Source organism: Enterobacter sp. 22499, from assembly GCF_052044815.1.
Classification (GTDB): Bacteria; Pseudomonadota; Gammaproteobacteria; order Enterobacterales; family Enterobacteriaceae; genus Enterobacter; species Enterobacter bugandensis.
The window spans coordinates 170,926-228,596 of sequence record NZ_JBQENR010000004.1 but is presented as its reverse complement, the minus strand read 5'-3'; the positions used below and the strand labels follow the sequence as shown (position 1 = coordinate 228,596).

Annotated in this window: 52 protein-coding genes (2 of these 52 only partly in view); 30 read left to right on the top strand and 22 right to left on the bottom strand. The window is 55.0% G+C overall.

Features of this window, described 5'->3' with window-relative positions:
* Positions 1-1,213, top strand: the 3' end of a protein-coding gene (glnD, locus tag ACTJI7_RS14540) for a bifunctional uridylyltransferase/uridylyl-removing protein GlnD (protein WP_008501914.1). Its footprint begins 1,463 nt before the window's first position; the window shows 1,213 of its 2,676 coding nt (coding positions 1,464-2,676); its start codon lies off the left edge, out of view; its stop codon occupies positions 1,211-1,213.
* A gap of 32 nt (positions 1,214-1,245) precedes the next feature.
* Positions 1,246-2,070: a 2,3,4,5-tetrahydropyridine-2,6-dicarboxylate N-succinyltransferase gene (dapD, locus tag ACTJI7_RS14535; RefSeq protein ID WP_008501915.1), complete on the top strand. Its 825-nt coding sequence runs from the start codon at positions 1,246-1,248 to the stop codon at positions 2,068-2,070.
* On the opposite strand, the gene ACTJI7_RS14530 is transcribed toward dapD, so the two are convergent.
* Positions 2,067-2,699, bottom strand: coding sequence for a DNA-binding protein (locus tag ACTJI7_RS14530; RefSeq protein WP_041911197.1), 633 nt, complete (start codon positions 2,697-2,699; stop codon positions 2,067-2,069). The genes dapD and ACTJI7_RS14530 overlap by 4 nt on opposite strands.
* Positions 2,700-2,950: 251 nt before the next feature.
* On the opposite strand from ACTJI7_RS14530, the gene ACTJI7_RS14525 reads away from it, so the two are divergent.
* The 3 genes from ACTJI7_RS14525 to ACTJI7_RS14515 all read left to right on the top strand — a co-directional run bounded on the left by ACTJI7_RS14525 (position 2,951) and on the right by ACTJI7_RS14515 (position 5,779).
* On the top strand, positions 2,951-3,487 hold the full coding sequence (locus ACTJI7_RS14525) for a hypothetical protein (RefSeq protein WP_047363662.1): 537 nt from the start codon (positions 2,951-2,953) through the stop codon (positions 3,485-3,487).
* Positions 3,488-3,496: 9 nt separating this feature from the next.
* Positions 3,497-5,179 carry a hypothetical protein gene (locus tag ACTJI7_RS14520; RefSeq protein ID WP_131701650.1) on the top strand — a complete coding sequence of 561 codons (1,683 nt, stop codon included), beginning with the start codon at positions 3,497-3,499 and terminating at the stop codon, positions 5,177-5,179.
* A gap of 213 nt (positions 5,180-5,392) precedes the next feature.
* A complete protein-coding gene (locus ACTJI7_RS14515; RefSeq protein ID WP_014168696.1) occupies positions 5,393-5,779 on the top strand; it encodes a DUF3461 family protein in 387 nt (128 codons plus the stop codon).
* 92 nt (positions 5,780-5,871) lie between these two features.
* On the opposite strand, the gene cdaR is transcribed toward ACTJI7_RS14515, so the two are convergent.
* The 3 genes from cdaR to dgt form a co-directional block, all read right to left on the bottom strand.
* On the bottom strand, positions 5,872-7,029 hold the full coding sequence (gene cdaR / locus ACTJI7_RS14510) for a DNA-binding transcriptional regulator CdaR (protein ID WP_032644978.1): 1,158 nt from the start codon (positions 7,027-7,029) through the stop codon (positions 5,872-5,874).
* Positions 7,030-7,175: 146 nt separating this feature from the next.
* The gene (degP, locus tag ACTJI7_RS14505; RefSeq protein WP_028015572.1) at positions 7,176-8,612 is read right to left on the bottom strand and encodes a serine endoprotease DegP; all 1,437 of its coding nucleotides are present in this window, start codon (positions 8,610-8,612) and stop codon (positions 7,176-7,178) included.
* 131 nt (positions 8,613-8,743) lie between these two features.
* Positions 8,744-10,258 (bottom strand): dGTPase, encoded by a 1,515-nt coding sequence (dgt, locus tag ACTJI7_RS14500; protein WP_028015571.1) that lies wholly within the window; start codon positions 10,256-10,258, stop codon positions 8,744-8,746.
* Between the two features lie 82 nt (positions 10,259-10,340).
* Between dgt and mtnN the strand changes: the two genes are divergently transcribed.
* From mtnN to ACTJI7_RS14485, 3 genes are read left to right on the top strand one after another with little or no spacing between them, the layout of a single operon-like run.
* The gene (gene mtnN, locus ACTJI7_RS14495; protein WP_028015570.1) at positions 10,341-11,039 is read left to right on the top strand and encodes a 5'-methylthioadenosine/S-adenosylhomocysteine nucleosidase; all 699 of its coding nucleotides are present in this window, start codon (positions 10,341-10,343) and stop codon (positions 11,037-11,039) included.
* On the top strand, positions 11,032-11,832 hold the full coding sequence (gene btuF / locus ACTJI7_RS14490) for a vitamin B12 ABC transporter substrate-binding protein BtuF (RefSeq protein ID WP_045631184.1): 801 nt from the start codon (positions 11,032-11,034) through the stop codon (positions 11,830-11,832). Before mtnN ends, btuF begins: the two co-directional genes overlap by 8 nt.
* A 21-nt stretch (positions 11,833-11,853) precedes the next feature.
* The gene (locus tag ACTJI7_RS14485; RefSeq protein ID WP_023616579.1) at positions 11,854-12,477 is read left to right on the top strand and encodes a TRIC cation channel family protein; all 624 of its coding nucleotides are present in this window, start codon (positions 11,854-11,856) and stop codon (positions 12,475-12,477) included.
* Between the two features lie 58 nt (positions 12,478-12,535).
* Here the strand turns inward: ACTJI7_RS14485 and erpA are convergent, their stop codons facing one another.
* Together erpA and clcA are read right to left on the bottom strand one after the other, a co-directional pair.
* The gene (gene erpA, locus ACTJI7_RS14480; protein WP_008501923.1) at positions 12,536-12,880 is read right to left on the bottom strand and encodes an iron-sulfur cluster insertion protein ErpA; all 345 of its coding nucleotides are present in this window, start codon (positions 12,878-12,880) and stop codon (positions 12,536-12,538) included.
* Positions 12,881-12,959: 79 nt separating this feature from the next.
* Positions 12,960-14,360 carry a H(+)/Cl(-) exchange transporter ClcA gene (clcA, locus tag ACTJI7_RS14475; protein ID WP_041911200.1) on the bottom strand — a complete coding sequence of 467 codons (1,401 nt, stop codon included), beginning with the start codon at positions 14,358-14,360 and terminating at the stop codon, positions 12,960-12,962.
* 177 nt (positions 14,361-14,537) lie between these two features.
* Between clcA and hemL the strand changes: the two genes are divergently transcribed.
* Positions 14,538-15,818, top strand: a complete 1,281-nt coding sequence (hemL, locus tag ACTJI7_RS14470) for a glutamate-1-semialdehyde 2,1-aminomutase (RefSeq protein WP_041911201.1) — start codon at positions 14,538-14,540, stop codon at positions 15,816-15,818.
* An 84-nt stretch (positions 15,819-15,902) separates the two neighbouring features.
* Here the strand turns inward: hemL and fhuB are convergent, their stop codons facing one another.
* From fhuB to hrpB, 10 genes are all read right to left on the bottom strand, one after another.
* On the bottom strand, positions 15,903-17,885 hold the full coding sequence (gene fhuB / locus ACTJI7_RS14465) for a Fe(3+)-hydroxamate ABC transporter permease FhuB (protein WP_047367358.1): 1,983 nt from the start codon (positions 17,883-17,885) through the stop codon (positions 15,903-15,905).
* Complete coding sequence (gene fhuD / locus ACTJI7_RS14460) at positions 17,882-18,772, bottom strand: Fe(3+)-hydroxamate ABC transporter substrate-binding protein FhuD (RefSeq protein WP_047367357.1); 891 nt, start codon at positions 18,770-18,772, stop codon at positions 17,882-17,884. The genes fhuB and fhuD overlap by 4 nt, the downstream gene beginning before the upstream one ends.
* The gene (gene fhuC / locus ACTJI7_RS14455) at positions 18,772-19,569 is read right to left on the bottom strand and encodes a Fe3+-hydroxamate ABC transporter ATP-binding protein FhuC (protein WP_028015563.1); all 798 of its coding nucleotides are present in this window, start codon (positions 19,567-19,569) and stop codon (positions 18,772-18,774) included. Before fhuC ends, fhuD begins: the two co-directional genes overlap by 1 nt.
* 50 nt (positions 19,570-19,619) lie before the next feature.
* On the bottom strand, positions 19,620-21,875 hold the full coding sequence (gene fhuA / locus ACTJI7_RS14450) for a ferrichrome porin FhuA (RefSeq protein ID WP_045259489.1): 2,256 nt from the start codon (positions 21,873-21,875) through the stop codon (positions 19,620-19,622).
* A gap of 201 nt (positions 21,876-22,076) precedes the next feature.
* On the bottom strand, positions 22,077-23,081 hold the full coding sequence (locus ACTJI7_RS14445; protein WP_082131795.1) for a fimbrial protein: 1,005 nt from the start codon (positions 23,079-23,081) through the stop codon (positions 22,077-22,079).
* 8 nt (positions 23,082-23,089) lie between these two features.
* A complete protein-coding gene (locus ACTJI7_RS14440; protein ID WP_440670657.1) occupies positions 23,090-25,570 on the bottom strand; it encodes a fimbria/pilus outer membrane usher protein in 2,481 nt (826 codons plus the stop codon).
* A 19-nt stretch (positions 25,571-25,589) separates the two neighbouring features.
* Entirely contained in the window at positions 25,590-26,303 is a 714-nt protein-coding gene (locus ACTJI7_RS14435) for a fimbrial biogenesis chaperone (protein WP_041911205.1), read from the bottom strand.
* A gap of 43 nt (positions 26,304-26,346) precedes the next feature.
* Complete coding sequence (locus tag ACTJI7_RS14430) at positions 26,347-26,919, bottom strand: fimbrial protein (protein ID WP_047367355.1); 573 nt, start codon at positions 26,917-26,919, stop codon at positions 26,347-26,349.
* A 329-nt stretch (positions 26,920-27,248) separates the two neighbouring features.
* Positions 27,249-29,774 (bottom strand): bifunctional glycosyl transferase/transpeptidase, encoded by a 2,526-nt coding sequence (gene mrcB, locus ACTJI7_RS14425; protein WP_063943790.1) that lies wholly within the window; start codon positions 29,772-29,774, stop codon positions 27,249-27,251.
* A 145-nt stretch (positions 29,775-29,919) separates the two neighbouring features.
* Positions 29,920-32,349, bottom strand: a complete 2,430-nt coding sequence (gene hrpB, locus ACTJI7_RS14420) for an ATP-dependent helicase HrpB (protein ID WP_440670655.1) — start codon at positions 32,347-32,349, stop codon at positions 29,920-29,922.
* 73 nt (positions 32,350-32,422) lie between these two features.
* On the opposite strand from hrpB, the gene thpR reads away from it, so the two are divergent.
* The 16 genes from thpR (at position 32,423) to ACTJI7_RS14340 (ending at position 46,714) form a co-directional block, all read left to right on the top strand.
* The gene (gene thpR, locus ACTJI7_RS14415; RefSeq protein ID WP_440670653.1) at positions 32,423-32,977 is read left to right on the top strand and encodes an RNA 2',3'-cyclic phosphodiesterase; all 555 of its coding nucleotides are present in this window, start codon (positions 32,423-32,425) and stop codon (positions 32,975-32,977) included.
* Positions 32,967-33,671, top strand: a complete 705-nt coding sequence (sfsA, locus tag ACTJI7_RS14410; protein ID WP_440670651.1) for a DNA/RNA nuclease SfsA — start codon at positions 32,967-32,969, stop codon at positions 33,669-33,671. Before thpR ends, sfsA begins: the two co-directional genes overlap by 11 nt.
* 176 nt (positions 33,672-33,847) lie before the next feature.
* Complete coding sequence (dksA, locus tag ACTJI7_RS14405) at positions 33,848-34,303, top strand: RNA polymerase-binding protein DksA (protein ID WP_013095632.1); 456 nt, start codon at positions 33,848-33,850, stop codon at positions 34,301-34,303.
* Positions 34,304-34,362: 59 nt separating this feature from the next.
* Complete coding sequence (gluQRS, locus tag ACTJI7_RS14400; protein WP_063943794.1) at positions 34,363-35,253, top strand: tRNA glutamyl-Q(34) synthetase GluQRS; 891 nt, start codon at positions 34,363-34,365, stop codon at positions 35,251-35,253.
* 42 nt (positions 35,254-35,295) lie between these two features.
* Positions 35,296-36,693 carry a polynucleotide adenylyltransferase PcnB gene (pcnB, locus tag ACTJI7_RS14395; protein ID WP_440670668.1) on the top strand — a complete coding sequence of 466 codons (1,398 nt, stop codon included), beginning with the start codon at positions 35,296-35,298 and terminating at the stop codon, positions 36,691-36,693.
* A complete protein-coding gene (gene folK / locus ACTJI7_RS14390; protein WP_047367349.1) occupies positions 36,690-37,169 on the top strand; it encodes a 2-amino-4-hydroxy-6-hydroxymethyldihydropteridine diphosphokinase in 480 nt (159 codons plus the stop codon). The genes pcnB and folK overlap by 4 nt, the downstream gene beginning before the upstream one ends.
* A 123-nt stretch (positions 37,170-37,292) precedes the next feature.
* Positions 37,293-38,084 (top strand): 3-methyl-2-oxobutanoate hydroxymethyltransferase, encoded by a 792-nt coding sequence (gene panB, locus ACTJI7_RS14385; protein WP_045259479.1) that lies wholly within the window; start codon positions 37,293-37,295, stop codon positions 38,082-38,084.
* 11 nt (positions 38,085-38,095) lie between these two features.
* A complete protein-coding gene (gene panC, locus ACTJI7_RS14380) occupies positions 38,096-38,947 on the top strand; it encodes a pantoate--beta-alanine ligase (RefSeq protein WP_008501942.1) in 852 nt (283 codons plus the stop codon).
* Positions 38,948-38,979: 32 nt separating this feature from the next.
* Positions 38,980-39,360: an aspartate 1-decarboxylase gene (panD, locus tag ACTJI7_RS14375; protein WP_003856284.1), complete on the top strand. Its 381-nt coding sequence runs from the start codon at positions 38,980-38,982 to the stop codon at positions 39,358-39,360.
* Between the two features lie 399 nt (positions 39,361-39,759).
* On the top strand, positions 39,760-40,347 hold the full coding sequence (locus tag ACTJI7_RS14370; protein WP_440670649.1) for a fimbrial protein: 588 nt from the start codon (positions 39,760-39,762) through the stop codon (positions 40,345-40,347).
* Positions 40,348-40,409: 62 nt separating this feature from the next.
* Positions 40,410-41,147 carry a fimbrial chaperone gene (locus tag ACTJI7_RS14365; protein ID WP_047367347.1) on the top strand — a complete coding sequence of 246 codons (738 nt, stop codon included), beginning with the start codon at positions 40,410-40,412 and terminating at the stop codon, positions 41,145-41,147.
* Positions 41,148-41,212: 65 nt separating this feature from the next.
* Entirely contained in the window at positions 41,213-43,792 is a 2,580-nt protein-coding gene (locus ACTJI7_RS14360) for an outer membrane usher protein (protein WP_193030269.1), read from the top strand.
* Between the two features lie 13 nt (positions 43,793-43,805).
* Positions 43,806-44,384 carry a fimbrial protein gene (locus tag ACTJI7_RS14355; protein ID WP_047367345.1) on the top strand — a complete coding sequence of 193 codons (579 nt, stop codon included), beginning with the start codon at positions 43,806-43,808 and terminating at the stop codon, positions 44,382-44,384.
* Between the two features lie 23 nt (positions 44,385-44,407).
* Positions 44,408-44,965, top strand: coding sequence for a fimbrial protein (locus tag ACTJI7_RS14350; protein WP_047367344.1), 558 nt, complete (start codon positions 44,408-44,410; stop codon positions 44,963-44,965).
* Positions 44,965-45,597 (top strand): fimbrial-like protein, encoded by a 633-nt coding sequence (locus ACTJI7_RS14345; protein ID WP_440670646.1) that lies wholly within the window; start codon positions 44,965-44,967, stop codon positions 45,595-45,597. The genes ACTJI7_RS14350 and ACTJI7_RS14345 overlap by 1 nt, the downstream gene beginning before the upstream one ends.
* A gap of 34 nt (positions 45,598-45,631) precedes the next feature.
* A complete protein-coding gene (locus tag ACTJI7_RS14340) occupies positions 45,632-46,714 on the top strand; it encodes a fimbrial protein StkG (protein WP_193030268.1) in 1,083 nt (360 codons plus the stop codon).
* 1 nt (position 46,715) lies between these two features.
* Here ACTJI7_RS14340 and ACTJI7_RS14335 read toward each other — a convergent pair whose 3' ends face one another.
* The 4 genes from ACTJI7_RS14335 to ACTJI7_RS14320 form a co-directional block, all read right to left on the bottom strand.
* Positions 46,716-47,963, bottom strand: a complete 1,248-nt coding sequence (locus ACTJI7_RS14335) for a polysaccharide deacetylase family protein (protein WP_047367341.1) — start codon at positions 47,961-47,963, stop codon at positions 46,716-46,718.
* Between the two features lie 63 nt (positions 47,964-48,026).
* Positions 48,027-48,467 (bottom strand): PTS sugar transporter subunit IIA, encoded by a 441-nt coding sequence (locus ACTJI7_RS14330; RefSeq protein WP_047367340.1) that lies wholly within the window; start codon positions 48,465-48,467, stop codon positions 48,027-48,029.
* A 104-nt stretch (positions 48,468-48,571) separates the two neighbouring features.
* Positions 48,572-49,342 carry an ABC transporter permease gene (locus ACTJI7_RS14325; RefSeq protein ID WP_023334536.1) on the bottom strand — a complete coding sequence of 257 codons (771 nt, stop codon included), beginning with the start codon at positions 49,340-49,342 and terminating at the stop codon, positions 48,572-48,574.
* Positions 49,339-50,265 (bottom strand): ABC transporter ATP-binding protein, encoded by a 927-nt coding sequence (locus tag ACTJI7_RS14320; protein WP_028015540.1) that lies wholly within the window; start codon positions 50,263-50,265, stop codon positions 49,339-49,341. Before ACTJI7_RS14320 ends, ACTJI7_RS14325 begins: the two co-directional genes overlap by 4 nt.
* Positions 50,266-50,372: 107 nt before the next feature.
* Between ACTJI7_RS14320 and can the strand changes: the two genes are divergently transcribed.
* On the top strand, positions 50,373-51,035 hold the full coding sequence (gene can / locus ACTJI7_RS14315; protein WP_014882586.1) for a carbonate dehydratase: 663 nt from the start codon (positions 50,373-50,375) through the stop codon (positions 51,033-51,035).
* A 61-nt stretch (positions 51,036-51,096) separates the two neighbouring features.
* Here the strand turns inward: can and hpt are convergent, their stop codons facing one another.
* Entirely contained in the window at positions 51,097-51,633 is a 537-nt protein-coding gene (hpt, locus tag ACTJI7_RS14310) for a hypoxanthine phosphoribosyltransferase (protein ID WP_032644976.1), read from the bottom strand.
* Between the two features lie 208 nt (positions 51,634-51,841).
* Here hpt and ACTJI7_RS14305 point away from each other — a divergent pair, with 208 nt between their 5' ends.
* Positions 51,842-54,232, top strand: a complete 2,391-nt coding sequence (locus ACTJI7_RS14305) for a glucose/quinate/shikimate family membrane-bound PQQ-dependent dehydrogenase (RefSeq protein ID WP_126817824.1) — start codon at positions 51,842-51,844, stop codon at positions 54,230-54,232.
* Between the two features lie 74 nt (positions 54,233-54,306).
* Here the strand turns inward: ACTJI7_RS14305 and cueO are convergent, their stop codons facing one another.
* Entirely contained in the window at positions 54,307-55,866 is a 1,560-nt protein-coding gene (cueO, locus tag ACTJI7_RS14300) for a multicopper oxidase CueO (RefSeq protein WP_192978845.1), read from the bottom strand.
* Positions 55,867-56,011: 145 nt separating this feature from the next.
* On the opposite strand from cueO, the gene ACTJI7_RS14295 reads away from it, so the two are divergent.
* From ACTJI7_RS14295 to speD, 3 genes are all read left to right on the top strand, one after another.
* Positions 56,012-56,359 carry a YacC family pilotin-like protein gene (locus ACTJI7_RS14295; RefSeq protein ID WP_014882582.1) on the top strand — a complete coding sequence of 116 codons (348 nt, stop codon included), beginning with the start codon at positions 56,012-56,014 and terminating at the stop codon, positions 56,357-56,359.
* Between the two features lie 115 nt (positions 56,360-56,474).
* Positions 56,475-57,344, top strand: a complete 870-nt coding sequence (speE, locus tag ACTJI7_RS14290; RefSeq protein ID WP_192978847.1) for a polyamine aminopropyltransferase — start codon at positions 56,475-56,477, stop codon at positions 57,342-57,344.
* Positions 57,345-57,671, top strand: partial view of an adenosylmethionine decarboxylase gene (gene speD, locus ACTJI7_RS14285; protein ID WP_028015535.1) — the 5' end (the start) only. Its footprint extends 468 nt past the window's final position; 327 of the gene's 795 nt are visible here — the first part of the coding sequence; the start codon lies at positions 57,345-57,347; its stop codon lies beyond the right edge, outside the window.

Sequence of the window (57,671 nt, the reverse complement as noted above, 5' to 3'; positions counted from 1 at the left end):
GCGCTCCCGCCACCCGCTGTGCGTGGAGCTGTGGCCGCGCCTGACCCATCCGGAACTGATCCTGATTGCCGCCCTGTTCCACGACATCGCCAAGGGCCGCGGCGGCGATCACTCGGTGCTGGGCGCACAGGACGTGCTGAAATTTGCCGAACTGCACGGTCTCAATTCGCGCGAAACGCAGCTGGTCGCCTGGCTGGTGCGCCATCACCTGCTGATGTCGGTCACCGCCCAGCGTCGCGATATTCAGGACCCTGAGGTAATTAAGCAGTTCGCCGAAGAAGTTCAAACGGAAAACCGTCTGCGCTATCTGGTCTGCCTGACGGTGGCCGATATTTGCGCCACCAACGAGACCCTGTGGAACAGCTGGAAGCAGAGCCTGCTGCGCGAGCTGTACTTCGCCACCGAAAAACAGCTGCGACGCGGGATGCAAAACACCCCGGACATGCGCGAGCGTGTGCGTCATCACCAGCTGCAGGCGCTGGCGCTGCTGCGGATGGATAACATTGATGAAGAAGCGCTGCATCAGATTTGGGCCCGCTGCCGTGCCAACTATTTTGTGCGCCACAGCCCAAACCAGCTTGCCTGGCACGCGCGGCACCTGCTGAAGCACGATCTGTCTCAACCGATGATCCTGCTGAGCCCGCAGGCCACGCGCGGCGGAACGGAGATATTCATCTGGAGCCCGGACCGGCCTTATCTGTTTGCTGCCGTCTGCGCCGAGCTGGACAGGCGTAACCTGAGCGTTCACGACGCGCAGATTTTTACCACCCGCGACGGCATGGCGATGGATACCTTTATTGTGCTGGAGCCGGACGGCAGCCCGCTGTCCTCGGACAGGCATGAAGGGATACGCTTCGGTCTGGAGCAGGCGATCACGCAGCGCAGCTGGCAGCCACCGCAGCCGCGCCGTCAGCCGGCTAAGTTACGCCACTTTACCGTCGATACCGAGGTCAACTTCCTGCCGACCCACACCGACCGTAAATCGTTCCTGGAGCTGATCGCGCTCGACCAGCCAGGGCTGCTTGCCCGCGTCGGCCAGGTTTTTGCCGATCTGGGAATTTCGCTTCATGGGGCCCGAATTACAACCATTGGCGAGCGAGTAGAAGATTTATTTATAATCGCCACCGCCGATCGGCGTGCCCTTAATAATGACCTGCAGCTTGAAGTGCAACAACGGTTGACAGCAGCCCTCAATCCAAACGATAAAGGGTGACGTGTTTTTTAGTAAAATGGAAAGAGTAAACAATGCAGCAGTTACAGAACGTTATTGAGTCCGCTTTTGAGCGTCGCGCCGAGATCACTCCGGCAAATGTGGATACCGTGACCCGTGAAGCGGTAAACCAGGTTATTTCCCTGCTGGATTCCGGCGCCCTGCGCGTGGCAGAAAAAATCGACGGTCAGTGGGTTACTCATCAATGGCTGAAGAAGGCCGTGCTGCTCTCTTTCCGCATCAACGATAACCAGGTTATCGACGGAGCAGAAAGCCGCTACTTCGATAAAGTGCCAATGAAATTCGCGGATTACGACGAAGCGCGTTTCCAGAAAGAAGGCTTCCGCGTAGTCCCACCAGCGGCAGTTCGTCAGGGCGCATTCATCGCACGCAACACCGTGCTGATGCCATCCTATGTGAACATCGGTGCGTACGTTGACGAAGGCACCATGGTCGATACCTGGGCAACCGTCGGTTCCTGCGCGCAGATCGGTAAAAACGTTCACCTGTCCGGCGGCGTCGGCATCGGTGGCGTTCTGGAGCCACTGCAGGCTAACCCGACCATCATCGAAGACAACTGCTTCATCGGCGCGCGTTCAGAAGTGGTTGAAGGCGTGATCGTGGAAGAAGGCTCCGTGATCTCCATGGGCGTTTACATCGGCCAGAGCACCCGCATTTACGATCGCGAAACCGGCGAAGTGCACTACGGTCGCGTTCCGGCGGGCTCAGTGGTCGTTTCCGGTAACCTGCCGTCAAAAGACGGTAAATACAGCCTGTACTGTGCCGTTATCGTGAAGAAAGTGGATGCGAAAACCCGCGGTAAAGTGGGCATCAACGAACTGCTGCGCACCATCGACTAATCCCCGACGCGTTGATAAACCGGGACGCGCCTGTGCGTCCCGGTGTAATCATCAAAAACGTCCGTTTCCGCAGTGGCGATTGCCATTCCCTTTTTTCTCAACCCTGCGATATCCGCCGCCATACGCTGGCTCCCCAGCCAGAAAAGCCCGTCGAGAGCCGTCACGGCCAGACCCGACTCCAGCGCCAGCTTCAGTCGCTCACGCGGCGCTTTTACCTCTTTGGCGATCTGCCGGAAGGGCTCTGCAGTAAGCCCGGTGGGATCGATCCGCCGAATGCGGGTGCTCATGCGGTACTGAAAAGCCTCAGGAATCGCATTGAGATCGGCTTTCAGGCTGTAGACGCAGCCAAAGCGCTTGCCGTTAAAGATGACGTTCTTCTGGCTTAGCTGAAACTCATCGCGCAGCCCGGCGATAAGCTGAGGGGCGCGGGTCAGCACCAGTCGGAACGGCAGTTCGAAGCTGGTGACATAATCCACGTTCAGTAAGGCAATACGTAAACGCTCTTCCGCACCCGCTTTTAGCTGGCGGCACTCTGCGGCAACTTCTGCCCACTGGTGCGTGAGCCTTGGGCTCTCATCTGCGGCGCCAAAGCTGTATTTTTCGATCTGATAATCAATGCGTCCTGACATGTCATTATCCCCGCGGGCTACGCTTTCGTGCGATAACTTTGCCTCATTTCCCCGCTTTTGAATACCCGTCTCGCTCGCCTTTTCTCAGCTGAAGTAACAATGATGAATCTCTTTACAAGCAAGTTCACCTCGTTACTTAATGCAAATTTTTTCTTTTAAAACATAGGTTTGTTGAAAAACAGGATTAACGATATTATTCGTGAACAGCAAATAATAATCTGGCCTTGCGGACAATAAACGGGAATCGTGCAATGAGTCATTACGGCAAAATAATTGGTGCGGGGATCGCAGGTCTGGTCACTCTGGCCGGGACGTATTTATGGGGAAAAAATAACGGCAAAGACGAAGGGATTGCTGAAGGGCAGCAGATCGCAAAAGCTGAATATGCCGAAAAGATCAAAAAACTCCAGACTGAACTGGCGGACAAGATGCGCGATATCAGTAAACGGGATGACTTTATCCTCGCGGCGTATGCGCTGGGGACATGCTGCATCAAGGCTAATGGCAAGACCCCAGCGGAAAATATTGCCCTGCTGGATGATGCAGTGTCTGGTCTTGTTCCGCGGGAAAAGTTACCTCAAGCCGTTCAGCAGAAGATCGTCGAGATGGTCGAAACACCGCCCAATCTGCCAACGGTTTGGTCACTTATAAATGAATATCAGCTTAACGATGCGAAAAGCCTGGAGAGGTTTAGCCTCATTGTTGGCATGATGGCAAGTCAGGATGAGCTAAGAACACAAAGCGAAAGTGATTTTATGGCCTCCTGGAACTTACTGGTTGCGGCCTGAGGACGACGGATGACAAATCTTAATGCACATCTCGCCAGAATGAAAAAGCTGCAACAGGTGCGGAATGCCCCTGCGCTAAAATCCGTGGCGACGGCGTCCGCCATCAAAGCTCATCTGACCGGAGAAGTCGATGCTGCATTTATAAAGGGGTGCGATACCGGCAGCATTTACCGCGAAGCGATCATGGGGGCCAACCTGACGGTCAGCAACGACGACGTTATGGCCCGCCTGAACGTAATCTCAACGGGCAGCGCCATCGACAATATCCTCGAACCCGTGTTTCTCAGCCTGCTCGACGGCACAATGCGCGCCTGCAATATCGGCACCCGACAAGGTGTTACCCCGTCCCGCCTGTACCAGGAGTGCCGGGCGTTCAGTTACGAAGCGCCCGAAAGAAATGCCTTTATGCTGGATAGCTACAGCGAGCACTTGAACGAGCGTCAAAACATTGACCGTTTTTCTGAACAATCGTCGTTTAACGGCGGCGAAATGACGCGCAACAACGACTCTCTGAACATGCGCGATGGTGCAAAAATGAAGGCCCGTAAAGAGAACCATTTCTCCGGTAGTCTGCGCGCTGAGGATGAATATGGTAACGGCACGATCTACCAGTACAAAAAACATGCGAAAAGCGAGGGAGAGCAGAAGCAGGCTGCCGAAGTCGATCATGTCGTCTCGTGCGCCGAAGTATGCAACAACCTCAAAAGCAACAAGGCTCTGAAGCTTGATGACATCAAAAATATTCTCAATATTGACGAAAATTATGCTGTTACCAGCATGCAAAACAACCGTGGCGAGAAAACCGGTAAGTTCGCTAAAACCCGCGAAGAACTCCAGCAGGAGATCGATCAGGGCTTTGTAGTTGTCAAAAAAGGGAAAAAAGATGTCGCGCATCCGCTGACAGAAGAGGAAATCAAAACGCGACAGGTGATGGTCGAGAAAATGGACATCGCGCAGCAAACGATGGATACCAAAACCAATGAAACCGTATTTGATAATATCCGCAAGGATCGCGACGTCCAAAAAGTTCTAGCGAAAGATGCGGCCCAGGCATCAGGTCATCAGTCGCTGGGCGATCTCATTCTCTTCATTATCAAGCCTCTTTACTATGAGCTGCGCAGCTGTTTAACGCACGGTATTGAAGCTGGCGTAGGTGCGAGCGATTTTTCGCAGGCTCTGTCGATTCGTCTTGGTCGCATGAAAGATCACATTCTCAAAAACGCTGTCGTTTTATTAAAAGATGTTGCCGTCGGCTTTATTAAAAATTTCGTGTCGATGCTGCTGGAAGGGATTGTTAACTGCTTCGTTGGCGTGTTCAAAAACATCATGCGGATGGTAAAAGAAGGCTTTAAGGTCCTGATGCAGACGGTACCGATCCTCAGGGATAAACACAGCAGTATGGCCCAAAAAGGCGATGCCATTCTTAAGCTTGTAGCAGGTTCTCTTTCCGTCTTTGCCGCTATTGGCCTTGAGTCATGGCTCAGCGGCCTTGGTCTACCAGGACCGCTCCCCATTTTACTCTCATCGGTCCTGACCGCCGTGATTACGGCGCTGGTGATGTTCCTGCTGGATAAGCTCGATCTGTTCGGCGTCAATCAGGCAATCAAAAAACAGCGGATCGACGAACTGTTGGAACAGGAAATTGCCACCACGGAAAGCGAAATGCTGGCCTCCATCGCCTTACTGCGCTAGCGCTCAGATCGTCAGGTTTTGGTATTAAAATGATTTCCACTTGACGTAGTCGTTAAAAACAACAATAAACGAGTGGGGGCAATGCACCTTCCCTGCCCGGTAATTTCAGTGAAATGTAATCAGGATCGACCCCGCTTTTTTTATATATGAGGGTGGCAAAAAGGAATTTTTTCATTAATTATTCAAAGGTTATGTTGAGATAAGGGTACCGCTATGTACGATAATCTGAAAAGTCTGGGCATTACCAATCCTGATGAAATCGATCGTTACAGCCTTCGCCAGGAAGCCAACAACGACATTTTAAAAATCTATTTTCACAAGGATAAAGGAGAGTTTTTCGCCAAGAGCGTGAAGTTTAAATATCCACGCCAGCGTAAGACCGTCGTCGCTGACGGCGTAGGACAAGGGTACAAAGAGGTGCAGGAAATCAGCCCTAACCTGCGCTATGTGATCGATGAACTCGATCAGATTTGCCAGCGCGATCGCACCGAAGTCGATCTCAAGCGTAAGATCCTCGACGATCTGCGTCACCTTGAAAGCGTTGTCACCAACAAGATCAGCGAGATTGAAGCGGATCTTGAGAAATTAACGCGGAAATAAAAGCAAAACGGCAATCCCTGATTGCCGTTTTTAGTGTTTGCGCCCTCTCCCCGTGGGAGAGGGATGGGGTGAGGGCACCAGACCGCACTCAGTCATCTCTGTTCGTCCAGCTGCAAGGCGACATAGAGCAGCAGCCTGTCGTCAAAGTTCCCCAAATCCAGCCCCGTCAGCTCCGAGATCCGGTTTAGCCGGTACTCAAGCGTATTGCGGTGAATAAACAGCGCTTTTGAGGTCGCCAGCGGTTGCACGTTATGGCGAAACCACGCCTGCAGCGTCCGGCGCAGCAACCCATTGTTGTCCATCGCCTTCAGGCGCGCTAATGGCCGCGCCAGCTCATTGGCCTGCCAGCCGCCGCGCAGGCTGTCGAGCAGCACCGGCAGCATCAGATCCTGATAGAAATAACTGCGGCTCTCCGGCATCCGCTGCTTGCCCACCATCATGGTGGTGCGCGCGGTACGCCAGGACCGGGCGATGCTGCCCGGCCCGGTAAAGTAATTGCCCAGGGCAACGCGAAAACGCAACTGGCCGTTCTCCTGCATACGTGAAATCAGCAGTTCCACGCGACGACGATGATCTTCCGCATCCCAGCGGCCGAACGCATTGAGCGCGGGTTTGAGTACCACCATTTCCGTCAGCGAGACGATCGCCACCAGGTTGTCGCGCTCAGGCGTCGCTAGCGCATTTTGCAGCTGCTGCAGCTCGGCCATCGCGCTGTCTACGCCAAGCTGTCCGCTATCGACCTCAATCACCGCCACCACGCGCGGCTGGTTCAGATCGATCCCCAGACGCTGCGCCCATTCGCTGAGTGCAGGCGTATGTTCTTCCGCCTGAATCAGGTTCATTACCAGCTCCTCGCGTAAACGGCTGTCCTGGGCAAGCAGATGCATCAGACGCGACTGCTCCAGCATCATTTCCGCCGTCATACAGACCAGCTCGCCGTATTTACGCAGGGATTCCGGTTCGCCCGTCAGGCCGATGACGCCAACAATTTCCCCTTCCAGACGCAGCGGCAGGTTGATCCCCTGACGCACGCCGTGCAGGTGTTTCGCTACCGCATCATCGATATCAACCACGCGGCCCTGAGAGAGCACCAGCAGGGCTCCTTCGTGCAATTCCCCAATACGCTCGCGATCGCCGCTGCCAATAATGCGCCCGCGGGCATCCATTACGTTGATATTGGTATCAATGATGCGCATGGTGCGCGCCACAATATCCTGCGCCATTTTGGTATCAAGATGCCAGCCAGCCATGTAACCCTCCTGTGAGCAGAGCTCAAGCATAGGGAAGTTCAACAGCGACTGCATTGTGCGAATGCACAAAGTGAGAGGGGGAAGTATGGAGTTGCGGTAGGCGTCACAGAAACAAGAAAGCCCCTGCGTACAGGGGCTTAAGAGAATTACTGCATCAGCAGGTAAATTGAGGTGTCACCGCGCTGGATATTCAGCGCCAGCACGGACGGTTTGCTGTCGAGAATTTTGCGCAGTTCAGCGATGTTTTTCACCGGTTGCTGGTTAGCCCCCATGATCACATCGCCTTTTTTCAGGCCGATACGGGCAGCAGGTGAATTTGCTTTCACGTTGTTCACCACCACGCCTTTGTCCTGGCCCTTGTTACTCATCTCTGCGCCTTCAATTCCGCTGAAGATGGTGCTGGAGTCCACCTGATTCTGGCTGCTCTGCTGCAGCTCCAGGCTTACGTTAACCGGTTTGCCGTCACGCAGCAGGCCAAGGGTCACTTTGCTGCCAATTGGCATCGAGCCCACTTCCGCACGCAAGGCGGCAAAGCTGCTGATCGGTTTACCGTTCAGAGAGGTGATCACATCACCCGCTTTAATGCCCGCCTTCGCTGCAGAGGAGTTCGGCATAACCTGGCTGACGAACGCACCGCGCTGCGCATCCACCTTCATCGCTTTCGCCAGCTCGGAGTTCAGCTCGGTACCCATAATACCCAGCTCACCGCGTTTCACCTGGCCGTACTGCACCATCTGAGCAGTCAGGTTTTTCACCATGTTGCTCGGGATAGCAAAGCCGATACCGATGTTACCGCCGTCCGGTGCCAGAATAGCGGTGTTGATACCGATCAGCTCGCCGTTCAGGTTCACCAGCGCACCGCCGGAGTTACCACGGTTAATGGCCGCATCCGTCTGGATGAAGTTTTCATAGTTTTCCGCATTCAGGCCGCTACGGCCCAACGCAGAGACGATACCCGAGGTCACGGTTTCACCCAGACCGAACGGGTTACCGATAGCGACGGTGTAATCGCCCACGCGCAGCGCATCGGAGTCGGCAATTTTAATCGCCGTCAGGTTCTTCGGATCCTGAATCTGGATCAGCGCGATGTCGGAGCGCGGATCTTTACCCACCACTTTAGCATCGAATTTACGACCATCGCTCAGCTGTACTTTAATGGTGCTGGCGTTATCCACAACGTGGTTGTTGGTGACCACGTAGCCTTTTGCGGCATCAATAATCACACCGGAACCAAGCGCCATGAATTTCTGTTGCTGGCCGCCGCCCTGGCCGTCATCCCCTGCGCCACCGCCCTGACAGAACGGAGAACTCTGGAATGGCGAACCGTCCTGGCAGAACGGTGAATTGTCACCGAAGAACTGCTGGAAGTTACGCGGCATGCGCGGCGTATTGACGGTCGTGCTGCCCTCAACGTTAATACTCACCACCGATGGCATCACTTTTTCGAGCATCGGTGCCAGGCTTGGCATCTGCTGCGCGGTTGCTGCCGACGACGCGGTCTCGGCTGCAGTAGCAGTCAGAGGAGACAGCGCTAAACCTAAACTCAGAGCCAGTGCACTCATTGCTAATGTGGTTTTTTTCATGTTTCTCAATCTCGATTTACAGGTAACGCAAAATTGCTGTGTAACTCAGATTCATTTTATACCGCTTAGTTCCGGCCATAAGTTTATGGAAAAGGTAAAAATTTATTGGCCTTCTTTACAAAACTCCGGAATTATTCCACGGCCATGAGCTTGCGGTATTCATCCCAGGCATACAAATCGGTCATGCCGCTGATATAGTCCTGGATTAGACGGCAGCGATAATAATATTCCATCACCGGCCATTCCAGAGCGTGGCGATCCAGCTTACCCATCGCTTCGACATACGCCAGCCGATGGCGGGTAGAAAGTTTCTGATAAAGCCGGGATTCGATAGGAATTCGCCGCACGCGTTCTTTTTCCACCAGCTCGCTAAACTCCTCGACGGAGAGTTGAAGCAACGGGGAATAAATTTCCAGTAATCCACTGATTACACGGTATCCCTGCAGTTCCAGCTGCTCGACATCAGGATGGCTGAACACATGCCGCATCGCCACATGTTTATAAAGCTCAAGGAGTTGGCTGAAACTGCTGTCATCTTCCAGCAGCGCGTGATTGAATTCCCCGCTAAAGATTTGCGGCAAATTATCAATAAAGCGCGAGGCGGCATACGGCACCAGTTTATTTAATGTATTAACCCGCAAATACATAAAGAACTGATCTTCCGTACTGCGGCTCAACGTATTTGAGCGCGATTTTTCCCAGGCATTTTCGACAACCTGCGCAAACAGCGATCCTTTTTCATGGGTTCCCCATGCCGCATAAAGATGCTGATAAAGCTCCTCGACGCTGAATATTCTTTTCTCAACGGCATCTTCCAGGTCAGCCACGCAATAGGAAATATCGTCGGCGGCTTCCATAATCCACGTCAATGGGAATCGGCCGTTTGGCGTCAGGGAAAGTTCTTTACGCAGCCGTTCTATATAGGCCTCTTCGGAAAGGTAATAGCCCGGTTTTTTCATTAAATAGCTGTGGGATGCAGGCGTCTCCCCCATCCACCACGCGGGACGCGTATATTTCAAAATGCAGCCAACCTGCGCCCAGGTCAGGTTCATGCGCATCAGGGAGTGCACCAGCCGGATCCCCTGCGCGTTGCCCTCAAAGTGACAGAGATCCTGGCGCACTTTGCGGCGCAGATCGTTCAGCCCTTCTTCGCCTTCACGCAGGCGTAAATCGCGCACGATGCAGCGGTCATCGCTGAGTGGCTGGCTTGCCGCATCCGACGGATAAAGCCGTTGTTTAAACCAGTCATTAATAGCCGCCTCGCCAAAGTGGCCAAAAGGCGGGTTGCCGATGTCATGCATCAGGCAGGCCATCTCAACGATGCTCTCGAAGGGCCCCGTCAGCTCATCCAGGCCATAGGTTTCCAGTAAACGCTGCTCTTTGAGGCGGCTTAAAATCTCTTTGGCAATATAACGCCCGACCTGCTGCACTTCCATGGAGTGGGTTAAGCGCGTGCGCACCGCCGCGTTACGCTCCAGCGGGAATACCTGGGTCTTTTGCTGCAGACGCCGGATGGCGGGCGAGTTAATAATCCTGCCGCGATCGCTTTCAAAGATACGCAGGATCTCATGTTCGCTCTTTTCGCCCTGCGGCGAACGGAAACGTCGGTGCCAGTTAATTTTGGTACGAAAATCGATTGGTGACATGTGCTCCCCCGCGTGAGAATGCGTTTCCCCTTAACCGCATGATAGACTATGCCTCTTAACAAGGCACATCGCGAGTAAATCTATGAAAATCGGCATTATTGGTGCAATGGAAGAAGAAGTTACGCTCCTGCGTGACAAAATTGAGAACCGTCAGACCCTCTCTCTCGGGGGTTGTGAGATCTACACCGGACAGCTGAACGGTGTTGAGGTGGCTCTGCTGAAATCAGGCATCGGTAAAGTGGCTGCTGCGCTGGGTGCGACCCTGCTGCTTGAGCGCTGCAAGCCGGACGTCATCATTAACACGGGCTCAGCAGGCGGTCTGGCACCGACGCTGAAAGTGGGCGATATCGTTGTCTCCGACGAAGCGCGTTACCACGATGCTGACGTCACCGCGTTCGGCTACGAGTATGGCCAGCTTCCGGGCTGCCCGGCAGGGTTTAAAGCTGACGATAAACTGATAGCGGCGGCTGAAGCCTGCATTGCTGAGCTCAATCTCAACGCGGTACGCGGCCTGATTGTCAGCGGTGATGCGTTCATCAATGGCTCGGTCGGTCTGGCGAAAATCCGTCATAACTTCCCGCAGGCGGTTGCCGTAGAGATGGAAGCGACCGCGATTGCGCACGTTTGCCACAATTTCAGCGTACCGTTCGTGGTGGTTCGCGCCATCTCTGACGTGGCAGACCAGCAGTCTCACATCAGCTTCGACGAGTTCCTGGCCGTTGCGGCAAAACAGTCCACCGTGATGGTGGAACGCCTGGTGCAGAACCTGGCGCGTGGCTAAACGATCTATCAGGGCGCTGGCCGCCCTGCTGCTGCTTGCACCGGCGTGGCTGTTCGCCGCGCCGCGTGTGATTACCCTCTCTCCCGCTAATACCGAACTGGCGTTTGCCGCCGGGATCACCCCCGTTGGCGTCAGCAGCTTTTCAGATTACCCCCCACAGGCGGCCGGCATTGAACAAGTGGCAACCTGGCAAGGGATGAATCTTGAGCGCATTGTGGCGCTTAAGCCGGATCTCGTGCTGGCCTGGCGCGGCGGTAACGCCGAGCGGCAGGTTAACCAGCTTACCTCGCTTGGCATCAAGGTCATGTGGGTTGACGCGGTAAGTATTGAGCAGGTCGCTCAGGCTCTGCGCGCCCTGGCCCCTTATAGCCCTGCGCCTCAAAAAGCCGAGAGTGCGGCGAACCAGATGCTCAGCGACTATGCCGCGCTGAAAGCCCAATACGATACGCCTGTTAAAAAGCGCATCTTCCTGCAGTTCGGCAGCCAGCCGCTGTTTACCACCGGAAAAGGCTCGATTCAGAACCAGGTGCTGGAAGTCTGCGGCGGTGAAAATATCTTTGCTGCCAGCCGGGTACCGTGGCCTCAGGTGAGCCGTGAGCAGGTTCTGGCGCGCCAGCCGCAGGCCATCGTCGTGGTCGGAAATGCGAGCGAGATTCCTAAAATTAAACAATTCTGGCAGAGCCAGCTAAAAATTCCGGTGATCCCACTCAACGGTGACTGGTTTGAACGCGCCAGCCCGCGTATTATCCTCGCCGCAAAACAGCTCTGTGCCGCCCTGGCAGAGGGTCATTAACATTTGTTCGAGGATTTAACGATGCTCGTTTATTGGCTGGATATTCTTGGTACAGCCGTTTTTGCTATCTCCGGCGTCCTGCTCGCCGGAAAACTACGCATGGATCCGTTTGGCGTGCTGGTGCTTGGCGTGGTGACCGCCGTTGGCGGCGGGACAATCCGCGATATGGCGCTGGCAAATGGCCCGGTGTTTTGGGTGAAAGATCCTACCGATCTTGTGGTCGCCATGGTCACCTGTCTGTTGACCATTGTGCTGGTTCGCCAGCCCCGCCGATTACCCAAATGGATATTGCCGGTGCTGGATGCCGTCGGTCTGGCCGTGTTTGTCGGTATTGGCGTCAATAAGGCGTTTAATGCGGGCACCGGCCCGATGGTGGCGATCTGCATGGGCGTGTTAACCGGCGTGGGCGGCGGCATCATTCGCGACATTCTGGCGCGGGAGGTGCCGATGATCCTGCGTACTGAAATTTACGCAACGGCCTGTATTGCGGGCGGCATTGTCCACGCGACCGCGTACTACACGTTTGCAATTCCGCTGGAAAACGCCGCGATGCTGGGGATGGTCGTGACGCTGGTGATACGTTTAGCGGCGATACGCTGGCACCTGAAGCTGCCGACGTTTGCGCTGGATGAAACTTCAAGATAGGCGTCGTTTATAAGCCCGGTGGCGCTTCGCTTACCGGGCCTACAATCCGCATTCAGGCTTAAATGCTGAACGAAGAACCACACCCGCAGGTGCTTGTTGCGTTCGGGTTGGTCACCACAAAACGCGAACCTTCCAGACCTTCGGTGTAATCCACCGAACCGCCCACCAGATACTGCAGGCTCATCGGGTCGACTACCAGCGCGACGCCTTGCTTCTCGATGGTCATATCGCCGTCGTTCACCTGATCGTCAAAGGTAAAACCGTACTGGAAGCCGCTGCAGCCGCCACCGGTAATATAGACACGCAGTTTCAGATCCGGATTGTCTTCGTCGGCAATCAGGGTTTTCACTTTGTTGGCTGCTGCTTCGGTAAACTCCAGCGGCACAGCTACGTCATCACTCATCTTATGCTCCCATGAATACTGCTATTGGGTAAAATTCACCCAATTCTTTTCGTCATTATCTAATACCCTGGTAATTCATTCAAGTATTCTGCGTGGCGGCCCGCTCCGCCTCTTGTTTTGCCAGGGTACGCGCGAGGATGGTGGAGTATAGCGGTTTTCCACCCAGGAATTGGGCTAATAGTGTCGCGCCGAGACAGGTAATGATCATTGGCAAAATGAGCTGGTAATTATCCGTCATCTCCAGCACCAGCACGATGCCGGTTAACGGCGCGCGCAGGGACGCGGCCAGCAGCGCCCCCATCCCGGCCACTGCAAAGGTGCCGGCGTCCAGGTGGTAAGCGGGGAAACCTGCCTCAGCCGCCATACCAAACGCGGTGCCGAGCAGCGTTCCCAGTGCCAGCATCGGGGCAAAAATCCCGCCGGGCGCGCCGGAGGAGAAGCACAGTACCGTCGTAATGACCCTGGAGAAAAACATAAACAGCAGCAAACCCACGCTGAAATTCCCGGCTGCGGCAATGGGAATCAGCCCGAAACCGCCGCCCGCGGCATTCGGTTCAATAAAGCCGAGCACGCCACAAATGCCGCCCAGCAGGCCGCCCATCAGCACCCATTTCGTGGTATTGCCGCCGTGAACGCGCTGGAACATATCCTGAGCGCGTAAGATAAAGGTGTTAAACAGCGGGCCCACCACACCAAAAATCATGCCGAGGATCAGGTATAGCCACAGGGTGTTAACCGGTGCGTTGGTCAGTTTACCGACTTCAATCACCGCCCCTTCGCCATTAAAGATGCGAAAGACGATGCTCGACATAATGACGCCGGTAAAGACCGCTTTAATGGAGATCAGGTTGTAGCGGAACTGCGCGCGCATCTCTTCGATGATGAACAAAATACCGGCCAGCGGCGCGTTAAACGCCGCAGAAAGCCCCGCCGCTGCACCGGTGGCCAGCAGCGTATGGCGCGCCTCGGCGCTGCGCATGCGGAACAGATCGCCCACCATGCGGCCGACGTTCCCCCCCAGCTGCACCGTTGGCCCTTCCCGGCCGAGCACCATCCCTGCGCCCAGCGTCCCCATGCCGCCAATAAACTTAACCGGGATCACCCGCCACCAGCGCACCGGGCGCAGCTCCTCCAGCGCGCCTTCAATTTCCGGGATGCCAGACCCGCCCGCCTCCGGGGCGAATTTACGCACCAGAAAATACCCCACCATGGCAAACAGCGCAGACAGGCCGAATGCCGCTACCCAGACCAGCCATTCGCGATCGGCAAAACCGGCTACGGTACCCACTCGCCAGTTGAGTACGGCATTAACCGCTTTTTCAAACGCCACGCCAACCAGCCCTGCAAGGGTACCCACCACGGCAGCGGCCAGCAGGATCGCCAGCGGCGTTTTATCGCGATTGAGCAGCCGCCGAATGCTGATTCGGTGCTGGGCGCGCGTAAACTGTTGTTCTTCAAAAGACGGGGAATCTGATTTCATGTCCTGTTCTTATTCGTCATACAAAAAGCCGCGAAGATTTTACCAGAGACCTTCCCTGCGACGCCTGAAAAATACTTAACAAATCTTAAAGCATTAACAGGCTAAAAATTTCATAACCTTCTGCGGATCACTTAGAATAGTGTGCTTAATCATTTTATACGAACCAGGAACGACGCTATGAGCAAGTCTGAAAACCTCTACAGTGCAGCCCGCGAGCTAATCCCCGGTGGCGTGAACTCGCCAGTACGCGCCTTTACCGGCGTGGGCGGCACGCCGCTGTTTATTGAACGTGCTGACGGCGCGTATCTGTATGATGTCGATGGCAAAGCCTATATCGATTACGTCGGTTCCTGGGGGCCGATGGTTCTCGGACATAACCATCCCGCCATTCGTAACGCGGTCATCGAAGCCGCGCAGCGCGGCCTGAGCTTCGGTGCGCCGACCGAGATGGAAGTGAAAATGGCGGAGCTGGTTACCGAACTGGTGCCGACCATGGACATGGTGCGTATGGTGAACTCCGGTACCGAAGCCACCATGAGTGCCATCCGTCTGGCGCGCGGCTTTACCGGTCGCGACAAAATCATCAAATTCGAAGGCTGCTACCACGGCCATGCGGACTGCCTGCTGGTGAAAGCGGGCTCCGGCGCGCTGACCCTCGGCCAGCCAAACTCGCCTGGCGTACCTGCTGATTTCGCGAAGCACACCCTGACCTGCACCTACAACGATCTGAACACCGTTCGCGCGGCGTTCGAGCAGTATCCGCAGGAGATCGCCTGCATTATCGTTGAACCGGTTGCGGGCAATATGAACTGCATCCCGCCGCAGCCTGACTTCCTGCCGGGCCTGCGCGCGCTGTGCGATGAGTTCGGCGCGCTGCTGATCATCGATGAAGTGATGACCGGCTTCCGCGTGGCACTGGCGGGCGCCCAGTCTTATTATGAGGTTGAGCCGGACCTGACCTGCCTCGGCAAAATCATCGGCGGCGGCATGCCGGTCGGTGCTTTCGGCGGTCGTAAGGACGTGATGGAAGCCCTGGCGCCAACCGGCCCGGTTTACCAGGCGGGCACGCTATCCGGTAACCCAATTGCCATGGCTGCGGGCTTCGCCTGTCTGACCGAAGTGGCGCAGCCGGGTATTCATGAAACCCTGACGGACCGTACCACGCAGCTGGCAAACGGTCTGCTGGAAGCCGCAGAAGAAGCGGGAATTCCGCTGGTTGTTAACCACGTGGGCGGCATGTTCGGGATTTTCTTCACCGATGCGAAAACCGTGACCCGCTATCAGGACGTGGTGAAGTGCGACGTTGAACGCTTCAAGCGCTTCTTCCACCTGATGCTGGAAGAAGGCGTGTACCTGGCACCGTCCGCGTTCGAAGCGGGCTTTATGTCCGTGGCGCACAGCGAAGAAGATATCAATAACACCATCGACGCGGCGCGTAAGGTGTTTGCGAAGCTTTAAGGGCCTTGCCGGGTGGCGCTAACGCTTACCCGGCCTACGATGTTCTCCCTCTCCCCGTGGGAGAGGGTATCAGGCCGCACCTGACTACCGACTCTGCTTTCTCAACAGATAGATAAAGTAAGGCGCACCGATAAAGGTCGACAGCAGGCCCGCCGGGATCTGATACGGGAACAGCACCATCCTTCCACACCAGTCGGCAAACACCAGAATGACCCCGCCCGTCAGGGCCGACATCACAATATGTGGCATCGTCCGTCGGAAACCCATCATTCTGGCGATATGCGGCGCCATCAACCCTACAAAGCTTAGTGGACCGATGGTCATGGTGGCGGTTGCCGTCAGACACGCCGCCAGCAGAAGAAGCGCGACGCGCGTTGGCGTCAGCGCTAAGCCAACCGCACGCGCGGTTTCGCCCCCCAGCGGCAGAATGGTCATCCAGCGACGGCACAGCGGTACCATCGCCAGCAGCACGATCATAACGCTTCCTGACCAGGCAACCTGGCTGGCGGTGGCGTTGTACGTTGAGCCGGAAATCCAGGTCAGGATCTTCGCCATGCGCGGATCGCCGCTCGCCTGCAGCATCATCAGCAGCATAGTAAAGGCGGTGCTGAGCGCCATACCGGCCAACAGCATGCGGTGCGGAGAAAATCCGCCGCGGCCAGAGGCAACCAGAATAATCATCAGCGTGGCCGCCGCACCGATACTCCCGGCAGGCATCAGCCAGCCAAACGCATTGCCCGGCACCAGGAAGAGCATCAGCACCACGCCAAAGGCCGCGCCGGAACTGATCCCCAGCACTTCAGGGCTTGCCATCGGGTTACCGGTCAGACGCTGAATAATACAGCCCGCCACCGCCAGCATCACCCCGGCAATCAGCGCGGAGAGAATACGCGGCCAGCGCCACTGCAGCAGTTCGTTGAGTAAGTCACCCGTTGCCCAGTGCCAGCCTGCGGCATCGCGCCCAAACGCGAGGGCGGCAAACGAGGCGATAAGCAACACCGCCAGACCGGCAAGGCTGAACCACAGCACCGACTGACGTTCAGCGTAGACCTTATCACCCGCGTCCATCGCTGGGGCGCTGATGCTGCGCAAACGCGGGAGCAGCCACAGCAGCAGCGGCGCACCGATAAGCGCCGTTGCCGACCCGGTAGACACTTCCATCCAGACGCGCGCCAGCCAGAGAATGATCTGATCGGAAAGCCAGAGGATCAGCGCCCCGATCAGCGGCGCCAGCAGCAGACGTGCCAGAAGGCGACGCGCCCCGAGCATTTTCGCCAGCAGCGGCGCAAAGAGGCCGATAAACCCGATGATGCCAACCGCGTTAACCAGCAGAGCGCTCAGCACAATCGCCAGCGTGAGCGCCGCCAGACGAGCCAGCGACAGCGCCAGCCCCAGGTTGCGCGCCACGCCATCATCCAGCCCCATCAGCGTCAGCGGGCGCAGCAGCAGCAGCGTGAGCACCACGCCGCCAAACAATTGTGGCCACAGGCGCTGGACGATACTCCAGTCGGTCTGGGTGAGCGTGCCGGTGCTCCACATAAACATGCTTTGCAGCTGGTCGTGGTGAAACAGCACCAGCAGCTGGTTGATCGCGCCGCAGTAGAGGCTGACGACCAGCCCGGCGAGGATCAGCGTGACCGGCGAGAGACGTTTTCCCCAGGCCACGCCAAAGACCAGCGCGCCCACGACGCAGGCACCTGCCAGCGCGGCAAACTGCGAGGTTAATGCCCCCGGCAGCGTCCAGAGGGTGGTGATGGTGATCCCCAGCTGTGCCCCCGTCGCCACGCCCAGCGTGGTTGGCTCCGCCAGCGGGTTACGTAGCACCTGCTGGAACAACACGCCCACCAGTCCCAGCCCCGCCCCGACCAGCAGGGAGATGCTAAGACGCGGCAGCAGGCTGTAGTGGAACAACATCTGCTGAATATTGTCGATGTCCGGAGCGGCAAACGCGGCCGCCCACTGCTCGCGCGGCAATGCCGTGGAGAGGTTGAACCCGGTTAGCGCCAGCGCCGCCAGAAAAATCAGCCCCAGCAGCAGCGCCGGGAAACGGGCAATACGCGTACTCATGCTTTGCCCCCCATCACGTTGTCCAGCACGCGGGCAAAGTGCATTGCCGACAGCGTCGCGCCGTAAAACCATACCGCAGGGGCGCGCAGGAAGCGCTGCTCGCGCACGAACGGCATCGCCTGCCAGAGCGGGGTCGCCATCAGGGTTTGCATTTCACGCTCGTTGCCGTGGTCAAAGCACAGCACGTCGACGTCGCGAAACGACGCCAGGCGGTCGATGCCCACGGCGGTGCTTCCCCAGAACGTCATCTCGCCTTCCCAGGCGTTGCGAATGCCGAAGTTGTCGAGCACTTCCTGGAACAGGCAGTTCTTTCCAAAGACCAGCATATGGCGGGCATCCAGCAGCGTCACCATCAGCAATGGCCGATCGCCACGGCGGGCAAAGCGCGGCTTAAGAGACTCAATCAGCGCGTCAAACTCATCGAGATGCTGTTTTGCTTCCGCTTCCCGGTTGAGGAACTGGGCCATCTCGTGGATAGAATTTTTTGCCATGGTCAGCGGCTTTTTTCCGTCGCTAAAGGAAAAGCCTCGTCCCGGCGCAATCTTCGCCATGATCTCTTCCGACGGGCCATACCCCGCAGACCAGAATAAATAAGACGGTTTCATCTGCGTGAGAAGCTCAAGGTTTGGCTCCGTGCGCAGACCGATGTCGATGACCGAGTCCGGCAGTTTTGGCTCATTCACCCACAGGGTGTAGTTGGGAATGTCGGCCACGCCGTAGGGCGTGATACCCAGGGCCATCATCAGCTCGACGGGTAACCACTCCAGCGCCACGATGCGGTGCGGATCGATAGCGGCGGCGCGGGCCGGGGCCATCTTCAACAGCAGCGGCGAGAGCGCCATGGCCGTCAGCAGGCGACGGCGGCTAATGTATGTTGAATCCAGCATCAGTAGACAAAGCTCACGGGAGCTGCCCCGGCAGGGTGAGGCAAAATACCCATCGGAATACCGTAAATATGTTCCAGCGTTTCGCTGCGCATCAGCTCAGACGGCGTGCCCTGAGCGATCATTTCACCGCCGCGCAGCGCGACGAGGTAGTCACAGTAGCGCGCCGCCATGTTGATATCGTGCAGGACAGCGATCACCGTCAGGCCGCGCTGCTGGCTTAAGCGATGCACCAGCGCCAGCACGTCGACCTGATGGGCGATATCCAGCGCAGAGGTCGGTTCATCCAGCAGCAGGCAGCGGCTGTCCTGCGCCACCAGCATCGCAATCCACGCCCGCTGACGTTCACCGCCGGACAGACTATCCACCAGGCGATGCGCCAGCGGTTTTAGCCCTACCAGCGCAATCGCCTCTTCTACTTTCTCCCGGTCGGCGACGCCGAAGCGGCCAAGCGCCCCGTGCCACGGATAGCGGCCAATCGCTACCAGCTCACGCACCGTCATCCCTTCCGCCTGCGGCAGCTGCTGCGGCAAGTAGGCCACCTTGCGGGCAAAGGCTTTACTGCTCCAGCCCTCCAGCGGCCGATCGTCCAGCAGAATATCCCCTTCAGAAGGTGGCTGGTGGCGTCCCAGCATCTTGAGCAGCGTGGATTTACCGGAACCGTTGTGGCCAATCAGGCCCGTCACTTTACCGGCAGGAAACGTCAGAGAGAGCGGATGCAGCAGAGTGCGCCCGGGTACGCGAAAGGAGAGATTATTGAGCGTAAAGGTGGTGTCGGATTGCGTTTTATTATCCTGCATGTCAGCCAACTTAAATAAAAAGGGCACGGCGAACCGTGCCCATAAAGAGGTTAGAAGCGGAAGGTCGCGGTGGCGACAACCTGGCGTTCAGCACCCCAGAAGCAACCGTAGGTGTTGAAGCAGCTGGCAACGTACTCACGATCGAACAGGTTGTTCACGTGAAGCGCGACGTTTGATCCGGCCATGCCTACACGCGCCAGATCGTATCTGACCAGTGCATCAACCAGTGTATAGCTTCCAACAGTGAAGCTATTCGCCGGGTCACCTTTGCTGGAGCCGGTATAACGCACACCGGTACCCAGCGTCAGGCCAGAAAGTGGGCCGTCAAACATCGTGTAATCACCCCACAGGGATGCCATATGTTTTGGCACCTGCGCCGGCGTGTTGCCTTTGTAGTTGGTGTCGGTGGTGTATTCCGCATCGGTATAGGTATAAGAACCGACAACGTTCACGCTGGCAGATAACGCCGCTTTGGCTTCCAGCTCTACGCCACGGGCGCGGATCTCGCCGCCTTCAACGGAGAAGGGTGAGCCAGTTGGGTCAGCCATCAGGTTGTTGGTTTTGGTCAGCTGATACACTGCACCGGTGATCACGATCGGACGATCGTTAGGCACGTATTTCACGCCCGCTTCGTACTGTTTGCCTTTAGACGGTGAGAATGGTTTACCTTGAGCGTCGGTCAGGGAAGCCGGTTCAAAGGATTCGCTGTAGCTGAAATAAGGAGTTACCCCGTTGTCGAACAGGTAGTTAACGCCGCCACGCCAGGTGAACTGAGTATCATCACGCTTGGCGGTGGTATTTAATACGCGGTTGTAGGACTCCTGATCGGCCCAATCGTAACGGCCGCCCAGTGTCACCAGCACTTTATCCCATTCGATCTGATCCTGAGCGTAAACGCCGGTCTGCTTCTGCTTGTTCAGCACCTGGTAAGCACCAGATGGTCCAGGGTGTGAACCGAAATCGAAATCGCCACGATCGAGATCGTAAATATCGGATGGCGCAACGGAGCCGGCATAGCCGAACCAGGAGTTAATGTCATTACGCATGCGCATGAAATCAACGCCTGTCAACAGAGTATGGTCGAGAGCCCCCGTCGCGAACTTGCTCTGAAGCTGCGTATCAACGGTGAAGTTTTGCAGCTTCTCGTCATCGATCACATACTGGCGAGTCAGCGTATGCCCCCATTGTGACTGAGGAATGCTCGCGCAAGGGCTGGATGCCGGATTACTCGAATAGAGCGGATCGGAACACATGCCGTAGCCGTAAACGCTGTTTTGCGAGGTTTTGTTCTCGGCAAAGCGCAGATTCTGACGCACGGTGAAAGTATCGTTGAATTCGTGGTCGAAGCTGTATCCCACCATTTTCTGGTTACGGGAATAGGTGTTGTTCTTCGCGCCTTCATTGAAGTTAGTCGGCAGACGATCGCCGTTTGGCAGCGGGTCAACCGTCCCCTCTTTTGGCAGCCAGCCGTAGTAGCCCGTTTCAGGCTCGTTCTGGAAGTAGGAGAGGAACGTGAAGGTGGTTTTGTCATCCGGACGCCAGGAGAAGGATGGCGCGATGGCATAACGCTGCTCGCCCTTATCTTCCTGCTGCGAATTGTTCGAGCGCGCAACGCCCGTCAGGCGGTATGAATAGACACCGTCATCGTCGATCGCATCGCTGAAGTCAAAGCCTGTCTGGAACAGGCTGTCGGTACCCACTTTAAACTGGATCTCTTTCAGCGGCTCGGTTGTTGGGCGCTTACTTACCATGTTCAGCAGGCCGCCTGGGCTGCTTTTACCGTACAGAACGGAAACCGGACCGCGCATGATTTCGGCGCGCTCCAGCATGTACGGGTCAATTACCGCGTCGTTGTAGAAGTTCCCCTGCATTTTCATGCCGTCGAGGTAGTTGTTCTGGCTCTGGCCATCGGCCGCGAAACCGCGAATAACCAGGTAGTCGTAAGTATTGGAAGCACCACGGGTGCCTACTGCAACGCCCGGGGTATAGCTCAGAGCTTCTTTAACGGAACGTGGCTGATGCAGCGCCATCTCTTCGGCCGTTACCACAGAAATAGACTGTGGAACCTTTTGAATTGGGGTGTCTGTTTTGGTACCGGTCGCAGATTGGCGAGCGGCGATAGTCGCAGCAGGTCCCCAGGCACTTTCCTGTGCAGCAGGTGCAGCGGTAACGGTAATAGTATCTTCTTTTTTCGGGGTTTCGGCAGCGTGAGCAAATGCAGACATGCCGGCAACCGCTGTGGCTACGACAACCGCGACTTTACGCAGCGACGTGTTAATTGGCTGAGCAGTATTGGAAAGCGCCATGTTTATCTCTGATGGAAAAGTGAATGATAACGTAAACGAGAATTATTATTATGACCGCAGAATAATATGCGAAACGCTGGTTGCATAGCAAGCAGTAAGCGGCCCTACAAGATTTAAGGGTTTAAGAATTAACCAGATGAAAAGAGAGGGTTAACGAAGTTAGTGAAATGATCCTTAGCCCGCCAGAGCGGGCAGGATGAATCAACGGTAAAAGAGCTCGAACGTCGCGACAGAATCGACTTTGCCGGCTTTTATCTCCCCCGTCCTGACGTAGCGAGCCTTGAGTGGGATCTCGACAGGAACGTTGTCCTGCGTGCCGGTTATCGCCGTATAGTTCCGATCGAACTGCAGTACAGTATCATTCTGGTCAAGGATCTGAATGCCGACGCCTTCAGCGGCGGAATCTCCGGAGGCGATCCCCAAAATATTGCCGTTCGTGACGCCCGTTGATCCCGCGCTGGTAAACTGATAATCCACCTTTGTGCCTGCCGCGCAGTCGGTGATCTCAATCTTAAAGCTGCCGTCCGTGAGGATGTCAGAGTATTGGCCGCTAAAGTCCTGGGTATTGACCGTTTTCAGCGGCACATAGATATTGCGATCGACCAGGTTACAGGTGTTTGTGGTGATGCGAATAGTGGTGGGAGAGAAGCGCATTTCACCGATCGGCGCGTTGCCCATGATATCCATTGAGGTTAACCGTGAGGTATCAAGATCGCCCTCCTGGATAGCGCCCGTGACGACCAGCTGGGCAGCGGCGCGAAATACAGATGTACTTGTCGAAGAGCCGTGGATCGATCCCAGAAATTGCATGGGCCGGACTAAATCCTGTTCAGTGTAACCGGGAAGCCGTTCGGTCGATGACGCCGCACGGATGCCAATACCAGGCACGTTGGTCTGATAAACCCCGCTCATCACACCTTCGCGCGCATCCGCATCCGTGAGGTACAAATACCCGCGTCGAATTTGCGCGTCACCGCTACAATCCACTGTTACCGCTTTACTCTCGACGCTGGCGTCATAAAGCACGGTGCCGACGGGTGTGTCGGGGGCGACAATAATGACCGGGGGAAGCTGAAACGTCACCACGGCGTCCGCGTCAGCGCTGCCGTTGAAGGTACAATCTGCCCGGGCTGAATGGCAAAACGCCCCCGCCAGCACAAGCAGTACCGGTGGCAGAAAAGTGTTAACGATACGTCGTAGGTTCATGAGATACCTCAGTTAAGGCAGTTGATCGTGGCTTTCACGATCCCTGCCGGGCTGTGCGAGGGAAGATCGAGCGTCCCGTGACACTGCCGATCGCGCTCTTCTCCCCACTGCACGCTAAACGTTGTTTTGCCGGACAGCCCTGTCAGGTAAACCTCCCCATCATCGCCCACGATGGCCGTGGTGTTGTCCAGCGCCACCAGGGCACCAAACGGCACGGGCTTACCCGCGTAGAGCAAGGTCACCAGCGCGCGTCGTCCCACGCGCGCGTCGAACGTGGCCGGCACTGCCGCCCCTTTCGTCGGCACGAGATCCAGCGTTGCCGCGTCGATATCAATATCTTCCCGATCCTGCGTATTCACGGTGATGATGTTGTGCCGGTAGGCCGTCAGAGAAGGAACAATCGCGTTACCAAAACGGTCCGTCGTGATGCCGCGCCCATTTTGCACTTTGACGTTATCACCATCTTTAATGTGCACAATGGCGAAGGCGTCGCGTACGGGTTGCCCCAGCGTCACGCCATGCTCGTGAGCAACGATTGACCCCTGAGCGCTGTAGTTCCACTGCCGATTGTTACCACCGTAGCTGTACCCCATCCCTACCTCACCGGAAGCCCCGCGATAACGCCCGGACAGGCTGCCGCCGTAACCCGTATCCTGGTTGGCATAGGTCTGCTGGAGGTTGTAGCTCAGCTTATTGTCCTCCAGCGCGGTACCGCCAAGCCCAACCTGATGCGAGACAAATCCGCCACTGGAGGTATTGGCACTGTAGGTTGCCCAGGAATTCGGCAGCCACTTTGATAACGGAATGTTGACCGTCAACGCCATTTGCCGGTCGGTATCGGCATCTGGCGTGCGGGTCAGGTTGTAACTTATCGACCAGGTGATGTCGCGCCAGCTGGAGCTGAACCCCGCGCTGACGCTACGCTCATGGCCGTCCATATCCCAGTAGTCCTGCTGATAGCCGTTGAGATAGGCCGAGCCCCAGTCAGAAAACCGCTGGGAAAGGTTGAGCTGCATGCGGCTACGGCGGTTATTAGTTCTGCGGTAGGTATAAATGCCGTCATCGATTTCGCTGTCACGCTGATCGATAGCTTCCTGAAAGGTATAGAACCCCGATGTGGAGTAGCGATAGCTGGCAAGCGTGATAGTGGTATCCGTATCGGGAATATCTTTTGAATACTGCGCCCGCCAGGATAAACCACTGGCATCGTCACGCCCGTCATCAAACGCGGTACGCGCGGCCGTGAGGTCGACAGAGGCGGAGCCGAAATGCCCCAGATCGGCACCGAGCCCCAGCAGCAGCGCATGATACAGTGATGAACCCAGCGCGCCGGTATACGCCGTGACGCCGTAAGGCAGACCATAGATGGCCGTGCCTTGCGCAAAGGTGGGTTCGTCTTCACCTTCATTACCGCGATAGCGCCCTGCGGCCAGCGAATACTTAAAGCCGCCTTCCCGCTGTAACACCGGCACCGACGCGCTGGCCTGGATGAAGCTATGCTCGCTGCCGTCCGCCTCTTCGACGGTCACTTCCAGATCGGCTCCGGATGTTACCTGGCTTAAATCGCGGATCTCGAACGGCCCCGGCGAGACGTTTGTCTGATAGATGGTGTAGCCGTTTTGCTTGATAGTGATTTTCGCATCGCTATTGGCAATACCGCGCACGACGGGGGCAAAGCCCTGCTGACTAACAGGCAGCATAGAAGTATCCGTTTCCAGCTTCACGCCGGTCATCTGGACGCTGTCAAAAAGTTCACCATTGGTATATGTCTGACCAATCTCAAGCTGGCTTTTCAGCGTTTTGATGTCGCGTTGTAACGTGCTGGCAATGCCCTCCCAGCCGGAAGCGTCGCTCCAGGTGCTGTTATTCCGCAGCCGCCACGCCCCAAGGTTAATCCCCGACTCCAGGCCAAGCCAGGTCGAAGAGGTTTTGCCCGAACTGTAGTGCTGCTGAGAACCGCTGAGTTGATAGCTTGTCCAGGCGGCAGGCGCGCCGTCATCCCAGAATTTTGGATGTATCGCGCCAGCGGCAGCATGGTCGCGGTACGCCTGCGGGATGACCAGCTTCAGGGTCTGGTCATCCTGATTGTATTCGTAACGGGCATTTTCAATGAAATGAGAGATATCGCGGACATAAGCGCCGTCATCCAGATCTTTTAAGTCCGGGATCGTGTCGACTTTCACGCCGTAATCGCGCAGATCCGCTTTCGTCAGCTCCGGCAGCAGGCGCTGTTTATCGTCAGACAGCACGAAAGCGATGGGACGTTTATCCACAACGTCCCGATCCCACATAACAGTCGTAAGGTAGCTTCCGGCAAGTAGCCCGTTATCGTTAATGAAGTTTTTTAATGTAGAGGTATTTTCGAGGGGCGTATCCAGCTCAAGGATCCGCAGGTTAAATTCGTCATCAGCACAGGCAGGCTGGATCGCGGCGAGCAGCGTCAGCGCGATCCCGTACAGTACCTGTTTGTGAAGCAGAGATGACGACATAAAATACCAACATGATGATTTAAAGAGCCTGCTTGCGCTGTGGGGTTTGCCCACCGAAATCATTGATTGCCGTCCAGGTCACCGCGCCCTTTGCTGAATTCGGTAACGCGAAACGCTGCTCGCTGAACGGAGCCACCATCATTGAAATGGCGCCTGGCGTGGTTTTGGTCTCTTTCACCGGAACACTTTTCCCACCAACGGCCAACTCGCCAAACGAGACGTAAAACGGGGTCGGGTTGTTTGCAATTAGCGTGTCGCCCTGACGCTGGAATGTGATTTTTGCGTAGGCTTCCAGGGCATCGCTTTCCTTCAGCTGAGCCGGACGCCAGAAAAGCTTCAGGCGCGTTTTCATCGCAAATTGCAGCGTGTTTTTTTCTTTCAGCTCCGGCGAGAGTGCCGATACGGATTTAACGTTTGCCAGAAACAGAGATTCCCGGTCTGCGGGCAGGCTTTTTTTATCGCCGGTAAAAATAACGTGCAAAAGGGTTTGACGATTTTCCTGCAATTTGTAAACAGGAGGAGTAATAATAAAGGGCGCTTTCGCATCATTGGGGTAACTGACCCAGCTTTGCACCAGATAACGTGTATGCGGATCTTTATTTTTAAGTGCTATCTGAACTTCTGATTTATTCGATGGATAAATAATTCGCGTACCACCGAGAACAACACTTGCCTGTACTGAACAGCAGGAAATAATTAAACAACCACATAACAATTTAAATAAAGTCTTCATACAATGTTCCAAAAAGGCAGCCGTTCAGGCTGCCCGTCATTGCTTAGCGATAGACAACCTCAAATGTTGCAGAGGAGGAGTAATGGCCCGCGGTTGGTGCGGTATCCCCCACCTGAATCACTTTCGCGGTGTAGTTAAAGACAGAAGCCGTTGCCCCGGTCGCGTCGTTATTCACATCGGTACCCGTATCCGGTACTGAACCGTCGAAAACAACATCGCCTTTAGCGCCGTTCTCATTGCTGACGATGATGCCAACGTTGGTCGCATTGCCTGCGCCAGTCAGATCGTTCTTCAAGCGCTTGTTAGCGGCGTCTGTTGTCGTGCCGCTAAACTTGAGGTTCAGTTTAGCGACCAGCGGGTCACATTTTTTCACTTCAATCTTAAAGGCTTTTGAGGTGCCAACCGTACCGTCAGCACCAAAATCCGAAGGATAGGTATCTGCGAAAGTGACGGTGGAAGCGTTAGTCCCTGTGCCATCAACGTTAATTTCACAGGTATCGGCAACAATTTTTCCGGCGAAGTTCACCGTACCGGAATCGTTTGATGCAAATACAGGCAGAGACAGCGCGGCCATAACGCTTCCGGCTAAAAATGTAGCGACAACTTTTTTGTTCATGAAAAATATCCTTATATTTGATAATTGTGGCATCCATTCGCACTACAAATACTTTGAGTCGAAATGTTATCCAGCATGTTACACATGACTGACTAAATAGGAATATCCTATGAGCCAGTGAATTTCTTATGGCGATTACATCAGATTATTCTTCATTGTGTCCAGAGAGGATAAAGTTACGCAACATGTAGAAGATTTCAAATGCATGTTTTAGATGAAAAAAATGAGAACTTAAAAATTCTAAATTAGATATTTAATATTTTTAAAAATTGCAGAATGTAAAAAACAAAAAAGCCGCTTTATATTAAAGCGGCTTTTTATTCAGGGAATTAATTCCCACCAAACATATCCTTGATCCAGCCGGCCACGCCATCACTGTCTTTCTTCTCGTTCTGCTGCTGGGCCGGTTGTTGCTGCGGCTGCTGCGGCTGAGAAGATTGATCGAACGGGTTGCCCGTTGGCTGTTCAGGCTGGCTCTGCTGGCACAGTGAGTCCGGGTTGGTCGTCCAGACCGGCAGGGTACGCATCCCGCCGCCGCAGATAAAGTTCCCGGAACCATCCACGCCCATATCGACGATATCTTCCGGCGCGACCAGGTTCAGCGGCACAGGTGACTGGTTCGCCAGGTAGCGCTGGTAAATCGACATCGCCCCGCTCGCCCCGTAAAGTTTGGTCGGCTGGTTGTTGTCACGGCCTACCCAGGTGATCACCACTTCACGGCCATCAATACCGGCAAACCAGGTATCGACGTTGTTGTTGGTGGTCCCGGTTTTACCCGCCAGATGCAGACCAGGATACTTCGCCCCCAGCTGACGACCGGTACCGCGCTGCACAACCTGCTGCATCGTCCACAGCGTCATGTAGGCCGCCTGCGCAGGAACGGCACGTTCAGCCTGCGGGAAGCTCTGATACAGCACGGAGCCATCTTCGGCAATCACCGAACGCAGGGCAGAGAGCGGTGCGCGGTTACCCCCGCTGGCAATGGTCTGGAACGCCTGCGCCACTTCGATCGGCGTCAGGTTAAGCGCCCCCAGAATCATCGCCGGAACAGGGTGCAGCTGATCTTTCGGTACGCCCAGCTTCTGCCAGGTATCGACAATGGCCGGCAGGCCCAGCGCCATACCGAGGTTAACCGTAGGTACGTTCATGGAGCGGGTTAACGCGTCCACCAGCATCACCTGGCCGCTGAACTGTTTATCATCGTTCTGCGGTGACCAGACCTGGCCGTTAGGCTGACGCAGGGAGATTGGCGCATCGGCGATCCAGGTGTTCAGGCGATACAAATTCGGCTGGCTCAGCGCGGTGAGATAGGTCGCCGGTTTAGCCAGAGAGCCAATCGAACGACGCGCCTGCATCGCGCGGTTGTAGCCCGCATACTGCGGCTCTGCGCCGCCCACCATCGCGCGCACTTCGCCGGTGTTACGGTCAACCACCACCATCGCGGTTTCCAGATCGGAGAGCTTGCGCTGCTTCTTCAGCACCGGAATGCCTTCAACCGCCGCTTTTTCTGCCGCGTCCTGGGCTACCGAGTCAAAGGTTGTGAAGATCTTCACGCCGGAGAGATCTTTGACCTTATCACCGAGCTTGCTTTGCAGCTCCTGGCGCACCATCTGCATGAAAGCAGGCTGCGGAGAGATCACCCCACCGCGCGGCTGCACGCCCAGCGGACGTGCGCTAAGCATGTCGTATAATTCCTGGTCAATCACCTGCTGCTGTTGCAGCAGACGCAGTACCAGGTTACGACGCTCCAGCGCCAGTTTCGGGTTGCGCCACGGGTTATAAATGGACGCCCCTTTCACCATGCCCACCAGCAGCGCCTGCTGGTCAAGGCTGAGCTCTTCCACCGGACGGCCAAAGTAGTACAGGCTCGCCAGCGGGAAGCCGCGGATCTCGTTATCGCCGCTCTGGCCGAGGTACACCTCGTTCATGTACAGCTCAAGGATACGATCCTTGCTGTAGCGCGCATCCATCAGCACGGCCATGTACGCTTCGTTGGCTTTACGCCAGTAAGAACGCTCGCTGGAGAGGAACAGGTTCTTCACCAGCTGCTGGGTAAGCGTACTCGCCCCCTGCACGGTACGACCCGCAGTCAGGTTCGCCAGCACCGCACGGCCGATGGAGTAGAGACTGATACCGTCGTGCTCGTAGAAATGGCGGTCTTCGGTTGCCAGCAGAGTATCCACCAGCAGATCCGGGAAGCCGTTACGCGCCACGAACAGGCGCTGTTCGCCATTGGCGGACGAGAGCATGGTGATCAGACGCGGATCAAGACGGAAGAAACCGAACTGGCGGTTATTGTCCATGTTCTCAATGGTTTCCAGCCGATCGCCGTCAAAAGTCAGACGCGCGCGCACCTGCCCCTCTTTGCTGTCCGGGAAGTCGAACGGGCGGCGGATCATCTCAATGCTTTTCGCCTGGACGGTAAATTCGCCCGGGCGGGTCATTTTCGTGACCTGACGATACTGCGTAGCTTGCAGCAGTTTCACCATCTCGTTCTTGCTGATGGACATGTCCGGCTCAAGGTTCACCATGCGACCATACACTGCCGCCGGCAATTGCCAGACTTTCCCGTCGATACGGCTGCGGATCTTCTGATCCAGATAAACGCCGTAAATAGCGATCAGCACAACAAAAACAATGAACAGCTTCAGTAGCAGCCAGAACCAGCCGCGCTTCCCACGAGGCTTACGCCCTTTGCCTTTTCCTTTACGCGGCATGGGTTCTTCATCCTCATAATCGTCTTCATAGTCATCGTCATACTCCTCATCTCTGAGGCGACGACGGCTTACCTTTTCTTTCGCCGGACGCGCGGGTTTTCCCTTACGTCCTATTGGCTCGCGGTCATTCCCCGCCATGCTTTTTCTCCGCAACTTTCAGGCGCAAAGGCCAGATTTTCTTTTCTTCCACAGGCCTGTGAAAGAAGAAATCTCTCAAAATTGGTTTTCTCCCTCTCTCCGTGGGAGAGGGCCGGGGTGAGGGCATCAGGCCGCACTTTCCCCACTACGAATATTTCTTCGTCCGCCGCGTCGGCGCCGTATTCGCCGGATCGTCCGGCCATACGTGTTTGGGGTAGCGCCCCTTCATCTCTTTCTGCACTTCACGGTAGCTTCCCGCCCAGAACGCTCCCAGATCGCGGGTGATCTGCAACGGACGATGCGCAGGCGAGAGCAGCTCAAGCACCAACGGCACCCGCCCTTCCGCAATAGACGGCGTGGTTGCCTCACCAAACATCTCCTGCATCCGAACCGCCAGCGCCGGAGGATTATCCTCATGATAACGAATGGCAATCCGGCTCCCGGTGGGCACAGTGTAATGCCCAGGAAGCTCACTATCCAGACGTTGACGTAATGACCAGTCCAGTAAATTCTGTAACGCGGTCTTAACATCAAGCGCCTTAAGGGCGCGCAGAGAGTGCACGGCGCTCATTTGCGGCAGCAGCCACTGCTCAAGCGTCGCGAGCAGCGTCTCATCATCCACCGCGGGCCAGCCGTATTCCGGTAGCCACTTCGCGGCGCAGTGCAGACGAATGCGATACTGTTCAGCTTCCGGCGTCCAGTTCAGAACGTTAAGGCCCTTTTCCCGAATGCCGTTCAGCATTGCCTGGTGTAACTCTTCTTCCGACGGCTTCGCCAGCGGTTTCGTCCCGAGGATCAGTTTGCCAATCTGACTACGCCGAAACGCCTTTAGCGTCCCCTGAGCGTCATCCCATTCCACGATGTCCGATTGCTGGAGCAGCTGCGGGCAGGTACGCGTCAGGGCATCTATGTCCACGGCAATCGCCTGTAAAATACGGGCATCAGGAGACTGGCTGCCCTGAAGCAGGAGCGGCGCGATCAGCCATTCATGTCGCGTCAGGGCATCATCGCTGTCCAGCATCGCCCCCATGCCGTTTGCCAGCTGGTAGCGTCCATCCAGCCCGCGGCGGCGCGCAATCCTGTCCGGGAAGGCCAGCGCCAGAAGAGAGGCAATCTTATCGCCGTCAGGTGAACCGCCCCGGCAGTTCAGGCGTTTGCACAGCTGCTGCGCCCGCTGCTGCCAGTTTCCCTGATTGCGCGAAAACGCCTGCCCCAGATCGCTGCTGCCTCCGCGCGGCGGCTCCTCAAGAATAGCCGCCAGTTTCGCCGCTGTGGCAATTTCATCTTCGCCCTGAGCGGCCACCAGCATCGCCGCCAGACGCGGATCGTTGCCCAGCGCCGCCATTTTCTGACCGCGCGCCGTCAGACGTTCACCTTCCAGCGCGCCAAGCTGGCTGAGCAGGCTGCGCGCGGCGGCGAGATTCACGACAGGCGGCGGATTAAGCCAGGTGAGCTGTTCAGGATCCGGGCAGCCCCAAAGCAGGAGATCCATCACCAGCCCGGAGAGATCGCTTTGTAAAATCTCCGGCGTGCTTTGCTGTGCCGCGCGTTCAGCCTGCTCCGCGCTGGTCAAATGCAGGCAAATACCCGGCTCTAGACGCCCCGCACGGCCCGCGCGCTGCACCATTGACGCCTGACTGATGCGTTGTGTCAGCAGTTTAGTCAGCCCGGTGCGCGGATCAAAGCTCGCCACCCTCTCCTGCGCGCTATCCACCACCAGGCGAATGCCTTCGATAGTTAAACTGGTTTCGGCAATGTTGGTTGCCAGCACGACTTTACGCTGCCCCGCCGGGGCGGGAAGGATGGCTTTACGCTGCTCGGTCAACGACAGGGCACCATAGAGCGGGCAAAGCAGTACGTCACTGCCCACCCTGGAGGCCAGCCGCTCCTGCACGCGCTGAATCTCCCCCACGCCGGGCAAAAATAGCAGCAGCGAGCCGGGCGTCTGGCGAAGCAGGTCAGCAGTAGCAATAGCTACCGCTTCGTCAAAACGCTGATGGGCAGGAAGCGGCTGATAGCGACGCTCAACAGGAAATGCCCGTCCTTCTGAGCTGATGACCGGCGCATCGGGTAATGCCTGTCGTAGCCGCTCGTTATCCAGCGTCGCCGACATAATCAGCAGCCGCAGATCGTCGCGCAGCCCCTGCTGAACGTCGAGCAACAGCGCGAGGGCCAGATCGGCCTGCAGGCTGCGCTCGTGGAATTCATCCAGGATCACCAGCCCGACGCCGTTCAACTCCGGGTCGTTTTGCAGCATGCGGGTAAGAATGCCCTCGGTGACCACCTCAAGCCGCGTGGACGGGCCGACGCAGGTTTCGGCGCGCATCCGGTAGCCTACCGTTTCGCCCGGTTTTTCATTCAGCAGTTCCGCCAGGCGCTGCGCCACGTTGCGCGCGGCCAGCCTGCGCGGCTCCAGCAGGATAATTTTCCCGGCAATCTTCCCCTCTTTAAGGATCTGCAGCGGCAGCCAGGTAGATTTACCCGCCCCCGTAGGCGCGTTAAGCAAAACCTGCGGGGCATGTTGTAAGGCAGCGAGAAGCTCAGGAAGAACGACGGCGACCGGCAATGAGGACACTAACAGCTCCAGAGGGTTAACATTAGTCGGCGTACATTGTAGCATCGGCGTATATCATTACCGAGTCCCCCGTATGTCTGATTCGAAACGGCTGTTTTTTGCCATTGAATTGCCCACCACCCTACAGCGGCAAATCGTTCGCTGGCGCGCGGAACATTTTCCACCGGAAGCGGGCCGGCCCGTTGCGGCGGCAAACCTGCACCTGACGCTGGCCTTTTTGGGTGACGTGAGCGCCGAAAAACATCGGGCATTAGCCGCCATGGCCGGGCGTATTGCCCAGCCGGCGTTTACGCTGCACCTTGACGATGCGGGTCAGTGGCTGCGTTCGCGCGTGGTCTGGCTGGGTACGCGCCAGCCGCCGCGCGGGTTGTTACAGCTCGCCAATATTTTGCGCGCGCAGGCAGCGCGCAGCGGCTGTTACCAGAGCCCGCAGCCGTTTCATCCGCACGTCACGCTGCTGCGCGATGCCGGTCAGGCCGTTGCCATTCCGCCGCCGGGTTTTCACTGGGCTTTTCCGGTTAATGAATTCGCGCTTTATGAATCCGTCTTTGCACGGGGACGCACCCGCTACAGGCCGCTACAGCGCTGGACGTTGGGCGACACCACAAGGAATTCCGATGAAGTTTAGTCCTGCACTCCAGTCCGCCACGCTGATCCAACGCTACAAACGCTTCCTCGCCGACGTGGTGACGCCAGAAGGCGAAGAACTCACCCTGCACTGCCCCAACACCGGCGCCATGACCGGTTGCGCCGCGCCGGGTGACACGGTCTGGTATTCCACTTCAGAAAATATTAAACGCAAATATCCCCATACCTGGGAAATAACCGAAACGCAAAACGGGGCGTTTATTTGTGTTAATACTCTGCGTGCAAATCAGCTGGTTAAGGAAGCGCTGACGAATGGCGCCATTCCCGAACTGGTGGGTTACGGTACGCATAAAACAGAAGTGAAATACGGCGATGAAGGCAGCAGAATTGACTTCATGTTACAGGCGGAAGGCCGTCCTGAGTGCTATATTGAAGTAAAATCAGTGACGTTAGCGGAACAGGAAAACGGCTTCTTTCCGGATGCGGTAACACTACGCGGGCAGAAGCATCTGCGAGAGCTAATGAGTGTTGCGGCGGCGGGCAAACGCGCCGTATTGCTGTTTGCGGTGTTGCATACAGCGATTGAACGGTTTTCCCCTGCCCGCCACATCGATCCTAAATACGCACAACTGTTGAATGAGGCACAAAAGCAGGGGGTAGAGGTTTTAGCTTATAAAGCGGGACTTTCTGCCGATAATATGACTCTGAGATCGTCTCTTCCCATTGTCTTATAAGGGATTAGACGATTGATGAATAAGTGTTCTGGCCGCGTGCGCAAATACGCTTTTCCTCACAGGCTTGTCAAGTGTTACGTTTAGATAATTGCCATACGGAAAAGCATCTGCTATTTATAGCGACCTGATTTTTCCCCCAACACGGGGATCGATAGTGCGTGTTAAGGAGAAGCAACATGCAAGAAGGGCAAAACCGTAAAACATCGTCCCTGAGTATTCTCGCCATCGCTGGGGTGGAGCCGTATCAAGAGAAGCCGGGCGAAGAGTATATGAACGAAGCCCAGCTGTCGCACTTCAAGCGTATTCTTGAAGCATGGCGTAATCAACTCAGGGATGAAGTGGATCGCACCGTTTCGCATATGCAGGATGAAGCTGCTAACTTCCCGGATCCGGTAGACCGTGCCGCTCAGGAAGAAGAGTTCAGCCTCGAACTGCGTAACCGTGACCGCGAACGCAAGCTGATCAAAAAGATCGAGAAAACGCTGAAAAAAGTCGAAGACGAAGATTTTGGCTACTGCGAATCCTGCGGTGTTGAAATCGGTATTCGTCGCCTGGAAGCGCGTCCAACCGCCGATCTGTGCATCGACTGTAAAACGCTGGCCGAAATCCGCGAAAAACAGATGGCCGGCTAACGCCAGCGCTGTTTATACACTTCAAAGGCGGGAGTCTCTCCCGCCTTGTTACTGTTGATATGTCTGAATCACACTATATTGGGCGCTTTGCGCCATCTCCTTCCGGTGAATTACACTTCGGCTCATTAATTGCCGCGCTTGGCAGCTACCTGCAGGCTCGCGCCAGTCAGGGTAAATGGCTCGTCCGCATCGAAGATATTGACCCTCCGCGTGAAGTTCCCGGTGCTGCAGACACCATTCTGCGTCAGCTGGAACATTACGGTCTTCACTGGGACGGCGACGTTCTGTGGCAGTCACAACGTCATGAGGCTTATCGGGAACGTCTGGCCTGGCTCAGCGCTCAGGGGCTCTCCTATAACTGCACCTGCACCCGCGCGCGTATCCAGAGCGTGGGAGGTGTGTATGACGGCCACTGCCGCACGCTGAATCTTCCCCCGGAAAATGCCGCCGTACGCTTGCTACAGCGCGCGCCCGTCACCCGCTTCCACGATCGGCTCTCCGGTGAGATTAGGGCGGATGAACGTCTGGCATGTGAAGATTTTATTATTCACCGTCGTGATGGTCTGTTTGCGTATAACCTGGCGGTGGTCGTCGACGATCATTTCCAGGGCGTGACGGAAATTGTGCGCGGGGCGGACCTGGTCGAACCGACCGTACGGCAAATCTCACTTTATCATCAGTTTGGCTGGACGGCGCCGGATTACATTCATCTGCCGCTGGCGGTCAATGCGCAGGGCGTTAAGCTCTCCAAGCAGAACCACGCCCCGGCCCTGCCAGACGGCGATCCGCGTCCTGTTTTGATCGACGCGCTGCGATTTCTCAACCAGAATGTAACCAACGAATGGCAGGATCTGCGCATTGACGAATTGCTGAAAATAGCCATTGCCAACTGGACGCTCGCGGCAGTGCCAAAAATCCAGCATTCTCAAATGCGTTGCGCTGAGCTATGATTAGCCGCTTTTTTCATAACAAAACACACTACGAGGTGTACCATTTTTACCCGAGTCGCTAATTTTTGCCGTAAAGTGCTAAGCCGCGAAGAGAGCATGGCGAACGACGCTATTGCACAGCCACACATGTCGGTTATTCCGCGTGAGCAGCACAATATTTCCCGCAAAGATATCAGTGAAAATGCCCTCAAGGTACTCTATCGTCTGAATAAAGCGGGCTACGAGGCCTATCTCGTTGGCGGTGGGGTGCGTGATTTACTGCTGGGCAAAAAACCGAAAGATTTCGACGTGACGACCAGCGCCACGCCCGAGCAGGTGCGTAAATTATTCCGCAACTGCCGTCTCGTTGGCCGCCGTTTCCGTCTGGCTCACGTGATGTTTGGGCCGGAAATCATCGAAGTTGCGACCTTCCGCGGCCACCACGAAGCGGGTGCATCCGACCGCACCACGTCACAGCGCGGCCAGAACGGTATGCTGCTGCGCGACAATATCTTCGGCTCTATCGAAGAAGATGCCCAGCGTCGCGACTTCACCATCAACAGCCTTTATTACAGCGTGGCGGATTTCACCGTGCGTGATTACGTCGGCGGCATGCAGGACCTGAAAGAGGGTCTGATCCGCCTGATCGGCGCGCCGGAAACGCGCTATCGCGAAGATCCGGTTCGCATGCTGCGCGCCGTGCGTTTTGCCGCCAAGCTGAACATGCGCATCAGCCCGGAAACCGCAGAGCCGATCCCGCGTCTGGCGACGCTGATTAACGACGTGCCGCCTGCCCGCCTGTTTGAAGAGGCGCTGAAGCTGCTGCAGGCCGGCTACGGGTTCGAAACCTACAATCTGCTGCGCGAATACAACCTGTTCCAGCCACTGTTCCCGACCATTACCCGTTACTTCACCGAGAACGGCGACAGCCCAATGGAGCGGATGATTGCGCAGGTACTGAAAAATACCGACACCCGCATCCATAACGATATGCGCGTGAACCCGGCATTCCTGTTTGCGGCAATGTTCTGGTACCCGCTGCTGGAAACGGCTCAAAGAATCACCCAGGAGAGCGGCCTCGCCTATTACGATGCCTTCGCGCTGGCCGCGAACGATGTATTGGACGAAGGGTGCCGCACGCTGGCTATCCCAAAACGTATTACCACGCTGGTGCGCGACATCTGGCAGCTTCAGCTGCGCATGTCCCGCCGTCAGGGCAAACGTGCCTGGAAGCTGATGGAGCATCCAAAGTTCCGCGCCGCCTTCGACCTGCTGTCGCTGCGTGCGGAAACTGAACGCAATCAGGAGCTACAGCGCCTGGCGCAGTGGTGGGCCGAATTCCAGGTTTCCGCCCCGCCGGAGCAGAAAGATATGCTGACCGGGCTGGATGAAGAACCTGCCCCGCGTCGCCGTCATCGTCGTCCGCGCAAACGCGCACCGCGTCGTGAAGGGACAGCATGACCCTTGCGTATATCGCCATCGGCAGCAATTTAGCCTCTCCGCTGGAGCAGGTGAATGCTGCCGTACAGGCGCTGGGTGAGATCCCGCAAAGCCGTATCGTGGCGGTCTCCTCCTTTTACCGCACGCCGCCGCTAGGCCCGCAGGATCAGCCTGATTATCTGAACGCCGCCGTGGTGCTGGAAACATCCCTCGATGCCGAAACGCTGCTGGACAACACTCAGCGCATCGAACTGCAGCAGGGGCGCGTACGCAAAGCCGAACGCTGGGGGCCGCGCACGCTTGATCTCGATATTATGCTGTTCGGCCATGAGGTGATTAACACTGAACGCCTCACCGTACCGCATTACGACATGAAAAATCGTGGCTTTATGCTCTGGCCGCTCTTTGAAGTGGCGCCCGATCTCACCTTCCCGGAAGGCATCCCGCTCAAGGCCGTTCTGGACAACCTGAACGCGGAAAGACCCGCTCGCTGGTGATCCTCTTCCCTCACCGATTGACCACAAAATAATTGTGGTTAATCGGTTGCCTAAAATCATTGTTCCCTCGAATGTTACTGTTAGAATGCGCAAAGATTCGCTTTTGGGCTATCAGGAAACAGTATGAAACCAACCACCATCTCCTTACTGCAGAAATGCAAACAGGAAAAAAAACGCTTCGCCACCATCACCGCGTATGACTACAGCTTCGCCAAACTGTTTGCTGAAGAGGGTATCAACGTCATGCTGGTCGGAGATTCGTTAGGGATGACGGTACAAGGACATGATTCCACCCTGCCGGTCACGGTCGAAGATATTGCATATCACACCCGTGCGGTACGCCGCGGTGCGCCAGGCTGCCTTCTGCTTTCCGACCTGCCGTTTATGGCTTATGCCACGCCAGAGCAGGCATTTGAAAACGCGGCGGCAGTGATGCGCGCTGGCGCTAACATGGTCAAAATTGAAGGCGGCGCCTGGCTGGTGGAGACGGTGAAAATGCTCACCGAACGCGCCGTGCCGGTGTGTGGTCATTTGGGCCTGACCCCGCAGTCCGTCAACATCTTTGGCGGGTATAAGGTGCAGGGCCGCGGCGACGCAGCGCAGACGCTGTTTGAGGATGCCCTGGCGCTGGAAGCCGCAGGCGCCCAGCTGCTGGTGCTGGAGTGCGTGCCGGTTGAGCTGGCGAAACGCATCACCGACGCACTCTCCATTCCGGTGATTGGTATTGGTGCAGGCAACGTGACCGACGGTCAGATTCTGGTGATGCACGACGCCTTTGGTATTACTGGCGGGCATATCCCGAAATTTGCCAAAAATTTCCTCACTGAAGCGGGCGACATGCGCGCTGCGGTCAGGCAGTATATTGCCGACGTTGAATCCGGTGTTTACCCGGGTGAAGAACACAGTTTCCATTAAGGAGTCTCGTTGTGCTAATCATTGAAACCCTGCCGCTGCTTCGCCAGCATATCCGCCGCGCGCGTCAGGAAGGTAAACGTATCGCACTGGTCCCGACCATGGGCAACCTGCATGACGGCCACATGAAGCTCGTCGACGAAGCCCGTGCGCGAGCAGATATCGTGGTGGTCAGTATCTTCGTGAACCCCATGCAGTTCGACCGCGCCGACGATCTGGCACGCTATCCGCGCACCCTGCAGGAAGATTGCGAGAAGCTCAAAAAACGCCACGCGGATATCGTCTTCTCACCTGCACCGGCGGACGTTTACCCGCAGGGTACCGAAGAGGCGACCTACGTTGACGTCCCGGGCATTTCCACCATGCTGGAAGGAGCAAGCCGTCCGGGCCACTTCCGCGGCGTCTCCACCATCGTCAGCAAGCTATTTAACCTGGTGCAGCCGGACGTTGCCTGCTTCGGTGAGAAAGATTTCCAGCAGCTGGCGCTGATCCGCAAGATGGTTGCTGACATGGGTTACGATATTGAGATCGTCGGCGTACCGATTGTGCGTGCGAAAGACGGTCTGGCGCTCAGCTCGCGGAATGGTTACCTGACCGCCGAACAGCGTAAAATCGCGCCGGGCCTGAGCAAGGTGATGAACACCATGGCAGAGCAGATGCTGGCAAAAGAGTTAACAGCAGAAGAGATTATTGCCCTTGCCGAGCAGGCGCTTAACGATAAGGGCCTTCGTGCTGACGACGTACAAATTCGTGATGCTGATACGCTGCTGGAATTAACCCAGAACAGCAAGCGCGCAGTCATCCTGGTGGCGGCATGGCTCGGCCAGGCACGCCTGATTGACAATAAAGTGGTTGAGCTGGCGTAGTTCTTCACCCTTGATAATTAAAGGTAAACGTAATGATTCGCAAAATGCTGCAAGGTAAGCTTCACCGTGTGAAAGTCACGCAGGCCGACCTGCACTATGAAGGCTCCTGCGCCATTGACCAGGATTTTCTCGACGCGGCGGGTATCCTTGAAAACGAAGCGATTGATATCTGGAACGTGAACAACGGTAAACGCTTCTCTACTTATGCGATTGCCGCCGAGCGCGGTTCTAAAATCATCTCCGTTAACGGCGCTGCGGCGCACTGTGCGGACGTGGGCGACATTGTGATCATCGCCAGCTTCGTGATGATGTCTGACGAAGAAGCCCGCCGCTGGCAGCCTAAAGTGGCCTACTTCGAAGGCGACAATGAAATGAAGCGCACCGCAAAGGCGATTCCGGTTCAGGTTGCCTGATTCCAACAAGGAGCGGAACCCTCTGGATCCGCTCCTTAACAGGAAAAAACACATCATTGTAAATTATGTAAATAGCATCTCTTTACTCATTTCTCTTATTTTCACCTCTCTTTTCGCGTCTCCTTTCTTAAATAAACATTCCCCTCAGTTATATACGAAGGGAAAATGATCAATGCCATTAATAATCCAAGCCTGCCAATAGCATATCAACGCAATAAAAAATAACTCCCAGTGTTTTTTTTGAGATCATTTTCAAGATCTTTTTCAATGACTTATCAATCTTTAATTTTTTCTAATTGTAACTTTTAGTAATTCTAAATACCCAACGTATACAGAGATCCCTATCATCATTTTGCTTGTATTAAATCATTACAATGTTTTTTAAATGGAATTTCAATTATGTTAAAAAAAACGTTATTAGCTTCAGCTGTAGCTTTGTTTGCAGTAGGTTCTTTTTCAGCAATCGCAGATACGGATCTTGGTTTAATCACCTTTGATGGTGCGGTAACAGACACAACATGTAATATTTCCACCTCTAATGGTGAATCACAAAGAAATATTACTATTACCTTACCCGTCGTTAAAAAATCTGAAGTTGAATCCACAACTATTGATACTGGCGTCGGTTCCAAAAACTTTGAACTGCTGCTCACCAATTGCCCTGAGACATTAAAGAATGCCTCTGCAAGCTTCATGTCAAAAAATATGGGCGCTATTGCGAACGGTACTATTGAACCCGATGCTAACGTACAAGGCTCTGCAACCAACGTTGCACTTGCCCTGTTTAACAATGCCCCAACCGTTTCATCTCGTATTATGGTAGGCCAGCCTGACAATAATACGCAGAAAACAGACCTGAAAGCCGGCTCCGGTAAACTGTTCTACCGTGTTGCTTATGTCCCTGGCTCCAACTGGGTGAAAGATACTAGCCCTGTGCAGTCAGGTAAAGTCAGCGCCAACGCTTACTTCACCATGAGCTACGAATAATTTTATTCGTCTTGTTAATGTGCCCAGCCGGGCACATTTTTTCGTATTATTTGAGAGTAGACATGTACTTACTGAATATTAAGAGCGGATTAAAAGCCCTGCTGCTGGCCTCGGTGAGCGTTTTTGCTCTTAACGCCAGTGCAGATATTGTAATTTCCGGCACCCGTGTCATTTATCCAGAATCGGCAAAAGACGTAACGGTGTCTATGGATAACCGTGGCACCAGACCTTTACTGGTACAAACCTGGCTCGATGACGGAAGAGATACCACTAATCCTCAAGAGCTGAAACTTCCCTTTATTGTCACGCCTCCTGTATCGCGTGTAGAACCGCAAAAAGGGCAAACGGTCAGAATCACCTGGCTTGGTCAGTCATTGCCAAAAGATAAAGAATCCCTGTTCTGGTTTAACGTTCTGGAAGTTCCGCCAAAGGCAAAGGAAAGCGATACGCAAAGCATGCTTCAGCTGGCATTCCGTACCCGCATAAAACTCTTTTTCCGGCCTACAGGTTTGAAAGGAGAACCGACAGATGCGGCTAAAAATCTTAAATGGACTGAAACCCGGCAAGGTCAAAATATCGTTTTAAGTGCGAAGAATGATTCACCTTATTATGTATCACTGGCGGGGGCAACGCTTATTGCTGGTGCTAAAAGCTACGATATTGAAACGCATTATATTGAGCCATTCTCAAGCCAGACTATGAACGTAAAAAATCATAACACCTTGGGGTATAACAAAATCACCTGGCAAGCCATCAATGATTTCGGTGGAATTGATAAGTATGAATCCATACAGAATTGATTATTTATCCGCCTCGTATCATTCGGAATAACTATAATTAGCTTAACTCTGGGACAGAGTACATCATGCGGTTTAAACGTTCACTACTATGTTTATCGATAAGTGCGGTATTGCCGTTTTGTGCATTTGCTGCTGAAAATAATAAAGAAGAAGACGTGCAGTTTAACGATCAGTTTCTTTATAACACCGGTACATCAATTGATGTCAGCCGTTTTTCAAAAGGCAACCCTGTTCTTGCCGGGACGTATAAGGTGAAGGTGGTTATTAACGGGAAACCTTCCATTACCACGGATCTTGTGTTTAAGGAGAATGGTACACCGCGCGCCACGCCCTGCATCACGCGTAAACTGCTCACCCAGACAAATGTAGCAACCGAGCAACTTAAACCAGCCGGAGATGATTCCGAAGATACGTGCGTCTCTGTGTCAGACGCCTATCCCGGCTCACGTGTGGCTTACGATCCTTCCACACAGGAGTTGGACCTTTCTATTCCCCAGGCTTTCGTCATTCAGCGCCCGGCGGGATTTGTCGATCCTTCACTTTGGGAAGACGGGATCCCGGCGGCGATGCTCTCCTGGGATCTTAACGGCTGGCACGCGGACACGTCTGATTACAGCACCGATACGGCCTACGCAGGGTTGCGCTATGGAGCAAACCTGGGCCCGTGGCGGCTCCGGGCACGAGGTAATCTGAACTGGGATCGGGATTCCGGTACTCATTACGCCAGCCAGGACATTTATCTCCAGCGTGATATCACGCCGCTGAAAGCACAGTTTATCGCGGGAGATTCCTACACCCGTGGAGATGCTTTCGATTCCATTAGTCTGCGCGGGGCGCGTTTATATAACGATGATCGTATGCTTCCTAATGGCATATCGACTTATGCGCCGGTGATTCGGGGTGTGGCAAACAGCAACGCCAAAGTCACGATCGCCCAGAGCGGAAACACGATTTACGAAACCTCCGTCCCGCCGGGGCCCTTTGAAATCTCAGATCTCAGTACGACGGGTTATGGCAGCGATCTTATCGTCACTGTAGAAGAAGCGGATGGCAGCAAACGTTCCTTCTCGGTCGCGTATTCCTCGGTCGCGCAAATGCTGCGCCCGGGCTACTCCCGATGGGATGTCGGCGTGGGTGAACTGCGTGACGATAACCTACGTGACAAGCCAAAGGTAGGTTACGCCACGGGCTATTATGGATTAACCAATACCTTCACAGGTTATGCGGGTCTGGAGTACACCGATAGCGATTTTTACGCCGCATTGGTGGGTTTGGCTATGAACACCCGCATTGGCGCATTCGCCTTTGATGTCACGCATTCTGATGCCCGGATCGACGGCTTACGGCATCTTAAGGGTGAGAGTTATCGTATCTCCTACAGCAAACTCATGGAAGCCACGAATACCTCTTTCAACGTAGCAGCATACCGGTTTTCGACATCTGACTATCTCAGCCTGAGCGATGCAGCTTCCTTGACCAACGAGATCAAATACCGTGACAGGGAGCTTAACCCTGACCGCGATAACAGCGATGTGTACCAGACTTTCCAGCGCATGAAGAACCAGATCCAGGTGAACATCAGCCAGCCGTTGGCCTTTAACGGCCTTGATTTGGGATCGCTGTATGTCAACTCCACCTGGCAGGACTACTGGAATGAAAGCAGTTCATCAGCGCAGTACTCGGTTGGCCACAGTCAATCGTTAAGCTGGGGAAGTTACAGCCTCTCCGTGCAGCGCACCTACAACGAGTTCGGGGAAAAAGATGATAGTGTCTATCTGAGCCTCACAATTCCTTTCGACACGCTGATGGGTAACGGCAAGCGTGCAGGCGGGTTCTCATCCCTCACCACGGGCATCGGCAGCGATCTAAAAGGCGGTGGAAGTTTTAACGCCAGCGCCAACGGCAACACCGAAGATAACCGGTTCAGTTACAGCATAACCGAAAGCACCACGCGTAACGACGATACATTAAATCAGCTAAGCGGTTACGGGAGTTATAACGGCCCGCATGGACCGGTGAGTCTTTCCGTCTCCGCATCCGATGACGATAGCCGACAATATTCCGCCAGCTATAGCGGCGGGATGATTCTGCACTCTGGTGGCATAACACTCGCCCCTGGCAGCATTAGCGAAAGCGATACGCTTGCGCTGATTAAAGCTGAGGGAGCAGAAGGTGCCCGAGTCTCCATCGGTAACGGTGAAATTGGCTCTTCAGGCTATGCCCTTATGCCCTATCTGTCTGCCTACCGTGAAAACAACGTCGGTCTTGATATCAGCGATATGCGCTCTGACGTTGAAGTGAAAAATACCCGTTCCACTACTGTCCCTCGTAGCGGTGCCGTTGTGCTGGTTAATTTTGAGACCGATCAAGGGCGTTCAGTGTTAATGGAACTGACGCGTGACGACGGTGGGTTTATTCCGCTTGGTGCCGATGTTCAAACTGAGCAAGGCGTATCCGTAGGTAGCGTAGGCCAGGCCGGGCAAGCCTGGATTCGCGGAATTGAAGATAAAGGGTTGTTAAAAATCGTCTGGGGAAGTGAGTCCGGCACATCCTGTACTGTCTCCTATCAGATTCCGCCCAATGCGAAAAAGATTGGACCAACAACGCTGCTGACAGGCCAGACCTGCCGCATCACAGTATTATAAAAGGAGTTAGAGCATGCTTTTTAAACCTGGGAAAAAAACAGGATTATGGGTATTAAGTTCGAGTCTGATGGCGCTGTCGCTCGGAACATACGCCGATAATCTCGATATTACCTTTACCGCTAATATCCGTGACACCACCTGCGATATGAAAATTGAAGGTGGCAGCGGTGATGGCTCCAGCAACGTTATTCCCATTGGCACCGACGGCAAGGTACGCCTGGATTACATCATCCTCAAAAATGCCAAAGCAACAACAAATTTTAAACTCAAAATGGTCTCATGCCCTTCGAGTCTGACAAAGCTGAACACGACCATTAGTGGTAGTGCCAGCCCACTGAATACGGCAATTAAAAACTCACTCTCCGGTGAGGGCAGCGCAGAAAATATTGGCGTGGCGATTTCCCGCACCGCCACTCCGGATGCCCCTTTTGTCATTAATTCATCCACTGATACTCAGCGCCTCGTCTGGTCGAGCGGAGAAATAAGTGCTGGCGAAGTTCAACTCCTGGCGACGCTGGTGGAAACTGCAAGCGGGCAAGGAATGACCGGCAACTTTAGCGGTATCGCTACGTTTAATTTCACCTATGAATAACTGGCGCAATACGGAGCGTTAATATGAAAAAGAAAATGACATCACTGGTGTTTGCGATGACTGCCATCCTGCCTTCCGTTTGTTTAAGCGCCATTACGGGTACGACGAGCGTTCAGGCCACCTTTACGTCCACCATTGAAGCCGGAACCTGTAATGCCGAGATTCAGGATGCGAGCGGGGCTCCCATTAGCATTTTGCCGTTTGGCGATGTATTTAAGTCCGATCTGGTGAGCCAGAACCGAACAGGGGCATTCAAAATCGCGTTCACTAACTGTGCCGGGGTCAAAAATGCCTCCGTTCAAGCCACGCCGGGTGCTGGCGGGTCCTGTACTGGCAATGCCAAAAATGGGAACTCATATGCAGCCGGGCATAACGTTGGTTTTGAAATCTGGAAAGGTTCTGTCGACTCAGGTTCCCTGCTGAACTGCGCCACGGCCCCAACTTCTATCGTCAACCTGTCTAACGGGGCGGGAAAATTTGAAATGGATGCGCGCATCGTTATTGCTAAAGATAAAACCATTTCTGACGTGACCACTGGTTCGGTCAGCGCCCCTGTGACTTTTATCGTGACCTATCAATAATGTTTATTAAGACTGATAGCTTAAATAGGATGTTCCACTCCCGCTTAAACTTTAGAAGTGCGATGTTATGGCTCGCCTGCTGTCTGGGGTTTCCCGCAGCAGGTTTTGCCTCGAGCCTGGAGATGGATATGACGGCAAACATCATCAACAATACGTGTCAGGTAAGTATTCCGAATGATGGCAAAGTTATTTTACCGATCGTTGGCAAAGGTTTGTTTTATAACTCCGACGGCAGCCCACGGCTACAACCCGGTGACGCAGCTGGGGGAACTCGCTTCGAAATACAGCTGAAAAGCTGTGCGGAAAGTGAATCTGGACTGGCAAAAACCCTGCATTTTGAGTTTAAACCTCAAAGTGGGATAGTTATCGGAAGCTCTCAACAGGTGTTCGCCAATGAAATTCCCGCCTCCGGGGGAGGAGCAGAGAACGTCGGCGTTGTGATTTTCTCAGAAAAAGACAATACCAATGTGGTCAATGCGTCAGGAACGTCAGATGTTATTTTTGATGTATCTAACCAAACCGAAAGCCAGTATTTAACAAATTATAATTTCTATGCCCGTTATCAAGACACAGGGATTGTCAGCGCGGGGAAAGTTACCACAAGCGTGCTGGTCAGCGTTACTTACAATTAAAATATACCAAGCATCGGATATAAGGAATTTTTGAATGTGTTATATAGCAGGAGCCGGAACAAGTCATTTCTTCATAAAAGGTGCAGGCCTTGCTTTGTCAATTCTTGCAATAAGTTTTTCTGCATCGGCCGATTTGTATGAATGCAAATTTAATGGTTACAGTGTTCAGCCTATTTCGGATGTCAAAGGTGCAAAGCCCAAGATCGTTCCCCTGGAGAGCGTCAGCGCGCCAACAAAAATAAGCGGCCTTATTGATTTGCAGGTGACTCCGGGCCTCTACTCCTGGTGCTCAATGGGTAGAGATGGCGAGCGCGTCTATCAGAAAACGGACAGTACACTGGTCGTCGGTGGCGTGGACGGAAAAGCACTCTTTAAAACTAACGTAACGGGGATCGCCTATACGCTGGCCATGTACCCGACCAACAACGCTTTTAATGCCTTTTTCCCTTCGACTACAGGAAGTTATGTAGAAACGGCCAATCAGGGGGATAATTCAGATCTGGTTAAAGCAGTATGGTGGTATGCCCGTATGGAATTTTATCAATTACCCTCATATGCTGGCGTGCCCGCAAGCGTCACACAGATTGGTCCAGTGGCCGGGAATATTGGCAATATTGTCGTAGGTAACCCCTGGAGCTCAGATGAAAGTGACCATCCACGTCCGTTAATCACGATACCCGATATGGCCTTCAATGTTCCTGTTGAAAAACCGACCTGCACTCTTACGGCTCCTAAAAGCGTAGATCTGGGGGAGTATGATGTTTCCGATGTCGAGAACGATAACACGCAAAAAGTCTCTGCTACCGTGTCAGGGAATTGCACCAACACTCGCAAAATTACGATGAAGTTGACCACCAGCAAGACAACCGGGACTGATGGCTCTTTACTCGCGAACACCGCATCGTCGAATGCGGCAAAAGGCGTGGGCGTGTTGCTGAAGTGGCCGGACAACAGCCTGGCGGTGCCTAATTCAACTAACAACTATTCGACAAAAGGGAACACTATCATCCCGTCATTTAGCGAGTCTCTCACTGCTCAGTTGGTTAAATCTGGTACAGAAAAAGTCACTTCAGGAACGTTCAGCGCCATCGGCACGTTGCAGATTACCTACGAATAGCTTATCCCTGCGGCTGATTGCTGATCAGCCGCGACATCGTCTCCAGCGAATCCGTTCTTAAAATATAGAGTCGTTTGAGTAAGAACGGATTATCCCCCGGCTTCACCTTACCCTTCACCGTGGTCACGGCCAGATGGAAACCGGCATCATTCGCCGCCTTGATCGCCTTATTGTCATAGCCGCCAAAGGGATAAGAAAGGTAGAGCACACGCGGGTTGAACTGTGACAGCGCGCGACGAGAACGCTCAAAATCAAACAGGATCACGTGATAGCTGCGGCTCAGTAAGATCGGGTGTTTATACCCGTCCACGCGGTGCAGGAAGTGAGTGTGCGACTGAATGTCGAACACATCCTGAATGCCTTTGATTTCCTGAACGCTCATAAACTGCAGCGATTTCGGATCCCACTTCTGCGGATGGCCTTTAATACGTGACGAAATGATAAACGCCGTCGCGTTGAAGCCATACTCTTTCAGCACAGGATACGCGTAACGGCTCACCGACTTCAGGCCGTCGTCAAAGGTAATCACCACCGCCTTCGCGGGCAGGTTCATCTTGTTGCGCACGTAGCCTTCCAGCTGATACATCGTCAGCGTGGTGTACCCCTGGTCGCGAAGCCAGGTCATCTGGTTGCTGAACGCGCGCACGCTGGTGGTGGTGGAGGTATGACGAAAACGGGTGTTCTCCTCATCGCGCAGGATATGGTGATAGGTCAGAACCGGAATGCCGTTATCTTCCTGCGCGTCCAGGCTGCTTATCCACGCCAGGCGGTTGCCGATGCGGATCTGATACCAGGTCTGGTTCAGGCGGTCTTTAAGTTTGTTCAGAATGGGATAACGCAGGTTGGCGCTCAGAGTACCAAAGGGCGCGCTTCCGCTGCTGGGCGCGTTATAGACGGGCGTATCTTTCCAGGTGATGAGGTTCTGGTTACTGAGCGGCTTGTTCAGGTCGCCCAGGCTGTCCTCAACGCGTTGCTTGCCCTGCACTTTCTCAAGGTGGTCTTTATCAATAAAGCCGGTACCGAACCCGAAGCGAAATTCGTAATAATCCGCCGCCGCGGGAAAGACTGCGATGATCTGCCCTGCGCGAATATTGCCCACATTAACCACGGAGTTACCTACCTGAGCCCAGATGGCAGCATCCTCAGTGGTTTGCATATATTGAGCAGGAAGCCCTTGCTGACTTATCAGGCTGGCAGACGCCCCGCCGGAAACCAGCAGCAAAAGGAGAAAGAACACGCGCATGAACATAGGATATAAATCGACACGGGAAATCAGTCGCCATTGTAGCAAAAGCGACATCAATACCAATGTTTAATGCTTATACAGATCGTGAAGCAGAACGAAAGGCGGGTTTTTCTGCTGCTGGTGCCACAGGCTGCTCACTTCCGGCTGGCCCTCCGCCACGATAGCGTGCCGAAACTCTGCGCTGCTCAATGAGGCGCGAAGCGGATAGAGGGCTTCGAGTAAAGGCAGGCTGATACCGGAGATCACTTCACAATTATCATGCTTGTGGCTCAGCAAAGCGGCCGCGCGGTAAGGCGCCGCGCCGGATTTATCGGTAAGAAAAATCACCCCATCACCGGTATCCGTTTCATGCAGGGCATCGCACATCATCCGGCTGAGCATGTTGGTGCTCAACCCGCGCCAGTAGTTAACCACCCGGCATTGCGCCAGCGGGCCAAATTTGGCCTCAAGCTTATCCAGCATGTCCTGCGCTCGTTCATCGTGGCAGGTGATCACCCATCCCAGCATAACTCTCTCCTTAGCAGGCAAGTAGTTTAGCGGAGTGAAGGTTTGCTTACGGTGATAACAGTCAAAGAAAGTGCCCGGCAACCAGAGCGTCGCCGGGCAGAGGGTTAACTACGCAGACCGCGCCCGCGCTGGATCAGATACCAGCACAGCAGGTAGAAGGCGATGATGAACACCACCAGCACCGCCACCGTGGTAAACAGCGGAACATCGGTAATGCCGAGGAAGCCAAAGCGGAAGCCGCTGATCATGTAGACGATCGGGTTCAGATGCGACAGCGCCTGCCAGAACGGCGGCAGCAGCGTCAGGGAGTAGAACACCCCGCCGAGATAGGTCAGCGGCGTCAGCACAAAGGTCGGGATCAGGCTGATGTCGTCAAACGTTTTAGCGAACACCGCATTCAGCAGACCGGCCAGCGAGAACAGAATTGCCGTCAGCAGCAGAGTCAGCGCCACGAACAGCCACGAGTGCACCTGGAACGGCACGAAGAACAGCGAAATCGCCGTCACCAGGATGCCCACGCACAGCCCGCGCGCCACGCCGCCGCCCACGTAACCGGCTATGATGACGTGCGTTGGCACCGGCGCCACCAGCAACTCTTCAATATTACGCTGGAACTTAGCGCTAAAGAACGACGAGGCCACGTTTGCGTAGGCGTTGGTGATCACCGCCATCATAATCAGACCCGGCACGATAAACTGCATATAGGTAAAACCGTGCATCTCACCAATGCGGGAACCAATCAGGTTGCCGAATATGATGAAATAGAGCGTCATGGTGATGACCGGCGGTACCAGGGTTTGCACCCAGATACGCATAAAGCGGTTTATCTCTTTCGCCCAGATACTTTTCAGCGCGACCCAATAAAGATGCGTCATGCCTTGTCTCCTTGTTTATCCTGCACCAGAGAGACAAACAGCTCTTCCAGTCGGTTCGCTTTGTTACGCATGCTTAAAACCTGAATCCCCTGCGCGCTCAGTTGGGAGAACACGCTGTTGATCCCCTGCTCGCGCAGCACTTCCACTTCCAGCGTTGAGGTATCAACCAGGCGATACTGGTACCCTTCAAGCTTCGGTAGCGGGCTTTTTGCCGCCAGATCGAGAATAAACGTTTCGGATTTCAGCTTGGAGAGCAGATCCTTCATCGAGGTGTTCTCCACCAGCTCGCCGTGCTGAATGATGCCGATGTTGCGGCATAGCATCTCTGCTTCTTCAAGGTAGTGGGTGGTCAAAATGATGGTGGTGCCTTTGTCATTAAGATCCTTTAGGAAACCCCACATAGAACGACGCAGTTCGATATCCACGCCTGCGGTGGGTTCATCAAGGATCAGCAGCTTCGGCTCGTGCATCAGCGCACGGGCAATCATCAGGCGGCGCTTCATCCCCCCGGACAACATCCGCGCTCGTTCGTTACGCTTTTCCCACAGATCGAGCTGTTTCAGGTACTTTTCGCTACGCTCAAGCGCCTCTTTACGCTCAACGCCGTAATAACCCGCCTGGTTAACGACAATCTGCTGCACCGTCTCAAACGGGTTGAAGTTGAACTCCTGCGGTACCAGCCCCAGCTGGCGCTTGGCGTTTACCACATCTTTTTGCAGGTCGTAACCAAAGACGCTCACCCGTCCGGACGTTTTATTCACCAGCGAGCTGATGATCCCGATGGTGGTGGATTTCCCCGCCCCGTTCGGCCCCAGAAGCGCGTAAAAATCCCCGGCCTCTACTTTTAGGTCTATCCCGCGTAGCGCCTGAACGCCACCCGGATAGGTTTTTTTAAGCTGCTCAAGCTCCAGTGCAATTGCCATGAATTTAACTTACCTTCAGTTCTTACACACGTTGTGTGGTTTCATTAAAAGTCGGGTTACCCTATAGTAGCGCAACGCAATTACTTGGTTACAGGTCGCTAACCTCCATGAACGACATAGATACACTCATTAGCAACAATGCACTATGGTCAAAAATGCTGGTGGAGGAAGACCCCGGATTTTTTGGAAAACTCGCACAAGCCCAGAACCCGCGCTTTCTCTGGATTGGCTGTTCAGACAGCCGCGTACCTGCCGAGCGCCTGACCGGCCTTGAGCCCGGCGAACTGTTTGTTCACCGCAACGTCGCCAACCTGGTGATTCATACCGATCTCAACTGCCTTTCCGTGGTTCAGTATGCCGTTGACGTCCTGGAAGTCGAGCACATCATTATTTGCGGCCACTACGGCTGCGGCGGCGTGCAGGCGGCGGTTGAAAACCCGGAACTGGGTTTAATTGATAACTGGCTGCTGCACATTCGCGATATCTGGTTCAAACATAGTTCACTGCTCGGCGAAATGCCGCAGGAGCGACGCATGGACACGCTGTGCGAGCTGAACGTGATGGAGCAGGTATATAACCTTGGGCATTCGACCATCATGCAGTCGGCGTGGAAACGCGGGCAGAAGGTATCAATCCACGGGTGGGCGTACGGTATTCACGATGGCCTGCTGCGCAATCTGGAAGTCACCGCCACCAATCGCGAAACGCTGGAGCAGCGTTACCGTTCGGGGATTGCCAACCTCAAGCTTAAGCATGTGAACCATAAATAAAGCCGGGGGTTTTCGCCCTCTCCCCGTGGGAGAGGGTCGGAGTGAGGGCATCAGCCCGCAATTACTCGTCCAGCAATACCACTTTCCCAACATACGGCAGATGACGATAACGCTGCGCGTAATCAATGCCGTAACCCACCACGAACTCGTCCGGGATGGAGAAACCGACAAACTCCACCGGCACCTGCACTTCACGACGCTCCGGTTTATCCAGCAGCGTACAAATCGCCAGCGATTTCGGCTCGCGCAGGCTCAGGATCTCGCGCACCTTTGAAAGGGTGTTGCCGGAGTCGATAATGTCCTCAACGATCAACACATCTTTGCCACGAATATCTTCATCCAGATCTTTCAGGATTTTCACATCACGGGTTGTGGACATGCCGCTGCCGTAGCTGGAAGCGGTCATAAAATCGACCTCGTGCGGTACCTGCACTTCACGGCACAGGTCTGCCATGAACATGAAAGAACCGCGCAGCAGACCAACCAGCACCATTTCGCTGCCGCTGTCCTTGTAATGCTCGGTGATTTGACGACCCAGTTCGGCGATACGCGCTTTGATCTCGGCTTCCGGGATCATCACTTCAACAGTATGTTTCATATTACTAACCAAATGATTTTGATGAAAATCTTTCAATGCGGATGAATCTTGCTCCGGCATCGATACGCAAGCCAGCCATTATATCAGTAAATGGATAAGCCTGGCGTATGAGTTATAAAAAGCAAATATTGTGATTCCGATCACACTTGTTAACACCTATAATTAGTTGCTAGCAAATTATTAACAAAAACTGACGAGTACACTTTCTATGGCTGAAACAAACACTAAACAGCCGCGTCTACTGGTGACACTAACAGCGCTATTCGCCGCCTTCTGCGGCCTGTACCTGTTAATCGGTGGCGTATGGCTGGTCGCGATCGGCGGCTCCTGGTACTACCCGATTGCGGGCCTGGTTATGCTTGGCGTAACCGTCCTGCTCTGGCGTAGAAAACAATCCGCACTGTGGCTGTATGCCGCCCTCCTTCTTGCCACCATGATCTGGGGCGTCTGGGAAGTCGGTTTCGATTTCTGGGCCCTGACGCCGCGCAGCGACATCCTGGTCTTCTTCGGTATCTGGCTGATCCTGCCGTTTGTCTGGCGCCGCCTGATTGTCCCTTCCAGCGGTGCCGTTGCAGCCCTGCTGGTGGCTCTGTTAATCAGCGGCGGCATTCTCACCTGGGCTGGCTTTAACGACCCGCAGGAGATCAACGGTACGCTGAACGCGGAGTCCACGCCTGCGGCAGCTATCTCGCAGGTCGCTGACGGTGACTGGCCTGCTTATGGCCGTAACCAGGAAGGTCAACGCTACTCCCCGCTGAAGCAGATCAACGCGGACAACGTTAAGAACCTGAAAGAAGCCTGGGTATTCCGTACCGGCGACCTGAAGATGCCGAACGATCCGGGTGAACTGACCAATGAAGTGACGCCAATTAAAGTCGGCGATATGCTCTACCTGTGTACGGCGCACCAGCGTCTGTTCGCGCTCGACGCGGCCACCGGTAAAGAGAAATGGCACTTTGATCCACAGCTGAACTCCAACCCGTCCTTCCAGCATGTCACCTGCCGCGGCGTTTCTTACCACGAAGCGCGCGCCGATAATGCCAGCCCGGAAGTCATTGCTGACTGTCCTCGCCGCATTATGCTGCCGGTGAACGATGGCCGTCTGTTTGCCATCAACGCTGAGACCGGCAAGCTGTGCGAAACCTTCGCCAACAAAGGCATTCTGAACCTGCAGACCAACATGCCGGACACCACGCCGGGTCTGTATGAGCCAACCTCCCCGCCAATCATCACCGATAAAACCATCGTGATTGCCGGTTCGGTAACGGATAACTTCTCTACGCGTGAAACCTCCGGCGTTATCCGTGGTTTCGACGTGAACACCGGTAAACTGCTGTGGGCTTTCGACCCGGGCGCGAAAGATCCAAACGCGATCCCGTCTGACGAGCACACCTTTACCTTCAACTCGCCGAACTCCTGGGCACCAGCCGCGTATGACGCGAAGCTGGACCTGGTCTACCTGCCGATGGGCGTATCCACGCCGGATATCTGGGGCGGTAACCGCACGCCGGAGCAGGAACGTTATGCGAGCGCTATCCTGGCGCTGAACGCAACCACCGGTAAGCTGGCGTGGAGCTATCAGACCGTTCACCACGATCTGTGGGATATGGATATGCCGTCCCAGCCGACGCTGGCGGACATTACCGTTAACGGCAAAACCGTGCCGGTCATTTACGCTCCGGCTAAAACCGGCAACATCTTCGTGCTGGATCGCAGCAACGGTAAGCTGGTTGTGCCTGCCCCGGAAAAACCGGTTCCGCAGGGTGCGGCCAAAGGCGACTACGTCAGCAAAACCCAGCCGTTCTCTGACCTGAGCTTCCGTCCGAAGAAAGACCTCAGCGGTGCAGACATGTGGGGTGCCACCATGTTTGACCAGCTGGTGTGCCGCGTGATGTTCCATCAGCTGCGCTATGAAGGCATCTTCACACCGCCGTCTGAGCAGGGCACGCTGGTCTTCCCGGGCAACCTGGGAATGTTCGAGTGGGGCGGTATTTCCGTCGACCCTAACCGTCAGGTAGCGATTGCCAACCCAATGGCGCTGCCGTTCGTTTCCCGTCTGATCCCACGCGGTCCGGGTAACCCGATGGAGCAGCCGAAAGACGCGAAAGGCAGCGGGACCGAAGCCGGTATCCAGCCGCAGTATGGCGTACCGTTTGGCGTTACCCTGAACCCGTTCCTGTCTCCGTTTGGTCTGCCGTGTAAACAGCCTGCCTGGGGTTACATTTCCGGTCTGGATCTGAAAACCAACCAGATCGTCTGGAAAAAACGTATTGGTACCCCACAGGACAGCATGCCGTTCCCGATGCCGGTTCCGGTGCCGTTCAATATGGGTATGCCAATGCTGGGTGGTCCAATCTCCACAGCCGGTAACGTGCTGTTCATCGCGGCAACCGCAGATAACTACCTGCGCGCGTACAATATGACCAACGGTGAAAAACTGTGGCAAGGCCGTCTGCCGGCCGGTGGACAGGCAACGCCGATGACCTATGAAGTGAATGGCAAGCAGTACGTTGTCATTTCTGCGGGTGGTCACGGTTCGTTTGGTACGAAGATGGGCGACTATATTGTCGCGTATGCATTGCCGGACGAAGGCAAATAAAAGCAAAACGGCAACGAAAGTTGCCGTTTTTAGCAATGCAGGCCGGGTAAGGCGAAGCCGCCACCCGGCTTTTTTTATACGGTAAAACCGAGCATCATCCCCGTATCTTCATGCTCCAGCAGATGACAGTGCGCCATATAGGCAAACTCTTCAGGCGCTTCATGGTCGAACTTCACCAGCACCTCGCTGACGCCGCCTTCCACTCTCACCGTATCTTTCCAGCCTGCTCGATGCGCTTCAGGCGCTTTGCCGTTCTCAGACAGAATACGGAACTGCGTGCCGTGGATATGGAACGGGTGCAGCATCATGTCCCCTTCACCTGAAACCACCCAGCGCTCAAACTGCCCCTTCGTGGCGGCAAACATCGGCGTGTTCATATCGAACGCTTTGCCGTTGATTTTGTTGGCGTTGTGGAAATCGAACCCGTGACCGCCGTGATCCATACCGCCCATTTTGCCGTGGTCCATATTCATGTGGCCCATCATCTGGCCGTGGTGCATTCCCGCCATGGCCTGATTGCCATACTTTTTCATCAGCGCCTGCATGCCCATCATGTCAAGCATCGGGTCCATGGAGAGCTGAAGCTTACGCTGCGTGAGCCCATCCAGCGACGGGAGAGCTGGCAGCGTGGCTAAGGTGTCCGGCAGCATACCGGAGGCGGTGATCTGTAGTGGCTGAATGCGCAGCACCGGATGCGGTTTATCAAACGGCGCCACTGCCATCCCCATCTGGCTGACAGGCAGCGTTACCAGGTCAAACGGCTTGCCGTCGCTGATGTCCACCAGCACTTCGAAGCGTTCGCCCATCAGCATCGGCAGCTCGCTCACTTTTACCGGTTCCGGCAGCAGGCCGCCGTCGCTTGCCACCACGTAAAGCGGGCGCTTATCGCTGGTGGCGAAGTTCAGCGAGCGGGCGTTACAGCCGTTAAGCAAGCGCAGGCGCAGCCAGCCTTTCGGGGCGGCGTGCTGCGGATAGATCGCACCGTTGGCCAGCAGCGTATCGCCAAACCAGCCGACCGCCGCGCTCATCACGTCCAGCTGGTAGTCAATCTGCCCGTCCGCGCTGAATTTTTTGTCCTGCACAATCACCGGCACATCGTCGATACCCCACTGTTTCGGCAGGCGCAGGAGACGGCTTTCGTCATCCTCAATCAACACCAGTCCGGCCAGCCCCATTGCCACCTGATGGCCCGTTTTGCCGTGCTGATGCGGGTGGAACCAGCAGGTTGCCGCCCGCTGGTCAGGGGTAAAGGTTACGCTGCGTTTACCCCCAGGCTTGATAACGCCCTGGGGACCACCATCCACTTCGCCCGGGACTTCCAGCCCGTGCCAGTGCAGCGTGGTCTCCTCGGCAAGCGTATTGTGGATATCCACCGTCACCGCTTTCCCTTTGCGTAACTGAAGTGCCGGGCCGAGCAGATTGCCGTTGTAGCCCCAGGTAATAGCGCTGTGCCCGCCGAAGGAGGTTTTACCGGCCTGAACAACGAGCTGAATACGGCTACGTGCGTCTGCGGTCAGTAAGTCAGGAATGGGTAAGGCAGGCCTTTCAGCCGCAAAAACCGCGCGGCTCCAGAGTGGTAATGCGCTGGCAACCCCCAGCACAGCGGAATATTTTAAAAAATCACGACGTTGCATGTTCATTTCCTTATTTCCAGCAGGCGATCTTTTGAGCATAAACCCTCCCCTTACCGGAAGGTCAAGTAAAGCGGCAATAATAAAGATCGTCGCACTGGCATCAAGTGTGCTAACGTTAATTTTCCGTGAAGAAGTGGTAGAAGCAATGAAGACGTTTTTCAGGACAATTTTGTTCGGAAGCCTGATGGCAATGTGTGCGAACAGCTATGCGCTCAGTGAAAATGAAGCGGAAGATATGGCCGATTTAACGGCGGTTTTTGTATTCCTGAAAAATGATTGTGGCTACCAGAATTTACCCAACGGGCAAATTCGCCGCGCGCTGGTCTTTTTCGCCCAGCAGAACCAGTGGGATCTCAGCAACTACGACAGCTTTGACATGAAGGCGCTCGGTGAAGACAGCTACCGTGACTTGAGCGGTATTGGCATTCCCACGGCTAAAAAATGCAAAGCGCTGGCCCGCGATTCGCTCAGCCTGCTCGCCTACGTGAAATAACCTTCCCGACGCCCCCTGTTCAACCTATACCCGTGCAACCACGGTTATAGTTAGCTATCATGTTTCGCTCATTTTTTGTGAGCGTTACGGATGTTAACAAAGGAGGAGTCCGCGTATGGCCGACCACACGTTGTGGCATGAAACACTGCATGACCAGTTTGGTCAGTACTTTGCCGTTGATAACGTGCTCTATCATGAGAAAACGGATCACCAGGATCTGATCATCTTCGAAAACACCGCCTTTGGCCGCGTGATGGCCCTGGATGGCGTAGTTCAAACGACCGAGCGCGACGAGTTTATTTATCATGAGATGATGACCCACGTTCCGCTGCTGGCCCACGGACACGCGAAGCATGTTCTGATTATCGGCGGCGGCGACGGCGCAATGCTGCGCGAGGTTTCACGTCATCGTTCCATTGAAACCATCACCATGGTTGAGATCGATGCGGGCGTGGTCTCTTTCTGCCGCCAGTACCTGCCCAACCATAATGCCGGCAGCTATGACGATCCGCGCTTTAATCTGGTTATCGACGACGGCGTTAACTTTGTTAACCAGACCACGCAGACCTTCGACGTGATTATCTCTGACTGTACCGACCCCATCGGCCCTGGCGCGTCGCTGTTTACCTCCTCGTTCTACGAAGGCTGCAAGCGCTGCCTGAACCCGGGCGGGATCTTCGTCGCACAAAACGGTGTCTGCTTCCTGCAGCAGGACGAAGCGCTCGACAGCCATCGCAAGCTCAGCACCTATTTCGGTGACGTCAGCTTCTATCAGGCGGCAATTCCGACGTACTACGGCGGGATCATGACCTTTGCATGGGCAACGGACAACGACGTGCTGCGTCATCTCTCTACCGAAATTATCCAGGCCCGCTTCCATCAGGCCGGGCTCACGTGCCGCTACTACAATCCGGCTATTCATACCGCAGCGTTTGCTCTGCCGCAGTACCTGCAAGACGCATTATCCACTAAGGAGGTGAGCTAATTGAAAAAGCTTAAACTACATGGCTTTAACAACCTGACTAAAAGCCTGAGTTTTTGTATTTACGATATCTGCTATGCCAAAACAGCGGAAGAACGCGATGGTTACATCGCCTATATCGATGAACTCTACAACGCCAACCGTCTGACCGAGATCCTGTCAGAAACCTGCTCGATCATCGGTGCCAATATTCTGAACATCGCACGACAGGATTATGAGCCCCAGGGTGCCAGCGTCACCATTCTGGTCAGCGAAGAGCCGGTCGACCCGCAGCTTATCGACAAAACTGAACACCCGGGTCCGCTGCCGGAAGTGGTCGTCGCCCACCTC

Coding starts and splice junctions, on each gene's coding strand:
- erpA (WP_008501923.1), bottom strand. CDS start 12,880: ATGAGTGATGACGTAGCTGTGCCGCTGGAGTTTACCGAAGCAGCAGCC.
- ACTJI7_RS14340 (WP_193030268.1), top strand. CDS start 45,632: ATGTGTTATATAGCAGGAGCCGGAACAAGTCATTTCTTCATAAAAGGT.
- ACTJI7_RS14360 (WP_193030269.1), top strand. CDS start 41,213: ATGCGGTTTAAACGTTCACTACTATGTTTATCGATAAGTGCGGTATTG.
- ACTJI7_RS14435 (WP_041911205.1), bottom strand. CDS start 26,303: ATGAAGACTTTATTTAAATTGTTATGTGGTTGTTTAATTATTTCCTGC.
- can (WP_014882586.1), top strand. CDS start 50,373: ATGAACGACATAGATACACTCATTAGCAACAATGCACTATGGTCAAAA.
- ACTJI7_RS14445 (WP_082131795.1), bottom strand. CDS start 23,081: ATGAACCTACGACGTATCGTTAACACTTTTCTGCCACCGGTACTGCTT.
- ACTJI7_RS14325 (WP_023334536.1), bottom strand. CDS start 49,342: ATGACGCATCTTTATTGGGTCGCGCTGAAAAGTATCTGGGCGAAAGAG.
- ACTJI7_RS14330 (WP_047367340.1), bottom strand. CDS start 48,467: ATGCTGGGATGGGTGATCACCTGCCACGATGAACGAGCGCAGGACATG.
- mrcB (WP_063943790.1), bottom strand. CDS start 29,774: ATGGCGGGGAATGACCGCGAGCCAATAGGACGTAAGGGAAAACCCGCG.
- cdaR (WP_032644978.1), bottom strand. CDS start 7,029: ATGGCTGGCTGGCATCTTGATACCAAAATGGCGCAGGATATTGTGGCG.
- fhuA (WP_045259489.1), bottom strand. CDS start 21,875: ATGGCGCTTTCCAATACTGCTCAGCCAATTAACACGTCGCTGCGTAAA.
- ACTJI7_RS14485 (WP_023616579.1), top strand. CDS start 11,854: ATGCTCGTTTATTGGCTGGATATTCTTGGTACAGCCGTTTTTGCTATC.
- speE (WP_192978847.1), top strand. CDS start 56,475: ATGGCCGACCACACGTTGTGGCATGAAACACTGCATGACCAGTTTGGT.
- ACTJI7_RS14345 (WP_440670646.1), top strand. CDS start 44,965: ATGTTTATTAAGACTGATAGCTTAAATAGGATGTTCCACTCCCGCTTA.
- sfsA (WP_440670651.1), top strand. CDS start 32,967: ATGAAGTTTAGTCCTGCACTCCAGTCCGCCACGCTGATCCAACGCTAC.
- ACTJI7_RS14370 (WP_440670649.1), top strand. CDS start 39,760: ATGTTAAAAAAAACGTTATTAGCTTCAGCTGTAGCTTTGTTTGCAGTA.
- panD (WP_003856284.1), top strand. CDS start 38,980: ATGATTCGCAAAATGCTGCAAGGTAAGCTTCACCGTGTGAAAGTCACG.
- ACTJI7_RS14320 (WP_028015540.1), bottom strand. CDS start 50,265: ATGGCAATTGCACTGGAGCTTGAGCAGCTTAAAAAAACCTATCCGGGT.
- ACTJI7_RS14430 (WP_047367355.1), bottom strand. CDS start 26,919: ATGAACAAAAAAGTTGTCGCTACATTTTTAGCCGGAAGCGTTATGGCC.
- hpt (WP_032644976.1), bottom strand. CDS start 51,633: ATGAAACATACTGTTGAAGTGATGATCCCGGAAGCCGAGATCAAAGCG.
- ACTJI7_RS14355 (WP_047367345.1), top strand. CDS start 43,806: ATGCTTTTTAAACCTGGGAAAAAAACAGGATTATGGGTATTAAGTTCG.
- gluQRS (WP_063943794.1), top strand. CDS start 34,363: ATGTCTGAATCACACTATATTGGGCGCTTTGCGCCATCTCCTTCCGGT.
- mtnN (WP_028015570.1), top strand. CDS start 10,341: ATGAAAATCGGCATTATTGGTGCAATGGAAGAAGAAGTTACGCTCCTG.
- fhuB (WP_047367358.1), bottom strand. CDS start 17,885: ATGAGTACGCGTATTGCCCGTTTCCCGGCGCTGCTGCTGGGGCTGATT.
- ACTJI7_RS14350 (WP_047367344.1), top strand. CDS start 44,408: ATGAAAAAGAAAATGACATCACTGGTGTTTGCGATGACTGCCATCCTG.
- ACTJI7_RS14305 (WP_126817824.1), top strand. CDS start 51,842: ATGGCTGAAACAAACACTAAACAGCCGCGTCTACTGGTGACACTAACA.
- cueO (WP_192978845.1), bottom strand. CDS start 55,866: ATGCAACGTCGTGATTTTTTAAAATATTCCGCTGTGCTGGGGGTTGCC.
- ACTJI7_RS14295 (WP_014882582.1), top strand. CDS start 56,012: ATGAAGACGTTTTTCAGGACAATTTTGTTCGGAAGCCTGATGGCAATG.
- degP (WP_028015572.1), bottom strand. CDS start 8,612: ATGAAAAAAACCACATTAGCAATGAGTGCACTGGCTCTGAGTTTAGGT.
- clcA (WP_041911200.1), bottom strand. CDS start 14,360: ATGAAATCAGATTCCCCGTCTTTTGAAGAACAACAGTTTACGCGCGCC.
- dksA (WP_013095632.1), top strand. CDS start 33,848: ATGCAAGAAGGGCAAAACCGTAAAACATCGTCCCTGAGTATTCTCGCC.
- ACTJI7_RS14440 (WP_440670657.1), bottom strand. CDS start 25,570: ATGTCGTCATCTCTGCTTCACAAACAGGTACTGTACGGGATCGCGCTG.
- panB (WP_045259479.1), top strand. CDS start 37,293: ATGAAACCAACCACCATCTCCTTACTGCAGAAATGCAAACAGGAAAAA.
- ACTJI7_RS14520 (WP_131701650.1), top strand. CDS start 3,497: ATGACAAATCTTAATGCACATCTCGCCAGAATGAAAAAGCTGCAACAG.
- fhuD (WP_047367357.1), bottom strand. CDS start 18,772: ATGCTGGATTCAACATACATTAGCCGCCGTCGCCTGCTGACGGCCATG.
- dgt (WP_028015571.1), bottom strand. CDS start 10,258: ATGTCACCAATCGATTTTCGTACCAAAATTAACTGGCACCGACGTTTC.
- folK (WP_047367349.1), top strand. CDS start 36,690: ATGACCCTTGCGTATATCGCCATCGGCAGCAATTTAGCCTCTCCGCTG.
- thpR (WP_440670653.1), top strand. CDS start 32,423: ATGTCTGATTCGAAACGGCTGTTTTTTGCCATTGAATTGCCCACCACC.
- ACTJI7_RS14365 (WP_047367347.1), top strand. CDS start 40,410: ATGTACTTACTGAATATTAAGAGCGGATTAAAAGCCCTGCTGCTGGCC.
- ACTJI7_RS14515 (WP_014168696.1), top strand. CDS start 5,393: ATGTACGATAATCTGAAAAGTCTGGGCATTACCAATCCTGATGAAATC.
- hemL (WP_041911201.1), top strand. CDS start 14,538: ATGAGCAAGTCTGAAAACCTCTACAGTGCAGCCCGCGAGCTAATCCCC.
- dapD (WP_008501915.1), top strand. CDS start 1,246: ATGCAGCAGTTACAGAACGTTATTGAGTCCGCTTTTGAGCGTCGCGCC.
- fhuC (WP_028015563.1), bottom strand. CDS start 19,569: ATGCAGGATAATAAAACGCAATCCGACACCACCTTTACGCTCAATAAT.
- ACTJI7_RS14525 (WP_047363662.1), top strand. CDS start 2,951: ATGAGTCATTACGGCAAAATAATTGGTGCGGGGATCGCAGGTCTGGTC.
- ACTJI7_RS14530 (WP_041911197.1), bottom strand. CDS start 2,699: ATGTCAGGACGCATTGATTATCAGATCGAAAAATACAGCTTTGGCGCC.
- ACTJI7_RS14335 (WP_047367341.1), bottom strand. CDS start 47,963: ATGTTCATGCGCGTGTTCTTTCTCCTTTTGCTGCTGGTTTCCGGCGGG.